Below are 57,671 nucleotides of genomic sequence, written 5' to 3'. Positions count from 1 at the left end.
TTCGACATCGTCCTGCTCGACGAGCCGACGAACGACCTGGACCTGGACGGGCTCGCCCGGCTCGAGGAGTTCGTGCGCGGCCTGCGCGGCGGGGTCGTCCTGGTCAGCCACGACCGCGAGTTCCTGGCGCGCTCGGTCACGGCGGTGCTCGAACTCGACCTGGCGCAGTCCTCGAACCGGTTGTTCGGCGGCGGGTACGACGCGTACCTCGAGGAGCGCGAGATCGCCCGCCAGCACAAGCGCGACGCCTACGACGAGTTCGCGGCGACGAAGGCCGACCTCGTCTCGCGTGCCCGGACGCAGCGCGAGTGGTCGAGCCAGGGCGTCCGCAACGCCATGAAGAAGGCGCCCGACAACGACAAGATCCGCCGCAAGGCCGCCAGCGAGTCGAGCGAGAAACAGGCGCAGAAGGTCCGTCAGATGGAGTCACGGATCGCCCGGCTGGACGAGGTCGAGGAGCCGCGCAAGGAGTGGCAGCTCGAGTTCACCATCGGGCAGGCGCCCCGGTCCTCGGCCGTCGTCGCGACCCTGTCGGACGCGACCTACGAGCAGGGTGACTTCACGCTCGGTCCGGTGTCGCTGCAGGTGAACGGTGGCGACCGCATCGGGATCACCGGTCCGAACGGTGCCGGCAAGTCGACGCTGCTCCGGGCACTGCTCGGGCGGCAGGCGCCGACGAGCGGCACGGCCTCGACCGGGTCGAGCGTCGCGGTGGGCGAGGTCGACCAGGCCCGCTCGCTGTTCACCGGTGCGGAGCCCCTGGCCGCGGTGTTCGAGGGCCTGGTGCCCGAGATGACCACGGCCGATGTCCGGACCCTGCTCGCGAAGTTCGGGCTGAAGGCCGAGCACGTCGGCCGCGCCGCGGGTGAGCTCTCCCCCGGTGAACGCACCCGCGCGGGGCTGGCGCTCCTGCAGGCCCGCGGGGTGAACGTGCTGGTCCTCGACGAGCCGACGAACCACCTGGACCTCGCGGCGATCGAGCAGCTCGAGCAGGCGCTCGAGACGTACGCGGGCACGCTCCTGCTCGTCACCCACGACCGGCGCATGCTCGACACCGTGCAGCTCGACCGGCAGTGGCGCGTCGAGGCGGGGCGGGTCACCGAGCGGTGAGGACCGACGAGCGCGGACGGAGCCGCGCCGTCAGTGCGCGCTGCGGTGGAACGGGCACCCGCCGCCCGATCGGGAGGCCCGCACCCGACCTCCTGAGGCGGGCTTCGTGGGCAGCCGGCGCCGGTTCACCTCGAGCCCCTCGTCGAGGACCGTCAACCGCGGGTCGCTGAGGGTCGCGACCGCCGAGGCGAGTGCGACGATCGCGAGCTTCTCACCCGGGCAACGGTGGCCGGTGGCGACGTCGCCGCCGCCGTGCGGCACGAAGGTCTCGATCGCCTCGTAGTCCTCGACACCGAGGAACCGCTCCGGATCGAACCGGTCCGCCGCTTCCCACGACCGGTCGTCGGTGTCGGTGCCGAGCAGGTCGAGCACCACCCGGCCGCCCTTGCGGAGGTGCTCACCGTCGAGTTCGACGTCCTCGGTCGCCCACCCCGGCAGCATCGGGACGAACGGAGCCGTCCGGCGGAGCTCCTGGGCGAACGCGGTCGCGACCGGCCTGCCGACCAACGAGCCCCCGGTCACCGACTCCTCCGCGATCCGGGCACGCCACTCGGGCCGGTCGTGCAGCTCCTTCGCGGCGAAGGCGACGAACCGGGCCACGGCGATGAGCGGTCGGAAGCTGTTCTGCAGTTCGATGCCGGCCGTCCGCGCCGGCAGGAGCACGCCGGAGCGGTCACGGTGCCACGCCCACTCGTACAGCGCCGTCCCCGCGGCCGGGTCGAGGTCACCGTCCCGGACGGCACGGACCAGCCGCTCGGCGTGCCGGTCCGACCACCGGCGGTTGACGGCCGCGAGCAGGTACTCCGGCGAGTACGGCACGCCGAAGCCATCGACGATCTGCGCGAGCCGCGCAGCCCAGCGGGTCTTGGCCGCGGCCGTCCCGGGCAGGCCAGCCCACTGCATCCCGGCGCGTCCGAACACGCCGACGGCGGCGTCGTAGGCGGTCCGCCCGCCCCCACCGAGCCACTCGTCGAGTTCACGGTGCCACTCCTGGGCGATGAGCGGGGTGAGCCGCGCGACCTGCTCGTCCTCGTAGGCCACGTCGACGAAGGTCGCCTTGCGGTGCCGGTGCTCCTCGCCGTCAAGGCTGTGCACCGAGCCGTTGCCGAACAGCGTCTGCTGCACGATCGCCGGCATCGCACCGTGCCGGGTGATCCTGTCGCCGTCGTAGAAGAGCCCGACGCCCTCGGCACCGCGGACGAGCAGCGCATCGCGGAACAGGAAGCGCATCGGCACCGCCCGAGCGCCGTCCGACGCGCGCCGCCAGATGTGTGCGCCGAAGCCGTAGCCGCGGGTGAGCAGGGACGGGGAGTCGTCGACAGCCATGTCCCCATGGTGCCGACGGCTCCCCGGCCGTCCTCTCGGGAGCGCCCGTCAGGCGGGACGGAGGCCGAGCAGCGTGAGGACCTCGGCGCACTCCTCGGCCGGGGTGCGGTCGGCGGCGACGGTGACGTGCGCCTCGTCCGCCTGCGGCGGCTCGAGCGTCGCCAGCTGCGAGGCGAGCAACGACGTCGGCATGAAGTGCCCGGACCGCGAGGACATCCGCTGCTCGAGGAGCGACCGGTCCCCCGCGACGTGCACGAACACCACCCCGGAGGCCCGCAGCACGTCCCGGTAGGACCGCTTCAGCGCCGAGCAGGTCACCACGCCGTTCGTCCCGGCGTCGAGGTGCCCGCGGATCCAGTCGGCGACGACGTCGAGCCACGGCCAGCGGTCCTCGTCGGTCAGGGGTGTCCCCGCCTGCATCTTCGCGACGTTCGCCTCGGGGTGCATGTCGTCCCCCTCGGCGAACGCCCACCCGAGCTCGTCGGCGACCATCGCGGCGACGGTCGACTTGCCCGAGCCGGACACGCCCATGACCACGAGCACCCGCGCGTCGAGCGGCACCGGCTGCTGGTCGGTCGCGCGTCCGCTCATCGGATGAAGACCCCCGCGACGAGCACGCCGACCAGCCCCGTGACCGAGATGAGGCACTCGAGCACCGACCACGTCTTGAACGTCTGCCCGACGGTCGTGTTGAGGTACCCCTTGACGAGCCAGAACCCGGCGTCGTTCACGTGCGACAGGAAGACCGACCCGGCACCGATGGCGAGCACGAGCAGCGAGGTCATCGGGGACGAGAGGTCCTGCGCGATCGGGGCCATGATGCCCGCGGCGGTGACGGTCGCGACTGTCGCGGACCCGGTGGCGACGCGGACGAGCGCCGACACCACCCATGCGACGAGCAGCACCGACACGCCGGACTCCTGCACGGCGTCGGCGATCACGCCCCCGATGCCCGTGTCGATGAGCACCTGCTTGAAGCCGCCGCCCGCGCCGACGATGAGCAGGACGCCGGCCACGGGCGGCAGGGCGCTCTCGAGGGACTTCGCGACGGCTGAGCGGTCCATGCCGCCGCCGATCGCGAAGAACACCATCGCGTAGACGGTGGCGATGCCGATCGCGATCATCGGGGTACCGAGGAAGTCGAGCACGCCGACCCACGCGCCGCCGGCGTCCGGCATCGTGGCTTCCCGGATCGCCTGCGCGAGCATGAGCACGACGGGCAGCAGGATCCCGACGAGGGCGACCGCGAAGGAGGGGCTGCGCGGTTCGGTGATGACCCGGGTGAAGTCGCTCTTCCCGTTCGGCAGGGACGCCGTGTCCTGCGTGGCGGGGCCGCGCCGCGCCTCCCGACCGGGGTGCGCGGGATCCGCGTCCCGCGAGCCGAACATGTCCGGTGCCGGGACGTCGACCCAGCGGGCCGCGAAGCGGGCGAACACCGGACCGGCCACGACGATGACGGGGATCGCGAGCACGATGCCGAAGGCGAGGGTGGTGCCGAGGTTCGCGCCGACCGTCGAGACGGCCACGAGCGGACCGGGGTGCGGCGGGACGAACGCGTGCATGGTCGACAGACCGGCGAGCGCCGGGATCGCGATCTTCATGATCGGGACGCCGCTGCGCTTCGCGACGAGCACGATGATCGGGATGAGGAGGACGAGGCCGACCTCGAAGAACATCGGGAGGCCGATCAGCGCGCCGATGAGGGCCATCGTCCAGGGCAGGGCGGCGGCGGATGAGCGACGGACGAGCGTGTCGACGACCCGGTCGGCGGCGCCGGAGTCGACGAGCAGCTTGCCGAACATCGACCCGAGGCCGACCAGGATGCCGACGCTCGTCATGGTCGCGCCGAAACCGTTGCCGAAGCTCGTGACGGTCTGTTCCGGGGCGAGTCCCGCGCCGAGGCCGACGCCGAGCGCCCCGATCGTCAGTGCGACGAACGGGTGCACCTTGAGCCAGGTGATGAGCGCGATGATCACCACGATGCCGAGGAGCGCCGCGATGACGAGCTGTGGGATCGTGCCCGACGGTTCGACGGGTTCGGGGCCCGCCGCGAGCAGGGTGCCCGCCGTCGACGTCTGGAGGTGAGGCATCTGCGCCCCTTCCTGGAGCAGCTCCTGCGCTGCTGCCGTCCTGCTGCTGGTGTCGGACCGGCCGGACGCTGATCACGCCCGTGGTCGCCGATCCAATAATCTGATTAATCAGACTACATCGTCGTCGCCCGCGCGCCACCCGGCGGTGCGGGCAGTGTGCCGCTGCAATGGACTCCGCGTCACACGTCCGCGTACCGCGGTCCGATCAGGAGGAACGATGCCGACACCGCGCGGGCTGCACGCCCACGTGCTCGACACGCTCGGGCGGCGCATCGTCGACGGCGCGGTCGCCCCGGGGACGGTGCTCCGACCGGAGGAGATCGCCGCCGAGTTCGGCGTGTCACGATCCGTCGTCCGCGAGGCACTCCGTGTGCTCCAGTCGCTCAGCATGGTCCGGCCGCGCCAACGCGTCGGCACCCAGGTGCTGCCCTCGTCGGACTGGGAACTCCTCGCCCCGTCGGTGATCCGGTGGCGCGGTGCCTCCGGCGCCTACTTCACCCAGCAGCGCGAACTGCTCGAACTCCGGCTCGGGATCGAACCGGTCGCCGCCGCCCTCACCGCGGACCGTGGCGGACCGGCCGCCGACGCCGTGCTCGTCGCCGCCCGCGAGATGGTCGACGCCGCCGGACGCGGGGACGGGCGCGCCTACCTCGAGGCGGACGTGCGCTTCCACCGCGCCCTGCTCACCGGGTCGGGCAACACGGTCTTCGCCCACTTCGCGCACACGGTCGAGGCGCTGCTGCGCACCCGGACGAGCGAGTCCCGCGACACGATCACCGCCTGGACCGCCGAAACCGCCGCCCGCCACGAGGCCGTCGGTCACGCGGTCGTCGACCGGGAGGCCCGGCTCGCCTCCGACGCCGCCGCCGCCCTGGTGCGCACCACGCGGGACGAGTTCGTCGCCGAGGCGCGCTGACCGGTCGTCCTTCAGCGCCCGCCGAACGGCCGTTTCCGCAGGCCGCGGAGCCGCAGGCGCATCGTCACCGTGCCGAGCCACCGGTCGTACTTGAAGCCGACCCGTCCCATCCGGCCGATCTCCTCGAACCCGAGCCGCTCGTGCAACCGGATCGACGCGTCCGCGGACCGGTCGGCGATCACGGCGATCACCTCGCGCACACCGGCCGCGCGGCACGCCTCGAGCAGTGCCTCCATGAGGGCACGGCCGAGGCCCTTCCCCCCGGAGGCAGCGCCGAGGTAGATCGAGTCCTCGACCACGTGGTTCGACCGGTCCCGCGGGTTCCAGGGCTCGACGAGCGCGTAGCCGAGCACCTGACCGGACGGCGCCTGGGCGACCAGGAACGGCAGTTTCCGCCGCTGGAGTTCGTCGTACCGGCGCTTCCACGCGGCGAAGGTGAAGGCCGCCGCGTCGAACGTCACCGAGGAGTTCCGGACGTAGTGCGTGTGGATCTCGCGCACCTCGGGCAGGTCCGCCGTCGTCGCCGGTCGGATCGCGTACGTGAAGACCGGTGCCGGCGGGGCCGGGGCACGCAGGTGTCGCGGCAGGCTCCGCCGCTGCTGGTATTCCTCCTCGAGCACGGCACGAGCCTACGGGAGGCCCGTCACGGCTCCGTCGGCAGGGTCCAGTCGACGGGGTCGGCACCCTGGGCGACGAGCAGGTCGTCGACGGCGGAGAACGGTCGGCTGCCGAAGAACCCACGGGAGGCGCTCAGCGGGCTCGGGTGCGCCGAGGCGACGACTGGGGTGTCGCCGAGGAACGGCCGGACCGATGCCGCCTGTGCGCCCCAGAGCACGGCGACGAGGGGACGGTCGCGGGCGACGAGGGCCCGGACGGCCTGCTCCGTGACCGTCTCCCACCCCTTGCCGCGGTGACTGGCGGGTGCGCCGACGCCGACGGTGAGCACCCGGTTGAGCAACAGCACACCCTGCCGGGACCACGCCCGCAGGTCGCCGTGCTGCGGGGGCGTCACGCCGAGGTCGTCGGCGAGCTCCCGGTAGACGTTCTGCAGGCTCCTCGGGACCGGGCGCACGTGCTGGTCGACGGCGAAGGACAGTCCGATCGGGTGTCCCGGCGTCGGGTACGGGTCCTGCCCGACGACGAGCACCTTGACGCGGTCGAACGGGTCCTCGAAGGCACGGAGGACGGCCGGTCCGGCGGGCAGGTACGGTCGGCCTGCCTCGGTCTCGGCACGGAGCCAGGCACCGATGCGGTGGACCTCGTCCTCGACCGGTGCGAGCGCCTCGGCCCAACCCGGGTCGACCAGCTCGGCGAGGGGCTTCGGCTGCACGCTAGGCGCCCATGGTGGCGACCGAGACGGACTCCTCGCCCGCCATCACCCGCCAGACGCTCCCGGTGCCGTGGACCTCGAGCGCGCCCTCGCCGACGACGAGCGCGGTGTCCTCGTCGATGGCCAGGCCCGCCGTGACGAACTCGGCCTCGGCGCTCGCGATGAGGCGGGCGAGGGTGCCGGCCTGCACGGCGTGGACGTCGATGGTCAGGTCGACGAGGCCCAGTCCTTCACGGAGCTCGACCTCGTCGAGGCCCTCGGACGCGCCCTCGGGGCAGATCTCGACGCCGCCGATGCGGAAGCCGCCGACCAGGGCCCGGTCCGCGGCGATCATCGCGCCGGCGGAGTACCCGAGGTACGGCAGGCCGTCGGAGACGAGCAGGCGGATCTGGTCGACGAGCGGCGTGACGGCGTGCAGGTAGTCGGGCGTGCGACCGCCGCTGACGACGAGGGCGTCGACGTCGCTGAGGACCGTCGTGTCGAAGGCCCCGCCGGCGGGGACCTCGGTGACCAGGACCTCGGCCGCGCGGGCGCCGCCGAGGACCTCGGCGATGTCGGCGGTCGAGCCGGGCGAGGTGCCGTCGGTGCCGGCCACGGACAGCAGTCCGATCCGGGGCACGGTGCGGCCCACGGCAGCGGAGCGCGCCGTGGCCTCGGCGGTGAAGGCGGCGGCGACGTCCGCGGCGGCGAACGGTCCGCCACCGACCAGGTGGATGCTCACGACTCGGCCGTCACCGGAGCGAGCGCGCTCCACGGGAAGGTGATCCACCCGTCGACCCGACGCCAGACGTGGTCCGGCTCGAGCACGGTGCCCGGCTTCGAGTAGAGGCAGGCGCTCCGGACGTCGGCTCCGGCGCTGCGGATGATGTCGACCACGAGCGCGAGGGTGCGGCCCGAGTCCGAGACGTCGTCGACGACCAGGACCCGCTTGCCGGCGAGGCTCGGGGCGTCGAGTGCCGGCGCGAGCACGACGGGCTCCTCGAGGCGCTGCTCGACGTCGGTGTAGAACTCGACGTTGATCGAGCCGCACTCCTTCGTGCCGAGTGCGTACGCCACGGCTCCGGCGATGATGAGGCCGCCACGCGCGACGGCGACGACCACCTCGGGCTCGAACCCGGCGGACAGGACGTCCTTGGCGAGCAGCCGTGCGGCGTCACCGAACTCGAGCCAGCCGAGCACCTCCGGTCCGCTCGTCACGGTCACGGTCGACGAGGCGGACGGCTCCGCGGGTTCGCTGCTGATCGGCATCCGCCCACGGTACCGGCAGGGGTCCCCCGCCCGCGACCCGTGGTCACCGCCCGGGCGCTGCGTCCTGCCCCTTCGGCGTGAGCCGCCCGCGCGCGAGCTTGTGCTGCGCCGACTGCGCCACCGGACGGACCGTCACGAGGTCGAGGTTGACGTGCGCGGGCAGCTCGACGGCGTGCACGATCGCCTCGGCGACGTCGTCGGCCACCAACGGCGCCTCGACGCCGTCGTAGACGGCCGCGGCCGCCGCGGTGTCGCCGCCGAACCGGACCACGGAGAACTCCTCGGTCTTCACCATCCCGGGGGCGATCTCCACGACGCGGATCGGCTCGCCGTTCAACTCCAGCCGGAGCACCCCGACGAGGGCGTGCTCGGCGTGCTTCGCCGCGACGTAGCCGCCGCCGTTCTCGTAGGTCACGAACCCGGCGGTGCTCGTCACCGTGACGACGTCGGCACCGCCCGTCGCGGCCGCACGACGGCGCAGGGCCGGCAGCAGTGCCGCGGTGACCCGCTTGGTGCCGAGGACGTTCACCTCGAACATCGCACGCCAGTCGTCGACGTCGGACTCCTCCACCGATGCCGAGCCGAAGGCCCCGCCGGCGTTGTTGACGAGGACGTCCGCACCGCCGAGGGCGTCCACGTGGGCAGCGAGCGCCGACACGTCCGCGTCCGAGGTGACGTCGACGACGAGGGTGTCCGCCCCGGTCTCCGCGGCGAGCGCCTCGAGACGGTCGGCTCGTCGGGCGACGGCGAGGACGTCCCACCCGTGCTGACGGAAGAGCCGGACGGTGGCGGCTCCGATGCCCGAGCTGGCTCCGGTGACGACGGCTCGACGGTTGGTCATGGTGCTCCTCGTGGTGGTCGGTGGTGCCGGGTGTCGTCAACGCTACCGACACGCCGGGGCCCCCGGACGGTAACGTGCGGTGGATGACGACGGACGCCGCCCCTCCCGCGCCCTCGGTCCCGGTGGGACGGCTCGACCCGGGTCGGGCGGGACGTCGGATCCCGATGTGGGACACCGCCCGGTTCCTCGCGGTAACACTCGTGGTGATCGGGCACGCGATCCAGCGGCAGACCGCGGGCAGCGAGCACGCGCTCGCGCTGTACACGTTCATCTACGCGTTCCACATGCCCGCGTTCGGCGTGATCAGCGGGTACTTCTCGTCCGCGGACACCCCGACGGCGAAGCGGATGCGGCGGACCTTCACGGACATCGTCGTGCCGTACATCGTGATGCAGACGATCTGGACCGTGGTGCAGGCGCTCGTCGAGGGCGGCAAGGAGTTCAACCCCACGAAGCCGACGTGGACGCTGTGGTTCCTGCTGGCGCTGGGGATCTTCCGGTTGATCCTGCCGTACCTGGCGCAGCTGCGATGGCCGTTGCTCTGGGCCGTGGTGTTGAGCATCGGGGTGGGGTACTTCGACAACGTCGACTCGACGCTGTCGCTGTCGCGGGCGATCAGTCTGCTGCCGTTCTTCCTGCTCGGCTGGCAGGTGCGGCAGTGGGGGGTGTTCGACCGCTGGTACGAGGCGCCCCGGCGGATCGTCATCCGGGTCCGGGTCGCTGCTGCGCTGCTGTTCGCCGTGTGGGCGGTGGCCTGCGTGCTGTTCATCCCGCAGTTCAAGCAGTTCGACCTGCACCACTGGTTCTTCTACGACGACTCGTACTCGGGTCTCGGCGAGGACACGTGGTGGGCCGGTGGGGTCCGGTTCGGGCTGATGCTGTTCGCGGCGCTGCTGACGGCGGCGTTCCTGCTGCTCGTGCCGCGGCGGACTATGTGGTTGACCAGGTTCGGCGCGGCGACGATGTACGTCTACCTGCTGCACACGTTCGTGCTCTACCCGATCCGCGAGTCCGGCGTCCTGGCCGGGGAGCACTCGGCGTGGCCGTACGTGCTCCTCATGGTGCTGTTGGCGTGTGGCGTAAGTCTGTTCCTGGCGCAGCCGTTCGTCCGGCGTGGGATGCGGTGGTTGCTCGAGCCGAAGGTCGACTGGCTGTTCCGTCGCGACCCGGTCTGACCCGCAGCCTCAGGAGCGCAGGGTGTCGCTCGGTCGTTCGCCGAACCGCACGGCGTAGTACCCGGCGAAGCGGCCGAGGTGTGCGAACCCGTACTCCCGGGCCACCGCCGCGACGCTGACCTCGCCGGGTCGGGCGTCGGCGAGCGCGGTCCGGACCCGTCGGAGTCGGGCTTCGCGGAGGGTCTCGAGCGGCGTGGGGAGGTCGTTGCGCCCGAACGCCTGTTGGAGCCCCCGTTGGCTGAGACCGGCCGCCTGGGCGATGTCGGCGGCGGTGACGGGTTCCCCGAGGTGTTCCTCGATGTAGTCGAGCGCCCGGGCGACGTTGCGGGGGTGTCCGACGTGACGGGGTGCCGCGGGGACGGGGGCGAAGGCGTCGAGCATCCGGCGGCTGACGGCGTCGACGTGTCGAGCGCGCTCGAGTCGGTCGGCGGCGGGGTCGAGGAGGACGGGGGTGGACGCGGCGAGCACGGCGCGGAGGGCGGCGAGGCTGGCGGCGTCGGGGCGGCGGGCGAAGACGAGCGGCCCTGGGCTGGTGCCGGTGCGGGCCGCGTGCAGGTCCTCGAGGGCGCGGGCGTCGACGTCGATGGTGTGCAGCGTGACGCCGGCGGGTGCCTCGATGGTGAAGGGTCGGCCGGTCGGGTAGACGGCTGGGACGCCCGCCTCGGCGACGAGTTCGTCGTCGGTGCCGGCGTCGAAGGCGACCTGTCCGTCGTGCGCCCAGGTGACGAGGTAGCGCCCCTCCGGTTCGATCCGGCCCCAGCGGCGGGCGCTCAGGGCGGAGCTGCGGAGGCGGAGTCGGTCGTCGCCGACGGCGCGGAAGCGGAACCCGAAGGGGCGGGACCCGTCCTGGGTGAGTCGGACCTGCTGGGCGTTGTGCACGCGCTCGTAGAACCCCATGGCCTCGTCGAGGTCCCGGCCGGCGACGTCGTCCCGGCGGACGGGCGGGCGCTCGGGGCCGCGGTGCGGGTCGCGGTTCGGGGGCGGCGTCGGAGAGGTCATGACGGCGACACTGTAGGACATCCGTCGGGCGCGGACGCCGCCGGTGTCCCCACACGACGTTTCCCGGCCCGACCCGGATGAACCGTCGCATGCCGCACTCGGGCTGTGCTGTCAAGCCCCTGACGGGGTGACGGTGCCCGTCGTAGCGTCGTGTCACCGCCGACACGCTCCGGTTCGACACGCCGACCTCCGTCGGCTGCCCGTGCGGCCGGCGGCCGAGGAACCCCATGAGCACGTACCGGTCCGAGCCCGACGTCCCACCGGCTCGCATCGACTCCCTCGTCCGACACCGCATGTCCGTCCGACAGGCGATGCCGATCCCGTTGCCGCCGCTGTCCCCGATGCGGTACTCGGACTTCTTCGTCGACCAGGGTCGGTCGGTCACCAGCGCACGCTGACGGCGTCCCGGTCCGACGGGAGGCCCGTCCGCCGTCCCCGCTGCGCGTTACGTCCGACGACGGGCGCGCTGGTGCCCGCCCGGCCACCTGCGTAGCGTGACGGGCGACGGACAGACGCGGCGGTCCTCCCGACACCGCGCCCGTGTCGATGCACCCGTGTCGACCCGACGACCACGGTGACGGAAGAGGAGCTCCCGATGACCACGAACGACGCAGCCGCCTGGCGGTTCGAGACCACGCAGGTGCACGCGGGTGCCGCTCCGGACCCGACGACGGGTGCCCGGGCGACCCCGATCTACAAGACGACCTCGTACGTGTTCGAGAACTCGGACCACGCGCGGGACCTGTTCGCGCTGGCGCAGCCGGGCAACATCTACTCGCGGATCATGAACCCGACGAACGACGTCGTCGAGCAGCGCATCGCCGCACTCGAGGGCGGCACCGGGGCGCTGCTGGTGTCGAGCGGCCAGGCGGCGGAGACCTACGCCGTGCTCAACATCGCCGGGGCCGGTGACCACATCGTGTCGTCGTCGTCGATCTACGGCGGGACGTACAACCTGTTCAAGTACACGCTCGCCAAGCTCGGCATCGAGACCACGTTCGTCGAGGACCAGGACGACCCCGAGGAGTGGCGTCGCGCGGTCCGTCCGAACACGAAGCTGTTCTTCGCCGAGACGATCGGCAACCCGCGCATCAACGTGCTCGACATCGAGACCGTCGCCGGCGTCGCACACGAGTCCGGCGTCCCGCTCATCGTCGACAACACGATCGCCACGCCGTACCTGATCCGTCCGTTCGAGCACGGGGCGGACATCGTCGTGCACTCGGCGACGAAGTTCCTGGGCGGGCACGGCACCGTCATCGGTGGGGTCATCGTCGACGGCGGCACCTTCGCCTGGTCGGAGCACGCCGAGCGGTTCCCGGAGTTCAGCACGCCGGACCCGTCGTACCACGGGGCGGTCTTCTCGCAGGCCGTCGGCGACGCCCTGGCCTACATCGTCAAGGCGCGGGTGCAGCTGCTCCGCGACCTCGGGGCGTCGAACTCCCCCGACACGGCGTTCGCGCTGCTGCAGGGCATCGAGACGTTGAGCCTGCGCATCGAGCGACACGTGTCGAACGCGCAGGAGATCGCGGAGTGGCTCGACCGACACCCGGACGTCGCCACGGTGGCCTACGCGGGCCTGCCGACGAGCCCGTGGTACCCGGCGGCGACGAAGTACGCCCCGCGCGGTGTCGGTGCGGTGCTGTCGTTCGAACTCAAGGGCGGTGTCGACGCGGGACGTGCGCTGGTGGACGAGCTGCAGCTGTTCTCGCACCTGGCGAACATCGGCGACGTCCGCTCGCTCGTGATCCACCCGGCGTCCACGACCCACTCGCAGCTGACCCCCGAGCAGCAGCTCACCACCGGGGTCACCCCGGGCCTGGTGCGCCTGTCGGTCGGCATCGAGAACGTCGAGGACCTCAAGGCCGACCTCGAGGCCGGGCTCGCCGCAGCGCGAGCCGTCGCCCAGGCGGGCCTGCGCGCCTGACCCCGGCACGACGCGACGTGGGCGGGTCCCCGCAGCGGTACCCCGTCGCGCGGACCCGTCCACGGCGCGTTCTGCGGGCCGTCGCGACGTAACACGGCGGCGGTGCGGCGGGCCTCCCGGCAGACTGGACGCACGATGGACTGGCAGACGACCCCCGAGGACTCCGTGCCGTCCACCCTGGTGCCGGGTGCCGAGCTCCGCACGCTCGGCAAACCACCCGTGACGGGTGCGTGGCGACCGGGTGACCCGCCCGGGGCTCGACGCTTCGAGGACCTCGGCGAGCAGTCCGTCCGCGGCGGGCTCATCCCCGCCGTCCGCGTGGCCTACGAGACCTGGGGGACGCTCTCCCCCGCCCGGGACAACGCCGTCCTGGTGTTCCACGCGCTCACCGGTGACTCCCACGTCACCGGTCCGGCCGGCCCCGGGCACCGCACCGCCGGTTGGTGGGGCGACGTCGTCGGCCCCGGTCGCGCGATCGACACCGACCGGTGGTTCGTCGTCGCGCCGAACATGCTCGGTGGCTGCCAGGGCACCACCGGACCGTCATCGCTGGCTCCGGACGGCGTGGAGTGGGGCTCCCGCTTCCCGTTCGTCACTGTCCGCGACCAGGTGGCGACCCAGGTCCGGTTGGCGGACCGACTCGGGATCGACCGGTTCGCTGCCGTCGTCGGCGGCTCGATGGGCGGCATGCACGCTCTCGAACTCGCCGTCACCGCGCCGGAGCGGGTCGCACGGGTGGCGGTGCTCGCGACCACGGCGCAGACCACGGCGGACCAGATCGCAGCGAACTCCCTGCAGCGTGCCGCGATCCAGATGGACCCCGGGTTCGCCGGCGGTGACCACCACGACGCCGAACCCGGCGAGGGGCCGCACCGTGGGCTCGCCCTCGCGCGGCGGATGGCGATGATGACCTACCGGGCCTCCGACGAGCTGAACGGTCGGTTCGCCCGGTCGTGGCAGAGCGACGTCTCCCCGCTCGGCGACGACGGTCGTTTCTCGGTGGAGAGCTACCTGGACTTCCACGGCAACAAGTTCACCCGCCGCTTCGACGCGGCCTCGTACGTCGCCCTCACCCATGCGATGGACTCACACGACGTCGGAGCCGGCCGCGGCGGGGTGGCTCAGGCGCTCGCCCGCGTGACCGCCAGGACCCTCGTCGTCGGCGTCTCGAGCGACCGGCTGTTCCCGGTCGAGGACCAGCACCGCATCGCCGCCGGAGTGCCCGACACGCTGGATGGCGACCGGGCCGCGGTGATCACGAGCGAGTTCGGTCACGACGGGTTCCTGATCGAACACGAGGCCGTCGGGGCACACCTGCGGCGCCTGCTCGACTGATCGGGGGGCAACCGTGTCCCCGGAAGACGGGACACCCGCAGACCGATCCGTCGACCCCCGCGCGCCGAAGGCCCCACAACGGGTGTCGCCCGTGGAATGATGCAGAGTGCACGGTCTCGACCAGTGCTCGGTTTCCCAAGACCAACCAGCTCTCCCGAACCAGGAACAGCCAGGACCAACGATGGAACTCCTCGCGCAGGAACGCGACCGCCTCCTCCGGTCGACGACGCGTGTCGTGGGCATCGTCTGCGCGCTCGTGAGCGTCGTGGGCGTGGCCACGTCGCTCGCCGTACCCGTCCTGCCGCTCGTCGTCGGGTTCACGTGCATCGCCGTCATGGTCGGTGCACTCGTCGCCTTCGGGTGGAACGGGTCGACCTGGTGGACCGCCCTCACGGTGCTGAGCGGCCTCGGCGCCGTCGCGGTCCTCGCCACCGCCGTCGCCCCGGAGGACCGGGCACTCATCGCGAGTGCGCTCGTGCCGCTCGCCGGCGGCGGCCTGGCCTCCCTCCTCATGGCGCAACGCGGGCACCCCGTGGGCCTCGGCATCGCGGCGTCCGCCGGCGTCGTCTCCGTCGCCCTGATGTCCTGGGCGAGCGGCACCGTCCTCTCCCTGCCCGTCAGCGGTGTGCTGCTCGGCTGGGTCCTCGTCGCGGTCATCGCCGTGTGGATCAGCCGGAGCATCCCGCGCGTGGCCCGACGCATCTACACGATCGGGACGGCACACCGCGCCGAACGGCAGGCCAGCGAGACCGAGGCGCAGCGTCGGCAAGGAGCACGACTCCTGCACGACACCGTCCTGGCGACCCTGACCCTCCTCGCCCACTCCGGTGTGGGCGTGTCCGAGCAGGCCATGCGCGAGCAAGCCGCCGAGGACGCCCGGCTCCTCCGTCACCTCCGCCTCGGCGCGACGCCGCAGCCGCAGCAGTCCGGCGACTACTCGCTCACCCGCACCGAGGAGTCCCCCCTCGGTCAGACCCTCGAGTCGGTGAAGCAGCGGTTCGGTCGGATGGGACTCGAGGTCGCCTGGCACGGCACCGGGCAGGTCCTCCTGCCGACGCACGTCCTCGACGCGTTCCTGCTCGCGCTCGGCGAGTGCCTCGAGAACGTCCGTCGGCACGCCGGGGTCCCCGAGGCGCACGTCACGATCGTGCACGACGAGGCGATGGTCCGCGCGATGGTCACCGACTCCGGCGTCGGCTTCGAGCTCGACTCCGTCAGCTCCGAACGACTCGGCTTCAAGGAGAGCGTCGTGAACCGCCTGCGCGAGGTCGGCGGCGACGCCCGGCTCTTCTCCGCGCCGGGCTCCGGCACCACGGTCGTGCTGGAGGCACCACGGTGAGCCGCATCCCCGAGGACACGATGAGCCGCGGCCTCCCCGGCGAACCGAGCGCGCCCCGCACCCGCCGGGAGGCCCGTGAGCGGTACCGGGGCACCGAGCGTCGGCAGGCCCGCGGTCTCCCCTCAACGTCGACCGGCGCCCGCTCCCTCCGCCAGGCGGCCCAGCCCGGCGCGTCCCTCGGAGCCGGACACCTCGGGCTCGGTGCGGCCGTCCTGACCGGCCTCGAGGCGCTCGGCGGCATCGTGTTCTTCCTCGCGCACTGGGACGACTACGGCAACCCCTGGTTCACCGCCAGCGCGTGGCTCCTCTTCGTCGCCGCGGCCACCTGCGTCATCGGCATCGTCCTCACCTACGGCGAGCGGCTGACCGGCCTGGCGTTCGGTCTCATCTGCGTCGTGCTCGCCGGCGTCGTCGCGCTCGACTTCATCGGGATCTGGTCCCAGCACGACGTCGGGCACACCTCGACCGCCTCGATGGCGGCCGGTTTCGCCCTCCTGCCGATCACGACCCTCCGACCCGCGCGCGAGGTCATCGCGGCGATCGTCGCCCTCGGTCTGGCCTTCGTCGTCTACGCGGTGGTCTCCACCCCGATCAGCCCCGAGACGCTCCCCGGCCTCGTGACCCTCCTGTCCGTGACGGTCGTGCCGCCGTCGATCGCGCTCTTCGTCGTGCACCGGTTCCGCCAGCTCGTGCAGCGCGAACTCGACCGGGTGCTCGTGCAGAGCAACGTCGGCGCCCCGCAGTTCGCCGTCGGGATGCTCGCGTCGGACGAACTCGCCCGACTCGACCTCGCCGCCGAGAAGCTCCTCGACGCGGTCGCGAACGGCTCCGACCCGCTGCCGCTGTCCGACGCGTCCGCTTCCGTCGCCGCCTCCCTCGCGACCGAACTCCGCCTGCACCTCATCGAGGGGCGTCGCGAGACGTGGCTGTACCACGCCATCACCGAGTCGGACCGGCTCGGACGGGCCGTCGCCGTCGCCGACCCGGGCGCCCTCGCCGGACACCTGTCCCCGGCGCAGCGCGACGGTCTGCTCCAGGCCCTCTGGCAGATGGTCGGCGACGGCCGGAGCCAGCAGCCCGGCTCCCCCGTCGTCTCGGTCACCCTCGGGCCGGTCGGGACCGACGGTCACCCGGTCAGCGACGACCGGATGGACGTCCCCGTCGTGATCGAGTCCCGCGGGGTCCCCCGTCGGCGCCTCGGGCCCGCAGCGTGGGCCGCCCTCCAACGCATCGGCCCGTACACCGACAGCGTGCGGGACGGCGTGCTCCACGTCACCGCGCACTGCGTCGTCGACCGGCACCCGCAGATGTGACGCACCCCGCGCCTCCCGGCACCGACGACGTGCGTCAAGCGGACAACCAGGCCAGCCTCCCCAGACCGGACCACCGACCCTCCTAGGATCGGCAGGCCCCGGACGGACACCACGAGAAAGGACGCCGAGCATGGCGACTCCAGCGGAACCGATCAGACTCGCACTCGTCGACGACCACCGGATGCTCCTCAGCGCCCTGACCGAGTGGATCCGCAACGCCGCGGACGACATCCAGATGGTCACCGCGGTCACCACGTGGCCCGAGCTGCTCACCAGCCCGGGGTTCCCGGTCGACGTCGTGCTGCTCGACCTCGACCTCAAGGACTCCATCCCGGTGTCGCTGAAGATCTCGACGCTGAAGACCGCCGGCGTGAAGACCGTCGTGATGAGCACGTACTCGGAGCCCAACGTCGTCCGCGAGGCACTCGGTGCCGGTGCCCTCGGCTACCTCGTCAAGAGCGAGGACGCGGCCATGATCGTCGAGGCGATCCGGTCGGCACAGCGGGGCGAGCAGTACGTCTCCGCCGAACTCGACCTCGCCATCAACTCCGGTGACGTCGGTGGCGTCCCGAAGCTCAGCGCGCAGGAGCGTCGTGTGATGGCGCTCTACGGCGGTGGGGAGCCCGTGAAGAGCGTGGCGTACCAACTCGGCATCTCCGAGGAGACCGCGAAGAGCTACCTCAAGCGCATCCGCGAGAAGTACCGGGTCGCCGGCTTCGACGTGGGCACGAAGGTCGCGCTCCGGAAGCGGGCGATCACCGACGGCATCATCGTCCAGGACGGCACCCCGCACGGGCTGTAGGGGTCGCGCGCGGGCGGCGGCGGCTCGGCTCGCCCTGCCCCGCCCGGCCTCGCCCGCCCCGCCAGGTTCCCGAATTGCGGCATCTCGAGCGTCGAGATGCCGCAGTCGTGGAACCGGGACGGTGCGCGCGCGGCGCGTCGTGGAACCGCGACGAGCGCAGCCGGGCGCGTCGAAGCGCTCCGCACTCGGGAGGCGCGGCACGGGTGAGCGCGCCCGGTCACGTCCGGCGAACGCCGGGCCGGGGACGCGTCAGTGCGTGGACACGACCTCGCGGATCGGGCCGGTGCTCGCGCCCGCCGTCCGCAGCGCCGCTGCGCGACGCTTCGAGCGGCCCTCCACCGCGTAGCTGATCACCGCGACGACGACGCCGAGCAGCGCCAGACCGATGCCGAGCCACCCCGGCGCGAGGAACCCGAAGCCGGCCGCGATGACCGCCCCGCCGAGGGCCGCTCCGAGCGAGTTGCCGAGGTTGAACGCCGAGTGGTTGAGTGCTGCCGCGATGGTCCGGGCGTCGCCGGCGATGTCCATCAGGCGGGACTGCACCGCCGGCGGGATCGCGGACGAGGTCGCACCGAGCAGGAACGCGCCGACGAAGAGCCCGACGACCCACTGCGCGGTGAGCACCGTCACGAGCAGCGCGCCGATCAGCGCGAACAGCCCGACGAAGATGGTGGCCTTCACGCTGTGGTCGGCCAGGAACCCGCCGAGCAGCCCGCCGACGACCATCCCCAGCCCGACGACGACGAGCACCAGGGGAACGGTGGACTCCGACAGCCCGGTGACGTTCTGCACGAGCGGCGAGATGTACGAGTAGACGGCGAAGAACCCGCCGAACCCGACCGCGCCCAGGCTCATCACGATCCAGGCCTGCGGCAGGCGGAAGACCCGGAGCTCGCGGCCGATGGTCGCGTGGAGGTCCCGCGCGCTGCGGGGGACGAACGCGGAGACCGCGAGGAAGGTCAGGGCGAACAGGGCGGCGACGACGCCGTAGGCGACCCGCCAGCTCGCGACCTGCCCGATCCACGTGACCGCGGGGACGCCGACGACGTTCGCGACGGAGAGGCCGAGGAGCACGAGCGCGATGCCCTTGCCGCGCTTCCCCGGCCCCATGATGTCGCCGGCGACGATCGAGGCGATGCCGAAGTACGCGCCGTGCGGGAGTCCGGCGACCAAGCGTGCGACGACGACGAGCCCGAAGGACGGCAACACCGCACTGGCGACCGTCGCGACCGCGAACCCGATCAGCAGCACCATGAGCAAGCCCTTGCGGGGGAACCTGGCCGACATCGCGGCGATCGTCGGCGCTCCGACGACCACGCCGAGCGCGTACGCGCTGACGAGCCATCCCGCGTGCGCGACGCCGCTCTCCGGGTCGGCCGCGTACTGCCCGGGCAGGAGCGCCTCGGCGATGTTCGGCAGCAGACCCATCGCGACGAACTCCGTCGTGCCGATGGCGAAGCCACCGAGCGCGAGGGCGAGGATGGCGAGCGTGCGGCGGGCTGGCGTGAGCTGCGACATGGGACCTGTTCTCGTGCCGGAGCACGGTGGGGACGAGCATGGCGGGGGCGAGCACGATCGAGACGGGCGCGGTGGGGCCGAGCACGCCGTGTTCGGGTGCCGGGCCAGTGTAGACCGCTCCAACCGGCGACGAAAGAAGTAGCACGAATCGATTCGACGAGCACGTCCTACGCGCCGCTTCCAGGACGACGAACGCAATCGTGCGCACCGGAATTCCCCGTCGGCGCGACCGCGTTCATCGTGTCGCCCCCTACGGGCGTCGCAGCGCTCAGGCCGCGCGCTGCTCCGCCGTCTGCTCGGCACGACGCGCAGTCGAGCTCCGCGCCTCCGGCAGTTCGTCGCGGTGTATCCACCCACTGCCGCACTCGGAGCAGCTCGCCCAGGCGTGCTGGCCGTCGTCGGAGGAGTCGATGACGACCGAGGGGAGGTCGCAGTCCGGGCACCAACCGCCATGCATCATGAGCGGGCTCCTTCCGTCGTGGGTGTCGGTGCTCGTGCACCGGCTGATGGAACCAGCACACACCCCACCGCCGACATCGCAGGAACGTCGGCGGCGTGTCGGGCGGGTGCGCACCGGCCGCACACCGGGCTGGTCATCCCCTGTGCGATCGGTTCTCGCGAGACGGTGTCGTCACGGCTGCGTTAAGTTCAGGGGACACGCCGCTTTCCATGGGGGGAACACAACGGTGACTGCCCCAACAGACCTGTCGGCATTCGCATTGCCCGACCTCACGTACGACTTCGCCGATGCCGACTCGGTCGCACGGGCCTGTGACGCCGCGCAGTCCGCGGTCGCCTTCGACTCGTCGTCACGAGCTGCCCTGGTCCTGCTCGGTGGCACGGACTTCGCGGGCGATTTCGCGGAGACGTTCCGGGCGAACGCCGCCATCGCGCAGGAGGACTCGCGCGAACTCACCACCAAGCTCGGAGAGATCGCACAGGGAATCCGGCGACTGAGCGAGGCCGCGCGCGAAGAGAACGCTCATCGCCGCGACGCACGTGCTTGGCGTGATCGCGTGCTGGCGCGCAGAGCGGAAGGCCGAGCGGTTCACTTGGAAAGAGGAAGTGCAATGGTGAACTGGCGTCGAGCGGCGCGGGTGGTGCTGTTCCCATCACTCATCGTGTCCCTGACCGGGTGCACGGTAGAATCGCAGCCCGCGCCGGAGGACTACGTGGGCTCCTGGCAGCTACAGGCCGAGAACGGGGAATCACCAGCGCGCGTCACCCTCGGGGAGGACCACACGTACACCGCAGAGGATCTGCCGCGAGCGCTCGCCTGTCGGCTCCAGATCGCCGCCGGAAGCCCTCCCGGGTGCCGAGGTGGTAGCCCTTCGGTGAGTTTCTCCGGGACATGGCGACTGGCGGACGGGAACCCACGCGAACTCTGGCTGGAGTACAACGACTTCCTCGTGCGCAGGGCTGTCCGCGATGGCGACCACCTCGGCTTCTTCGTGCGATCAGTCGAGGCACCACGACCTGACTACGTGTTCTACAGGACGTCTTCGACTTGACTGCGAACTGGACCGCCGAATGTCATCACAGGTGACGTTCAACGGCAGCCGCGCTGCGAGTCGCCGCGATGGTGATCCTGTCCATGGTCGCGGCCACGCCCTGCACCGGGGCAGCCGGCGGCCACGGTCCGTTCTCGCGGGTCCCCGAATGGTTCAGATGGAAAGAAGAAGCGCGGTGGTGACAGGACGTCGTGCGGGGATCACCGGACTGCTGGCGGCGATGACCGTGGCGTTGACCGGCTGCACCCTGCCAGCGAAGCCCGGGCCCCAGGACTACGTCGGGACGTGGCGGCTGCAGACGGCGAGCGGGGCCGCGGCTGCGCGGTTCGAGGTCGCAGACGACCACACCTACACCGCACACGACATCCCGGCGTCGATCGCGTGCGGAACGAAGGTCTACTCGGGCAGCCTGGGCTTCTACACCTACACGCTCGATGCACCCCGCCCGGACTACGTCTTCACACGCGATTCGTCGATGAGTCGCTGACCGGTCGCCGCTCAGTCCCCGAGCGCCGCCTCGAGCCGCTCGAGCTTCCCGTCGATCTCCCCCGTGTGCCCCGGCCGGATGTCCGCCTTGAGCACGAGTGAGATGCGAGTGCCGAACGGCGCGACGGCCTCGGTCGCCCGCTTGACGACGTCGAACACCTCGTCCCACTCCCCCTCGATCTCGGTGAACATCGACGAGGTGCGGTTCGGCAGTCCGGACTCGCGGACCACCCGGACGGCCGCGGCGACGGCGTCGTGCACGGAGCCGTCCTCGGTCGCAGCGGGTCCGCCGGACGGGGCGATGGAGAATGCGACGATCATGCGCCCATCCTGCCCCGCTCGCGGTCCGCGTGCGCGGCTCCGGCTGCCGGACGGGAGGCCCGTGGCTCGATCCCGTCCCGCCACATCCGGACCAGGACGACGATCGTCCAGACGAGCACCGCGACCTCCAGCAGGTTCCGCAGCGACAGCACGACGAGGATCCACGGCTGCACGCCGAGCACCTGGTCGTAGTACGCCGGGTAGACGAGCTGCGTGAGGAACGCCATCGGCAGCATCGCCCCGGCGACCGGCAGGAAGCGCCAGGCACTGGCGCGCCCGGCGACGAGGCCCCAGACTACCGGCACGGCGAACCAGCCGATGTACTGCGGCGACCCGACCTTGTTCGTCGCGATGAGCGCCGCGACGAACAACAGCGCGAGGACCGGTGCGACCCGTACCCGCTGCGCTCCGGTGCGGACGGCGAGCAGGGCGAGGACGACGCCCACCACGACGACGACCGCCATGAGCGGGGTCGAGAGCGCTGCGACGACCTCCGTCCCGGCGCCGGACACCTCGAAGGTCAGGATCTCCTGGTCGTAGAACACCGCGGCGCCCGGCACCCGGGCCGCTGCCGCCCACAGGTACGGCGTCGCGAGCGGTGACTCGATCTGCAGGCCGCGCCCGGTCTGTTCGCCGATGAACGAGAACAGGTGCGCGGCGCCGCCGAACAGCACGTCCACGAGCACCACGAGCGCGGTGACCGTGAGTGCTCCGGCGACCACCTCGACACGACGCCCGCGACGGAGGACGACGAGCACGCCGACGAGCGCCGCCGGCCAGACCTTGACCCACGCGGCGACGGTGAACACCGCGGCGGCGATCCCCGGACGGGCCGCGACGAACGCGACGCCGACCAGTGCCACCGTGGTGGCGACGGTGTCGACGCGTCCGAGGGCGATCGGCCCGAGCGCGAGCAGGAACGCCAGCCACCACCAGACGACCCGGACGCCGAACGCCCGGTAGCGCCAGAGCACCGCGCAGACGACCGCGTGCAGCAGCACCATGAGCAGCAGCCAACCGGTGCCGATCGCCGCGGTCCCGCCGAGCGACGCGGCCGCCATCGGCACGATCGCCAGGATCGGGTACACCCAGGCAGCGTCGATCCCCACCCAGAAGTGCGAGGCGTGCCCGGACTCGATCCAGCGACGGTACGTGATCGTCACGTCGCCGATCGGCTGGTTCGGGACGACGAGGGTCAGGGTCCAGAGCAGCGCGTGCACCGCGGCGAACGCGACCACGAACGCGACGATCTCCGGCCACGGGTTCCTGCGCACCGGACGAGCGTACCGAGTCGAGCGCGGCCGACCTCCGCCGTCCACAACGCTGGCGCCCCGCCGCCGCTGCCACCCCGGAACACCACGGGCGACCCGGATCCACAGCCGATCCCGAGAGTGACGTGTCACCGTCCTCCTGTGACCTCAGTACCGGACCGTCCCACGCCCCGCCGCCGCCTCCTGACGTGGCTCGTCATCGCCGTCGTCGTCCTGGTCGTCGCGGTCGTCGCGGTCGTCGTCGGCACCCGCGCGTACACGTCGACCGAGAACGCGAAGGCCTCCGCCACGCCCACCGTCGCCGCCACCCGTGCCCCCTCCACCCTCGAGCCGCAGCACCTGTCCGGCGAGTGGACGATCGGCGAGGGGTCCGAGGCGGGCTACCGCGTGCACGAGGTCCTGAACGGCTCCGACGTCACCGTCACGGGCCGTACGTCGAGCGTCACCGGCACGGCGACCGTCGACGGGACGACGATCAGCGCGGCCACGATCACGGTGCAGGTCGGCGACGTCGCCACCGACTCGGAGCAGCGCGACTCGTACTTCCGCGACTCGGCGCTCGACACCCAGGCGTTCCCGACCGCCACCTTCACGCTCACGGAGCCGATCGAGGACGCGGTCCCGTCGGGCGACGCGACCACCGAGGTACAGGCCACCGGCACGCTCGATCTGCACGGCGTCACGAAGCCGGTCACCGCGACGCTGCAGGTCGGGCTCAGCGGCGACGGCGTGGACGTCTCCGGCACGATCCCGATCACGTTCTCGGACTACTCGGTGCAGGCACCGAACCTCGGGTTCGTCAAGGTCGACGACGCGGGTGCGGTCGAGTTCCTCGTGCACGCCACACCGGCGTCCTGACCGTCACCCCCGGCGATCGCGACACGACCACCTGACGGTCAGGAGGCGCGGCACCGGCCGGCACCGCGTCTCCCGTCGGTCCGTCAGTCCGCCTCGGCGTCCCCGTGCACCGCGAGGTCCCGCACCACGCCCGGCAGCTGCTCCACGAGTCCCGTCATCGGGAACGGCCCGCCCCGGGAGGCACGTCGGGCCGCGACCCCGTGCACGACCGCTGCCGCCGCCGCGAGGTGCGCCAGCTCCTCCGGGCCGACCTCGGATGATCCGGCCCGCGCCGCCACCAGGGCACCGAGCACCCCGCCGAGGACGTCCCCGGCACCCGCGGCGGCGAGCCACGGCGTCGCCGAGGACGCGACCAACCGGACGCCGCCGTCGGGTGTGACGACGTGGGTGTCCGCGCCCTTGAGGAGCACGACGCTCCCCGTCTGCTCGGCGGCACGGAGGGCGGCACGCTGCGGATCGACCTCGACCTCGTCGCGGGACACGCCGAGCAGTGACGCGGCCTCCCCGGCGTGCGGGGTGAGGACCGCGAGCAGCCCGAGGTCGACGAGCGGGATCGCGCCGGCGTCGACGACGACCGGGACCCCGTCGTCGGAGGCGTGCCGGAACCCGTCGCGGGTCGTCGCGTCCAACTCGTCCAGGGAGGTCGCCGAGATGCCCGACCCGACGAGCCACGCCTGCACGCGGCCGACCCCGGCGACGATCTCCGGACGGCGGGCGAGCACGAAGTCGGCGGCGCGGTCGGGTCCGACGTACCGGACCATGCCGAGCCCGGTGTGCACCGCGGCGTCGACGCCCATCACCGCAGCACCCGGGTACGCGGCGGAACCGGTGGCGACCCCGAGGACCCCGCGCCGGTACTTCGAGGTGTCACCCGTCGGGACGGTGATCCAGGCAGCGGCGTCGGCGGGACGGACGGTCACGAAGTCGTTCATCGTCCCCACGGTACGGTGACGAGCATGAGCCTGTTCCTGCCCGGCCGTGTCGTCGTCTTCGACTACGGCGAGGTGATCAGCCGCACCCCGCACGCCGCCCGCGCAGCTCTGCTCGAGGCGACGGGACTCGACGCCGACGAGCTGTTCCCCGTCTACCAGGAGCTCCGGCATGACCTGGACCGCGGCGACCTCTCCGTGCTCGCCTACTGGCGGACGATCGGTGAGCGCACCGGCCGGTCGTGGTCGGTGACCGAGATCCACCGGTTCTGGGCGCTCGACTACACCGGGTGGTTCGAGGTCGACCCCGAGGTCCTGGCCCTCGTCGAGGAGCTGCACGACGCCGGCACCCGCCTGGCGCTCCTCTCGAACGCGGGCTTCGACTTCGGCGACCCGTACCGGTACTCGCCGATGGGCTCGATGTTCGAGACCGTCGTGGTGAGCGCCGAGGAGCACGTCCTCAAGCCGGACGCGTCGATCTACCGCACCACCTGCGACCGCCTCGGCATCGAGCCGGCCGCGATGGTGTTCGTCGACAACCGGGTCGAGAACGCCGCCGGAGCCGAGGCGGTCGGTGCGGTGGGCGTGCACTTCACCTCGGCGGCGGCCCTGCGGTCGGCGCTCGAGGAGCTCGCCGCCCCGACGGCGTGACGGGGCCGACGGAGTGACGGCGGGCCGGGATCGGCCGGGAGGCCCGGCGCACCGACGCGACGCCTCCTCGGCTCCTCCGAGCGAGTGCCCGGTACGATTCCCTCATTGTGGACGACCCTCCTAGTTGCACTGACCATCACATGCCCGCCGCTCACACAGTGAGCTGCCCGACTCCGGGGTGCGCCTCGTGAGTCCCGTCGACATCGTCATGCTGATCGGCGGCATCCTGCTGACGCTCGGCACCGGCGTCTTCGTCGCCTCCGAGTTCGCGCTCGTCAACCTCGACCGCGCCGATGTCGAAGCCCGCCGGGACCGCGGTGAGTCCGGCCTGAGCCCCGTCATCGGCGCGCTCAAGGTCACCTCGACCCACCTGTCCAGCGCCCAGCTCGGCATCACCCTGACGACACTGCTGACCGGGTACCTGCTCGAGCCGTCGATCGCGACGCTGCTCGAGGCCCCGTTCCTCGCGATGAACCTGCCCGAGAGCATCGTCGAGACGGTCGGGTCGATCGTCGCCCTCGTCATCGCGACCCTGCTGTCGATGATCCTCGGTGAGCTCGTGCCGAAGAACTTCGCGCTCGCGCTGCCCCTGCAGACCGCGAAGCTCGTCGTGCCGCTGCAGGTCGGGTTCACGACCGTGTTCAAGCCGGCGGTCGCCCTCCTCAACGGCACCGCCAACGCCGTGCTGCGGTCGATGGGCATCGAGCCGCAGGAGGAACTGTCCGGGGCACGGAGCGCCGAGGAACTCACCTCGCTGCTCCGCCGCTCGGCGTCCGAGGGCTCGCTCGAACAGGACACCGCGACGCTCCTCGAACGGACGCTGGCGTTCTCCGAACTCAACGCGAGCGACGTGATGACCCCGCGCCCGCGCCTGTCGACGATCCGCGTGTCCGACAGCGCCGACGCCGTCATCGCCCTCGCCCGCCGCACCGGCTTCAGCCGCTTCCCGGTGATCGAGGAGGACGCGGACGACGTCGTCGGACTCGTGCACGTCAAGCAGGCCGTCTCGGTCCCGCGCGAGAAGCGCGCCGAGGTGCCGGTCGGCGCGCTCATGACCGACGCCGAGCGGGTCCCCGAGACCATGCCCGGCGACACGCTGCTGACCGAGGTCCGCGGCCGCGGGTACCAGATGGTCATCGTCGTGGACGAGTACGGCGGCACCGCCGGGGTCGTCACGCTCGAGGACCTCATCGAGGAGATCGTCGGCGAGGTGTCCGACGAGCACGACCGCGCCCGCATCGACGTCGTCCGGAGCCGCGGGTGGCTGACCTTCCCCGGACTGCTCCGTCCCGACGAGCTCGAGGACCGTGCGAGCGTCACCGTGCCCGAGGACGGCCCGTACGAGACCGTCGGCGGGTTCCTCATGCAGGAGCTCGGACGCCTCCCCGTGGTGGGTGACGAGGTCGCGATCGACTCCGGCGTGTTCCGCGTCGAGCGTCTGGACGGCCGCCGGATCGACCGCATCCGGTACACGCCGAACCCGGTCGACTCCCCCACCGGCAGCACCGCCACCACGGCGTCGACCAGCACGAGGACGACGGACCCGAAGACGATCACCACAGCGGAGGCCGACCGATGAGTTCCGACTGGTGGGGCATCTTCTGGCTGTTCGTCCTGCTCGGGGGCAACGCGTTCTTCGTCGCCGCCGAGTTCGCCGTGATCTCGGCACGTCGCTCGCAGATCGAGCCCCGTGCCGAGCAGGGCTCCCGCGCCGCACAGATGACCCTGTGGGCGATGGAACACGCGACCCGCATGCTCGCGACCACGCAGCTCGGCATCACGGTGTGCTCGCTGCTCATCCTCAACGTCTCCGAGCCGGCCATCCACCACCTGCTCGAGGTCCCGCTGCACCTGACCGGGTGGAGCGCCGAGGTCATCGGCGTCGTGGCGTTCGTGTTCACGCTGCTGCTCGTGTCGTTCCTGCACGTCGTGTTCGGCGAGATGGTCCCGAAGAACATCTCCTTCTCGATGCCGGACCGTGCCGCACTGCTCCTCGTGCCGACGCTCTGGTACATCGGCCACGGCCTGCACTGGGTCGTCGTCGGCCTCAACGCGGTCGCGAACGGCGTCCTGCGGCTGTTCAAGGTCGAGCCCAAGGACGAGGCCGTCAGCGCCTACACCGTCGAGGAGGTCCAGACGATCGTCGAGCAGTCGCGACGTGAGGGCACCCTCGCCGACGACTCCGGCACGCTCCGGATGGCGTTCGAGTTCACGGAGAAGAAGGTCAAGGACGTCGCCGTGCCGATGTCCGGGCTCGTGACGCTGCACGAGGACGCCACCCCGGCGGACGTCGAGCGGATGGTGTCGCAGCGCGGGTTCTCGCGCTACGTCCTCGTCGACGACGCGGGTGACCCGACCGGGTACGTGCACGTCAAGGACGTCATCGACCTGCGGCCGGACGAGTTCGACGACCCGGTGCCGCCGAAGCGCATCCGGCAACTCATCTCGCTCTACACGGAGATGGACCTCGAGGACGCGCTCGCGACCATGCGAGGCGCCGGTCGTCACGTCGCGCGGGCGTTCGACGCCGAGGGCCGGACGACGGGCGTGCTGTTCCTCGAGGACATCCTCGAGGAACTCATCGGCACCGTCGAGGACGCCACCCGGCGCCGCTGACGCGACCCCGGGACGGACGGGAGGCCCGGTACCAGCTGGTACCGGGCCTCCCGTCCGTCCGTGGTGCGGTGCGCGCTACCAGCTGACGGGGAGGGGCTTGCCCTCCTCGTACCCGGCGGCCGACTGGATGCCGACCAGCGCGCGGTCGGCGAACTCGGTGAGGCTCGTCGCACCGGCGTACGTGGCGGAGCTGCGGAGACCGGTCGTGATCATGTCGAGCAGGTCCTCGACGCTCGGGCGCTCCGGGTCGAGGTAGATGGTCGACGACGAGATGCCCTCGGCGAAGAGCGCCTTGCGGGCGCGCTCGTACGGGTCGAGGCGCTCGAACCGCTCCCGGACCGCCTTGGCCGACGCCATGCCCCAGCTCTCCTTGTACGCCCGACCGGCGTCGTCGCGGCGGAGGACGCCGGGTGCCTCGAGCGTGCCGGCGAACCACGAGCCGATCATCACGGCGGACGCACCGGCCGCCAGGGCGAGGGCGACGTCGCGCGGGTACCGGACGCCGCCGTCCGCCCACACGTGTGCGCCGAGGGAGCGCGCCGCCGCCGCGGTCTCGAGCACGGCGGAGAACTGCGGGCGGCCCACGGCCGTCATCATGCGGGTGGTGCACATCGCGCCGGGGCCGACACCGACCTTGATGATCGACGCCCCCGCGGCGACCAGGTGCGCGACGGCGTCGGCGGTGACGACGTTGCCGGCGACGAGGGGGATGCCGAGTTGCAGGGCCGAGACGGCGCGGAGCGCACGGAGCATGCCCTCCTGGTGGCCGTGCGCGGTGTCGAGCACGAGCACGTCGACCCCGGCGTCGGCGAGGGCCGCGGCCTTCGCGGCGACGTCGCCGTTGATGCCCACGGCAGCCGCGACGCGGAGGCGCCCTGAGCCGTCGACCGCCGGCCGGTAGATGTCGGAGCGGATGGCGCTGGTCGGGCTCGTGGTGCCGACGACCTTGCCGTGCCGCATCACCGGGGCGAAGTCGACGCCCGCCGCGGTGAGCACGTCGTACACGTGCCGCGGGGTGCCGGCGTCCTCCGCGTCGATCGCGACCGTCGCGCCGTGCAGCAGGTCGCCGAGGACGGCGTCCGCGCCGGCGGTGGCGAGGCGGGTCGCGGGCACGCAGCCGAGGTACTCCCCCGCCGCGTCGCGCACGACGATGCCGCGACCCTCGACGGGCAGGAGCTGCTCGAGCGCCTCGGCGACGGTCGCGTCGGCACCGAGGTCGATCGCGGAGTCGTACTCGACCGGCTGCGCCTTCACCCAGCGGATCGCCTCGGCGAGGTCCTGCAGGTGCATGTCCTGCGGCAGCACGCCCAGTCCACCGCGACGGGCGAGGGCCGCCGCGAGCCGCGGGCCCGTGACCGAGTTCATGTTCGCGCTGACGACCGGGATGGTCGCGCCGGTGCCGTCGTTCGTCGCGAGGTCCACGTCGAAGCGGCTCGTCACGCTCGACCGACTCGGGACGAGGAAGACGTCGGAGTAGGTCAGGTCGTGGGTCGGCCGCGTCTCGTAGAACCTCATGGGACAACTGTACGGCGGGTCGTGTGCGGGGCGGCCGGGCGGCCCCGTGGACCCGGCCGACAGGCCCGACTCGCCTGCCGTCTCCCACCTCACGGCCACGGAGGAGCGGCTAGGGTTGACGGCGTGCGGGACAGGGTTGCCCTGCACGACACACACGAGCATCAATCGACGGAGAGTGGGCGATCGGCTGTGTCGAGCCATCTGACCGGAACGGACGAGACCGCGGGCGAATTCGGGGCGAACGAGTGGCTGGTGGACGAGCTGTACGAGCAGTTCGTCGTGGACAAGAGCAGCGTGGACGAGGCCTGGTGGCCCGTCCTCGAGAGCTACCACCGGACGCAGGCGACCAGCACGGACGCCGACGCAGCTGCTTCCGACTCGAGCACCCCGGCCGGTACCGACTCGAGCACCCCGGCCGGTACCGACTCGAGCACCCCGGCCGGTACCGACTCGAGCACCCCGGCTCCGGCGCAGGCCGCCGCCGCGCAGGACGCCCCCGCCGGTCAGCCCGCCGCCGTCTCCGGTCCCTCCTCCACGCAGCAGCCCGCCACCGGAGAGGCCAAGACCCCGCTCCAGGCCCGGACCACCTCACGCCAGCCGTCGCCGCAGCCGATCCCCGCCGAGGCGAACGACGCAGCCGACGAGCACGAGGAGACGCACGAGGACGTCGCCACCCCGCTGCGAGGCATGGCGAAGACCCTCGCGTCGAACATGGACGCGTCGCTGACCGTCCCGACCGCGACGAGCGTCCGGACCATCCCGGCGAAGCTGATGATCGACAACCGCATCGTCATCAACAACCACCTGCGGCGCGCCCGCGGCGGCAAGATCTCCTTCACGCACCTCATCGGCTGGGCCATGGTGCAGACGCTCAAGGAGTTCCCGAGCCAGAACGTCTCCTACGAGGAGCGCGACGGCAAGCCGTTCCTGGTGACCCCGGCGCACGTCAACCTCGGCATCGCGATCGACGTCCCGAAGAAGGACGGCACCCGGTCCCTGCTCGTCCCGAGCATCAAGCGGGCCGAGACCCTGACGTTCGGGCAGTTCCTCTCCGTGTACGAGGACGTCGTCAAGCGCGCCCGGGACAACAAGCTGACCCCGTCGGACTTCCAGGGCACGACGATCTCCCTGACGAACCCGGGCGGCATCGGCACCGTCCACTCGGTCCCGCGCCTCACCAAGGGCCAGGGCTGCATCATCGGCGCCGGTGCGCTCGAGTACCCGGCGCAGTTCCAGGGCTCGGCACCGAAGACCCTCGTCGAGCTCGGTGTCGGCAAGACGATCACGCTGACGAGCACCTACGACCACCGCGTCATCCAGGGCGCCGGCTCGGGCGAGTTCCTCAAGAAGGTGCACGAGCGCCTCATCGGCCAGCACGGCTTCTACGACGACATCTTCGCCGCGCTCCGGATCCCGTACAAGCCGATCCAGTGGGCGAACGACATCAACGTCGACCTGGCGCACCGGGTGAACAAGACCGCGCGCGTGCAGGAGCTCATCAACAGCTACCGCGTCCGCGGGCACCTGATGGCGGACATCGACCCGCTCGAGTACCGGCAGCGCACGCACCCCGACCTCGAGATCGAGAGTCACGGGCTGACCTTCTGGGACCTCGACCGCGAGTTCGTCACCGGTGGCCTCGCGGGCACGACGACCGCGCCGCTGCGCGACGTGCTCGGCATCCTCCGCGACGCCTACTGCCGCACCGTCGGCATCGAGTACATGCACATCCAGGACCCCGAGCAGCGTCGCTGGGTGCAGGACCGCATCGAGATCCCGTACTCGAAGCCGTCGAAGGACGAGCAGCTCCGTGTCCTCGGCAAGCTCAACGAGGCCGAGGCGTTCGAGACCTTCCTGCAGACGAAGTACGTCGGTCAGAAGCGCTTCTCGCTCGAGGGCGGCGAGTCGACGATCGCGTTCCTCGACACGCTCATCCAGCACGCCGCCGGTGCCGGGCTGGACGAGGTCGCGATCGGCATGGCCCACCGCGGCCGCCTCAACGTGCTGACGAACATCGCCGGCAAGACGTACGGCCAGATCTTCCGCGAGTTCGAGGGCACCCAGCTGCCGGGTACCGTCTCCGGGCAGGGCTCGGGCGACGTCAAGTACCACGTCGGCACCGAGGGCGTGTTCCGCGCGTCCGACGGCTCCCGCATCCCGGTGACGATCGCCGCGAACCCCTCACACCTCGAGGCGGTGGACGGCGTGCTCGAGGGCATCGTCCGCGCCAAGCAGGACCGGAAGCCCGCCGGCACGTTCGGCACGCTCCCGGTGCTCGTGCACGGCGACGCCGCGATGGCGGGCCAGGGCGTCGTCGTCGAGACCCTGCAGATGTCGCAGCTGCGTGGCTACCGCACCGGCGGCACCGTGCACCTCGTCATCAACAACCAGGTCGGGTTCACCACGCCCCCGGAGTCCGCTCGCACGTCGGTGTACTCGACCGACGTGGCGAAGACGATCCAGGCGCCGGTCTTCCACGTGAACGGCGACGACCCGGAGGCCGTGGCCCGCGTCGCCGACCTGGCGTTCGCGTACCGCGAGGAGTTCCACCGCGACGTCGTCATCGACCTCGTCTGCTACCGCCGACGCGGCCACAACGAGGGCGACGACCCCTCGATGACGCAGCCGCTCATGTACAACCTCATCGAGGCGAAGCGCTCCGTCCGCACCCTGTACACCGAGGCCCTCGTCGGCCGTGGTGACATCACGCAGCAGGAGTACGACGACGCGCACCGCGACTTCCAGGACCGCCTGGAGCGCGCCTTCGCCGAGACGCACGAGGCGCAGACCGGCACGATGCCGGCGGTGGGTGACTCCGGAGCCGTGAACGGGCTCGAGCGGCCCACCGCGCAGCGCGACGACTCCGAGCTCGAGGTGCACGACACCGCCGTCTCGCAGGAACTCGTCGAACTCATCGGGGACGCGCACGGCAACCCGCCGTCGGGCTTCTCCATCCACCCGAAGCTGCAGCAGCTCCTCACCAAGCGCCGCGAGATGACCCGAGCGGGCGGGATCGACTGGGCGATGGCCGAGCTGATGGCCATCGGCTCGATCCTGACGGAGGGCAAGCCCGTCCGACTCGCCGGGCAGGACGCCCGCCGCGGCACCTTCGTGCAGCGCCAAGCGGTGTTCCACGACCGGACGAACGGCCAGGAGTGGCTGCCGCTCGCCAACCTGACCGAGGACCAGGCACGCTTCTTCATCTACGACTCGCTGCTCAGCGAGTACGCGGCGATGGCGTTCGAGTACGGCTACTCGGTCGAGCGACCTGAAGCACTCGTGCTCTGGGAGGCGCAGTTCGGCGACTTCGCCAACGGCGCCCAGACCGTGATCGACGAGTTCATCTCGTCCGCCGAGCAGAAGTGGGGCCAGCGCTCGGGCCTGGTGCTGCTGCTTCCCCACGGTTACGAGGGCCAGGGACCGGACCACTCCTCCGGTCGCATCGAGCGGTACCTGCAGCTCTGCGCGCAGGACAACATGGTGGTCGCCCGGCCGTCGACCCCGGCGTCGTACTTCCACCTGCTCCGTCGTCAGGCGTGGGCGAAGCCGCAGAAGCCCCTCATCGTCTTCTCGCCGAAGGCGATGCTCCGCCTGCGCCAGGCGACGAGCGCGGTCGCCGACTTCACCTCGGGGACGTTCGAGGAGGTCCTGGACGACGACCGTCTGCAGGCGAACGGCGTCGACCGCGGCTCGGTGCGCCGGGTCGTGCTGCACTCGGGCAAGATCCACCACGACCTGCGGGCCGAGGCGGAGAAGCGCGGCGTCACCGACGTGGCACTCGTCCGGCTCGAGCAGCTCGCGCCGCTCCCGCTCGACCGGATCCTCGAGGTCCTGTCGGGCTACCCGCAGGCCGAGGTCGTGTTCGCGCAGGAGGAGCCCGAGAACCAGGGAGCCTGGCCGTTCGTGTGCATGAACCTCTCGCCGCACCTGGACGGTCGCCCGCTGTCGGTCGCCGCGCGCACCGCGAGTGCGGCCCCGGCGACGGGATCGTCCAAGCGCAGCGCCCAGGAGGCCGCCGACGTCATCGACCGCGCGTTGAGCGCTTGAGCGCGTCGGCCTGAGCCGACCAGGAAGCGCCTCGTGCAGAAGTCCGATGGACTCCAGCACGAGGCGCTCCGACGTTCGCGAGGGATGCAACAGCGTTCGCTAGACCAACCTCGTGTAGCGGACTCCGGCCTCGTGGTAGCCGCGGCGCTGGTAGAAGCGGTGCGCGTTGTCGGTCGCCGCGGCACTGACGGCGGACAGTCGGCGTGCGCCCTGCTCGGCCGCCCACGTCTCGAAGGTGCCGAGGAGCGCGGAACCGGTGCCGTGCCTCCTGGCCGTGGGGTCGACGACCAGCAGCAGGAGCTGCGCGGTCGGCTCGTCACCGGCGTAGGTCCACGTGACCTGCGCTCCGGCGACCGCGATCGGTCGACCGTCGTCACCGCGGACGACCCAGGTGCGGTGCCCCGCCTCGGACGTGAGGCGCTCGAGCCGCGACCGCATGGCGTCGGGCTCGACCTGGTGCCCGAGCAGGCGCATCAGGTCGGTCACCGCGGCGACGTCGGGTTCGGTCCAGGTGCTGATCGGCTCGGCGTCGGTCATGCCCGCACCCTACCCGCTCGCGACGGCGCCACCGTGTGGTGTGACGCGGCCGGGGTCGGGTCAGTGGGTCGACTGCACCGCACGGAGTCGAGCGAGGACCTCGTCACGGAGCCGCTCCGGGGCGGTCTCCTGGCACGCTCGTTTGACGGTCTCCATGAGCACCACGCCGACACGGTGCTCCGTGAGGCAGTCCTCGCACCCGTCCATGTGCTCGCGGATGTCCGCGGCGTCCTCGTGACGGAGCTCGTCGTGGAGGAACTCCTCGAGCTCCGCCTTCGCCTTCGAGCAGTCGCACCCGCTCATCGTGCGTCCTTCCGGGTCGAGCGGGAACCGGCCGTCGTGGCCGCCCGCGTGCCTGCACCTCGGCCTCGTCCGCGCATCGTCGCCGTCGACGCTGCGTCCGGGACGACACCGGTCTCGCGTGCGTGGTCCGCCAGCAGTCCGCGCAGGAGCCGGCGCCCACGGTGGAGGCGGCTCATGACCGTCCCCACGGGGGTCTTCATGATGTCGGCGATCTCCTGGTAGGAGAACCCTTCGACATCGGCGAAGTAGACGGCCATGCGGAAGTCCTCCGGGATGGCCTGCAGCGCGTCCTTCACGGCGGAGGACGGCAGGTGGTCGATGGCGTCCGCCTCGGCGGACCGCGCCGAGATCGACTGCGTCACGCTCTCCGCGCCGCCCAGCTGCCAGTCCTCGAGCTCGTCGATCGTGCCCTGGTACGGGTTCCGCTGGTTCTTGCGGTACGTGTTGATGAACGTGTTGGTGAGGATCCGGTAGAGCCACGCCTTGAGGTTCGTGCCCTGGCGGAACTGTCGGAAGGCGGCGAACGCCTTGACGAAGGTCTCCTGCACGAGGTCGGACGCATCGGCGGGGTTGCGGGTCATCCGCATGGCGGCGCCGTAGAGCTGGTCCATGAACGGCAGCGCCTGGTCCTCGAACAACCGGCGCAGCTCGTGCTCCGACACCGTCTTCGCGTCGACGGGTTCGTCGTCGACGAGTTCCTCGTCCTCGACGGCGTCGAGCTGCGCCTCGGTCTCCTCGACCAGGTCGTCCGGTGCGTGCTGCGGTTCGTCGGTCGTCATCGCCCGCCAGTCTAGGCGGACGCGGATGTCCGGGCCCTGCGGCTCGGCCAGCGTCGTGACGGCCGACGGCAGCAGGTCCGCGGCGGCCGGTCGTGACGGTGCGAGTGCGATCACCGTGCTCCTCCCGATGGGTTCAGTAGTGTGGTGAACCGATGGCAGCCACGACGCATTCCCGCCCCTGGACCGCCCCCGTCGCGCCGGGCCCGCTCGCCGGGGACGTCGCCCTGCCCGGGTCGAAGTCGCTGACGAACCGTGAGCTCGTCCTGGCGGCCCTCGCGGACGGCCCCTCGACCATCCGGCTGCCCCTGCACTCACGGGACTCCGCACTCATGACGACGGCGCTCCGACAGCTCGGCGTCGGCATCGACGAGGTCGATCCGGCCGCGGGCGACCCGGTGAACCCGTACGGTCCGGACCTCCGGGTGACCCCCGCTGCCCTGCACGGCGGCGCGCGCGTGGACTGCGGCCTCGCGGGCACGGTCATGCGCTTCCTGCCGCCCCTCGCAGCCCTGGCCGAGGGGCCCGTCACGATCGACGGCGACCCCTACGCCCGCAAGCGCCCGATGGCGGCGATCATCCGAGCGCTCGTGGACCTCGGCGTCGACGTCACCGACGACGGTGCGGGCGCGATGCCCTTCACGTTCGTCGGCTCCGGCTCGGTCCGCGGCGGCACGCTCGACATCGACGCCTCGGCATCGTCCCAGTTCGTCTCCGGCCTGCTGCTGTCCGCACCGCGCTTCGACGAGGGCCTGCACCTCCGCCACGTCGGCGAGCGCCTGCCGAGCATGCCGCACATCGCGATGACGATCGACGTCCTGCGCGCCCGTGGTGTCCGGGTCGACGAGCCGACGGTCGGTGAGTGGGTCGTGCACCCCGGTCCGATCGCGGCGCGTGACGTGACGATCGAGCCCGACCTCTCGAACGCGGCTCCCTTCGCGGTCGCCGCGCTCGTGGCCGGGGGGACGGTCCGGATCCGGACGTGGCCGACCGAGACGACCCAGGTCGGCGCCGACCTCGAGACGCTCCTGCCGCTGTGGGGCGCGACCGTGACGCGCCACGGTGCGGACCTGGTGTTCGACGGCGGCGTCGGCGTCCGCGGTGGGGCCTCCCTGCCGGGTGTGGAGCTGGACCTGACCCGCGGCGGCGAACTCGCCCCGGCACTCGTCGCGCTGGCGGCCTTGGCCGACGGCCCGAGCGAGGTCTCCGGCATCGGGCACCTCCGCGGGCACGAGACGGACCGACTCGCGGCGCTCGCCGCGGACGTCAACGGCCTCGGAGGCGCGGTGACGGAACGCGAGGACGGCCTCCGGATCGAGCCGGCACCGCTGTCGGGCGGCGCCTGGGCCGCCTACGAGGACCACCGCATGGCCACCGCCGGCGCCGTCGTCGGGCTCGTGACCGACGGGGTGTCGGTCGATGACATCGGCTCCACCGCGAAGACGCTGCCGCAGTTCCCCGAGCTGTGGGCCGGACTGGTCGCGACCGCCGGGACGAGCGGCGTCACCACCACGGGACAGGGAGGACCGGCATGAGCTGGTGGGACGACACCGACGGCGGGGACGAGGACGAGCCGTACGGCCAGTACGACGAGTCGAGCGTCCGGGTGCGGCCGAACCCCAAGGGGAACCGGCCGCGGACGAAGACCCGCCCCACCTACGAGGACGCCCCGACCGGTTGGGTGACGAACGTCGACCGCGGGCGCTTCGGCGTGCTCGTGTCGGGTGACGACGGCGAGCACGTCATCACCGCGACGAAGGCCCGGGAGCTCGGCCGGAAGTCCGTCGTCACGGGCGACCACGTCTCGCTGACCGGTGACGTGTCCGGCGACGAGGGCACCCTCGCCCGCATCGTCCGCGTCGCCGACCGGACGACCCTGCTCCGTCGGAGTGCGGACGACTCGGACGAGGTCGAGCGCGTCATCGTGGCGAACGCCGACCAGATGCTCATCGTGGTGGCCGCGGCGGACCCCGAGCCCCGGCCCCGCCTGATCGACCGGTACCTGGTGGCCGCGTTCGACGCGGGCCTCGACCCGGTCCTCTGCATCACGAAGACCGACCTCGCGGACCCGGCACCGTTCCTCGCGCACTTCGCCTGCCTCGACCTGCGCATCGTGACGAGTCGAGCCGACGACGTGCCGCACGAGGCACTGCACGAACTCCTCGACGGCAAGGTGACCGTCACCGTCGGGCACTCCGGCGTGGGCAAGTCGACCCTCGTGAACGCACTGACCGGCTCCACGCGGGCGATCGGTGTCGTGAACTCCGTGACCGGGCGCGGTCGGCACACGTCGTCGTCGTCCGTCGCGCTCCGCGTCCGCGACGGCGGCTGGATCATCGACACCCCGGGGGTGCGGTCGTTCGGGCTCGGGCACGTCCAGCCGGAGAACGTGTTCCGGGCGTTCGCGTCGCACGCGGTGCCGGTGCAGGACGCCCCGGACGGCATCCCGCTCCACCAGGCGCACGACTGGGAGATCGTCGACCGGGTGGCGGGCGGCGAGCTCGGACCGACGGGCATCGAGCGGCTCGACTCGTTCCGCGCGCTCCTGACGGGCATGGGCGCCGAGGACCCCGGCACGGCGTAGCCCGACAGCACGGCCGTCCTCCTGACCGCCGGTACGCTGGCGCACGTGGACCTCAGCGCCGATCTGGACTTCGCCCGCTCCCTCGCCGACACCGCCGACGCGATCAGCCTCGACCGGTTCCGAGCCGCCGACCTGCGCGTCACGGAGAAGGCCGACCACACCGCGGTCACCGACGCCGACCAGGCCGTCGAGCGGGCGCTGCGCGAGCGGCTCGCCGTCGAACGCCCGGACGACGCGTTCCTCGGCGAGGAGACCACCGCGGACACCGGCGCCGACGCGCTGAGCGAGGGTCACCGGCAGTGGGTGGTCGACCCGATCGACGGCACCGCGAACTACCTGCGCGGCGTCCCCGTGTGGGCGACCCTCATCGCGCTGGTGGTCGACGGCCGTCCGGTCCTCGGCGTCGTCAGCGCCCCCGCCCTCGGCAAGCGCTGGTGGGCGGCCGAGGGCCTCGGGGCGCACTCGTTCGACGGGCCCCTGCACGTGTCCGGCGTCGCCGCCCTCGCAGACGCCAGCCTCAGCTACAACTCGCTGCAGCAGTGGGACGACGACGACCGGCTCGACGCGCTCGTGACGCTGTCCCGCCGCGTCTGGCGTACCCGCGCCTACGGCGACATGTGGTCGTACATGATGGTCGCCGAGGGCGTCCTCGACGTCGCCGGTGAGCCCGACCTCAAGCCGTGGGACATCGCCGCCCTCGTCCCGATCGTCGAGGAGGCGGGCGGGCGTCTCACCTCGCTCGACGGCGACCCGGGGCCGTGGCACGGCAGCGCGCTCGCCTCCAACGGTCTGGTCCACGACGCCGTCGTCGAGGTCATCCGCCGGGCCTGACCGGCACCGGGACGGGCCCGCCGCCGCACAGGCCGGGTCCCGAGCCCGTCGGCAGCGCCGACGGCCGGGAGGCCCGACCAGCCTCAGTCCGCTCGGCGCGCCTCGGCGACGTGGTCGCCCTCGGTCGTCCGGTCCGCCGTGTGGCGCCCCGACCCGTCTCCCCCGGTGGACCCGTGACCGCCGCCGGCGCCCTCGTCCCGCTTCGCTGCGCGCCGGCGCACGAGCAGGTCGAGCACCGCGAGCACGAGCGCCAACGCGATGAGCGACACCGTGAACGTGGTGCCGCTCCGGAAGGCGTCGTGGTACGCGTCCAGACGGTCGCCGGACCCGGACCCCGACGACTCGCTCCGCACGATGCCGTAGAAGATGCTCGTCGCGACCGCCGTGCCGATGGCCGTGCCGACACGCTGCCCGAGCTGCTGCATCGACCCGGCGACCCCGGACTGCTCCACCGGGATCTCGGCGAGGGTCAGGGTCTGGTTCGGCGAGACGACGAAGCCGCCGCCGAGGCCGCCGACGAGGAACGCGCCGGCCATCGCCCATGGCGTGACCTCCGGTGGGGTGAGGACCGCGGCGAGCATGAGGAGCACGAACCCGACGACGACCGCCGCGAGGCCGGCGACGACGAGCGCCCGACCGATCCGGTTCACCACGCGCCCACCGATGTAGGAACCGACCGCGCTCGTGATCGCGAACGGGATGCTCACCATGCCGGCGAAGACCGGGGCGAGGCCGAGGCCCTCCTGCAGGTACAGCGTCACCATGAGGAAGGACGCCGGCAGGGCGGCGAAGTACACCGCGACGATCACCAGGCCGTTCCGGTACGACGACAGCCGGAAGAGCTCGAAGTGCACGACGGGCGACTTCCCCCGCCGCTTGTACCCCTGCTCCCACAGGATGAACGCCACGAGGAACACCGCGAAGACCACGAGCCAGAGCCATCGCACAGCCGATCCGCCGCCTCCCGAGGTCGTCACGAACGGCAGCATGAGCGAGACGATCGCGACGCCCAGCAGCAGGATCCCGACGATGTCGAGTTCGCGGTCCGACGCCGCGCCCTGCGACCCGCGGGGCAGGAGCCGCCAGGCGAAGAACAGCGCCACTGCCCCGAGCGGCACGTTCATCCAGAACAGCAGTCGCCAGCCGTCCTGCTCGCCGCCGAGCGCGATGAGCCCGCCGCCGATGGTCGGGCCGAGGGCCGTCGCGACGCCGATCACGGCGCCGAAGAGCCCGAACGCCCGTCCGCGTTCGGCACCGCGGAACAGCTGCTGGACGAGACCGATCACCTGCGGCATCTGGGTCCCGGCGGCGAACCCCTGAAGGATCCGGGTGACCATGAGCACCTCGATGGTCGGGGCGACGGCGCAGAGCAGGCTCGAGACGGTGAACGCCACGAGTCCGATGACGAAGAGGAGCCGCCGGTTCTTGAGGTCGCCGAGCCGCCCCGCCGGGACGAGCGCGAGGCCGAACGCGAGCGCGTAGCCGGCGACGATGAGCTGCAACGACGAGCTCGTGGCGTCGAGGGACTGCTCGATCGACGGGAGTCCGACGTTCACCTTCGACAGGTCCAGGATCGTCAGAGCCGCCACCGCGACGCACACCCCGAACGCCCGCCACCGCTGCTGGTCCTCAGTCCGCTGTTCCACCGCACCTGTTGTACGCGGGTGGACCCCCACGCCTCACCGGGTCTGTACCCCGCTCGGTACCACGGCGACCTGGGGACGGGGCAGAAGACCCCCCGGACTGGGGGCAGGGCGATCCGGATGGTCGACTGACGATCGTCTCGGCGCGGTCGATGGTGGGTTACCGTTCTCCTGGCGGCAGGTCAGTACCCGTCGGGATCCCTGGTCCCGGAGTGCGCCGGCCCGCCGTCATCTCGTCCGAAGACCCTAACCCGAGGGGTGATCACGACGATGACATCATCGTTCCCGAGCGGAACCGAGCCCACCCAGGCTCGTCGTCCGCGATCTGTCCACACGTCGAACCAGTCAGCGAGCCGGGCCACCCACCCGTCGCTCGCCGGCACCACCCTCCGCGGGGCCACCCACCTCGCCGCGGGCTCCCCCGTCGCCGGCTCCCCCGGCGGTCCGTCCTGCTCCCCCGTCCCTGGCGCCGGAGGCCGGTGAGTCCTGATGGAACTCACCGGTCGACGCACTGAGGTCGGCCGGATCACGACCCTCGCAGCACTCCCCCGGGAGTCCGCGCTGGTCGTCGTCGGCGACCCCGGCTCCGGACGCACGAGCGTCCTCGACGCGGCCAGCAGCCGTGTCCCCGTCCCCGTCGTCCGCATCGGTGTCAACGGGACCGAGTCCCGTTGGCCGCTCAGCGGTGTGACGACCCTCTTCGGCGCGCTCGACGATCCTCGGGCCGCCGCACACGTCACGAGGATCCTCGGCAGCGTGCGCGACGCGGAACCGTCCCGAGCGGTCGTCGTGGCGCACGACCTCCTCGCCACGCTGCGCACCCTGCGGCTCCCGCCGACGCTCGTCCTCATCGACGACCTCGACCGGATGGACCCGGCGAGTCAGACGCTCATCGCGTTCCTCGCCGGTCGGCTGGCCGGCACGTCGCTGCGCATCGTGGCGACGGTGTCGAGCCTGCCGTCCAGCGGTCCGCTCGCCGCCCTGCCCTCGATGCGCCTGGAGGCCCTCCCCGCCGACGAGGCCCTGCTGCTCGCCCGGAGCATGGCCGCCGACGACGCGAACGACGGCGTGCTGGCGGTCGTCGCCGAGCAGACCGCCGGCAACCCCGGCGTGCTCCGCGAACAGCTCGGCATGCTCCGGCGGGAACAGCTGCTCGGCTCCGAGCCGCTGGTGCTGCCGTTGCGCCCGACCCCCACCATCGCCCGGATCGCGGCCTCCGCCGTCGCCGGGGTCGGCAGCCGTGACCTCGAGGTCCTGTCCCGCCTGGCACTGGTGCCCGTCACCCGTGCGGGCGGACCGGAGTGGGACCGGGACGTCGTGGAGGACCTCGCGGCCCTCGGCCTCGTCACGGTCCGCGGGCCGTCGATCGCGGTCCGCTCGCCACTCGTGCGCTCGTGGCTGCACTGGGGGATGCCGACGCGTGACCGACGCGCGGCCCATGCCGAGCTCGCCGCGTCGGCCGACCGGTCGGACCCGCATGCCGCTGCGTGGCACCGGAGCTTCACCGCGGACGAACCGGACGCGGTCGCGTTGCTGCACGCAGCACGGGCCTACGCCGCCGAGGGCGAACCAGGTGCCGCGGTCACGCTCACCGAACGGGCCCTGCACGTCGGGACGCATTCCGAGTCGGAACACCTGGCACTCCTGGCCGTCGCTGAGGTGCTGCTCGCACGCCGGCTCCTCGGCTACGCGGCCCGGTACCTCGCCGCGATCGAGCCGTTCGCGTCCCGCCTCGACGACGTGCGCCGCCTCCGGCTGCACCATTCGGTGCAGTACCTGAGCGGCGAAGCGGTCGAGGGGGACGAACTCCTCGTCCCCGAAGACGCCGCGGACGCTGCCGAGGCGACGGCCGTCGCGGGTCTCGTGGTCATGGTCGCCAGCTTCCGGGCGGAGGCATGGGAGCTGGACCAGGCCCGGGCACTCCTGCAGCGCGCCGAACCGTACGAGCGTGACCTCCCCGCGCCGACCGCGCAGGTCCTGCAGGCGGCACGGACCATGGTGGCCGCGGTCGCCGCTTCCCTCCCACCGGACCAGGACCTGCACGACGGCCTCGCCACGCCGGCCCTCCTCGCACTGTCCGAGCCGGCGCTGCTCATGCTCGCGCACGCACTCAGCCTGTCCGACCGACACCGCAGCGCCCAGCGCGTGTTCGCGCTGGTCCTCACCCGGTCCACGCAGACGGCGCCGGTGTGGATCGAGGCCGCGCGGTACCTCAGCGCGGAGAACGAGGTGCGATCGGGGGACTTCCGCCTCGCCCGCCGGGCGATCGACGTCTGGGAGTCCGGGTCGAGCGTGGTCGAGCGTCTCCGGGAGCCCTCGCGGGCGATCGCGATCGCGTGGCGGTCCTTCATCCAAGGGCGTCCGCAGGCGTCCCTCGACGTCCTCGACCGGTGTCTCGCGGTCCGGTCCACGAGTGGGCTGTGGGGTGCGACGGCGAAGCTGCACGCGTTCCGTGGTCGGGTCCTGCTGTCCGAGGACCGACCGGCCGAGGCGGTCACCGCGCTCGAGACGGCGGACGCGATCGGCCGCACCCTGCGGAACCCGACGATCCTCCGCCACCTCGGGGACCTCGTCGAGACGTACGTCCGTCTCGGCCGGATCGACGAAGCACGGTCCACCACCGCTCGGCTCGCTGCCGACCACCGGGCGCACCCGTCCCGCTGGGGTGCCCTCGTGCTGGCGCGGAGCCTCGCGCTCGTCGCCGACGAGGACACCAGGGAGGCCGCACGACACCGGGCGCTCGTGCTGTTCGAGCCGACCGACTCGCAGTACGAGCGCGGGAGGACGCTGGCCGCTCTCGCCGCGACGAGCACCGGTCCGGACCGGGCACGGCTCGGCGCGACGGCTGCGGCGGCCTTCGAGGCCGCGGGACTCCGGCGTCCGCTCGTCGCGCCGCACGACGAGGCGGCGATGCCACCGCTCGGCCCCGGTGTCCCGCACGGCGCGGACGGCGACGGGGTCCGCGCCGCTCAGTCCGGCGTGGCGCCGGTCGGCACGGCGCGGATCGTCGCCGCACCGTCGCTGACGACACCGGGGAGCGCTCCGGACGCCGTCCCGGTCCTCCCCCTGCTCACCGCCGAGGAGCAGGCCGTGGTGCAGAAGGTGACCGAGGGGTACCGCAACCGCGAGATCGCCTCGTCGCTCTACATGTCGCAGCGGACGGTCGAGCTGCGGCTCACGCAGATCTACCGGAAGGTGGGCGCTCGGTCGCGCTCGCACCTGGTGGCGCTGCTCGGGTAGCGCCCGCCCCGTCGGAGCTCCGCTGCCCGAGGACCGCCGTCGTCCGTCCCCGCCTGACCCGGGGACGGGCGGCGGCCCCGGCCTCGCTCTCGTCCGCTCCCGTGGCTCCGGCTCCGGTTCCGGCTCCGGCTCCCAGTGAACGCCAGCGCCTCGTCTGGGACGATGGCGGCTTGACCACGCTGCCCGCCTCCGCCGTGTTCGGCGCCCTCCTCATCGGCGCCGTGCTGCCCCTCGTGCCGTTCCTCGGACGCATCGCCCGCCTCGCCGCGACGATCGCGCACGAGGTCGGCCACTGCGTCGTCGTCGTGCCCTTCGGCGGCCGCATCCGGCGCATCGACCTGCACCCGGACGGGTCGGGCGAGGCGTGGGTGTCCCTCGGCCGGGTCCCCGGGGCCGTCCGGTGGCTCGTCCGGGTGCTGAACCTCTTCGCCGGGTACAGCGCGCCGCTCTGGGCCGGCGTGCTCCTCGTCACCGGTGCGGTCGTCGGCTCACCCTGGCTGCCGGTCGTCGTGCTCGGCGTGGTCGGTCTGGTCGCCCTGGCCTTCGTCCGGAACTGGTTCGGCCTGCTCGTCGTCGTCGGGTTCGACGCCCTCGCGCTGTGGGTTGCCCTCCGGCCCTCCGAGCTCACCCTGCTCGTCGTCGCGGCCCTCGGCGCCGCGTTCCTGGTCGACGGGCTCCGCTCCCTGCTCCAGGTACTCCGCTGGCTGCTGACGGGGGCACGGGTGCAGACGGACTTCCACATCGCCGCGGCCGAGATGCGGCTGCCCGCCGTCGTCTGGTTCGTGCTGTTCCTCGCGGTCAACGGGCTCGCGGTGTGGGCTGCCCGCGAACCGCTGCTGGCCGTCCGGGACACCGTGGTGGTCGGCATCGGGGCACTCGTCGGCGCTTAGGCCGCGGCTCCGAGGTCGTCGGCGTGCGTCCTGCCCAGCTCTCCCCGTCGCCGGTGGCGGGCCGACGACGCAGGCCCGTCGACCCGCGCCGTAACGCGACGCCGCATTCGCTCACACTCCCCGCCGGGCCTGCGAGAGTACCGGCCACGACGGCAGTACGGAGGTGGATCGATGGCCCACGAACGACACGGGTTCGCGACCGAACAGGTGCACGGCGGGTTCCTGCCCGACGCCGGACACGGCGCACGCGTCCCCGCGATCCACATGTCGTCGGGGTTCCTCTTCGACGACGCCGCGCAGGCCCGAGACCGCTTCGCGGGAGCCGACGACGGCTACACGTACACCCGGCTCGGCAACCCGACGAACGGTGACGTCGAGCGTCGCGTCGCCCTGCTGGAGCACGGTGTCGAGGCGATCCTGGTCGGCAGCGGCCAGGCGGCGGCGACGGTCGCGTTCCTCGGGCTGGTCGCCGCGGGTGACCACGTGGTCAGCGCCGCGAGCATCTACGAGGGGACGCGGGGGTTGCTCCTGCAGAACCTCGGGCGGCTCGGCATCGAGGTCGACTTCGTCGCCGATGCGCGCGACCTCGACGCGTGGGCCGCCGCGGTCCGTCCCGAGACGAAGCTGTTCTTCGCCGAGACGATCCCGAACCCGAAGAACGACGTCCTCGACATCTCCGGCGTCGCCGAGGTCGCCCACCGCGCCGGGGTCCCGCTCGTCGTGGACAACACCCTGGCCACCCCGTACCTCGTGCAGCCGGTCGACCACGGCGCCGACATCGTCATCCACTCCGCGTCGAAGTTCCTGTCGGGCCACGGCGCCGGTCTCGGCGGGGTCGTCGTCGACGGCGGCCGGTTCGACTGGAGCGCCACACCCGAGCGTTGGCCGCACCTCACCCGGCCGGACCGGTTGCTCGGCGGCGCGAGCCACGTCGAGCGCTCCGGCCACCGCGCGTTCATCGCGTACGCGCGGGAAGTCGTCGCGGCCCGCATCGGCCCGGCCCCGTCGCCCTTCAACGCGTTCCTCCTCCGACAGGGCATCGAGACGCTGTCGCTCCGGGTCGAGCGCCACGTCGCGAACGCGCTCGCCGTGGCCACGTGGTTGGAGGCGCAGCCGGAGGTGACGAGCGTCGACCACGCGGGGCTCGCCTCCAGTCCGCACCACGACCTCGCCCAGCGGTACCTGCCCCGCGGTGCCGGGTCCGTGTTCGCCTTCACGCTCGCCGGCGGCGAGCCGGCCGCGCACGCTCTCATCGACGCCGTGACGCTGTTCAGCCGGATGACCCACCTCGGCGACGTCCGGTCGCTCGTGCTGCACCCCGCGTCGACCACGCACGCCGGCAGGACTCCCGCGGAACGCGCCGCGCAGGGCATCGGCGACGGGCTCGTCCGCCTGTCGGTCGGCATCGAGGACGTCGCGGACCTCATCGGCGACCTGGAACGCGGCTTCGCCGCCGTGCGCCGAGCCGCCGTCGTCGGCCGGGAGGCCCGCCCCGCCTCCGCCGCGACCGTCGCCGGAGCGCGCTGATGGCCGGCCTGCAGCACATCGGCTACTTCTTCTCGCGCGGGTTCGGTCCGCAGGCGTGGGGCCGGGCGGACTGGCACTGGGGGTACGACTGGACGAGGCCGGACCTGTACCAGCAGTCGGTGCGGGCGCTCGAGGACGCAGGGTTCGACCTCGTCATCGCCGAGGACGCCGTCTCGCTCGGGGACCCGTCGACGCTCGACCTCCGGATCCGGCAGGCGTACGGGGGTCCGAAGCACGACCCGCTCCTGCTCGCCCCGTGGCTGTTCGCCGCCACCCGGCACATCGGCGTGGCACCGACGGTGAACGCCGGGGTCACGCCGCCGTACCTCGCCGCTCGGCAGCTCGCCACGCTCGCGCACCTGTCGTCCGGCCGACTCGGCGTCAACGTCGTCACGGACGTGGGCAGCGCCCGGCACGCCGGCCTCGACCCGTTGCCGCACGACGCCGCCTACGACCGCGCCGAGGAGTGGATCGGGCTGCTCCGACGCCTCTGGCACTCGTGGGGTCCCGGGTACGTCGGCTCCGAGTCGGACTGGCACTTCGCCGACGGGGCCGCACTCGACGCGTTCACCCACGAGGGCCGGCACTTCCGCACCGCCGGGCCGCTCAACGCCCTCCCCCTCGACGACGACCCCGTCGTGGTCTCCCCCGGCGGCTCGGGCCGCGGCCTCGGCTTCGCGGGGGCGTACTCCGACGTGCAGCTCGCCCTCGCGCCCCTGTCCGCGGCAGCCGTCTCGGCCTACCGGCGGAAGGTCCACGACGCCGCAGCGCTCGCCGGCCGCAGCCTGACCGACCTGCGCGTCCTGTTCGTCCTCAAGCCCGTCCTGGTCTCCTCGGCCGCCGAGGCCGACCGCATCGTCGAGGCATCACGGCACCCGTCGGACGACGACCTGCGCGCCGTGGCCCTGGCGTTCTCGAGCGACTCCGAGACCGACCTGCTCGCGCTCGACCTCGACGCCCCGATCCCGGACGGCACCTTCGCCGACCACGTCTCGGCCGGCACCGTCCGTGGTCTCGTCGGCGACACACCGGACGCTCCGCTGCGCGAGCTGCTCACCCGCAAGGCCCGACTCGGCCGCGTCGCCGACCGGTCGGGGTTCGTCGGGACGGCGGACGAGTTCGCGGACTTCATCGAGGAGCTGGCCACCGACGCGGACAACGACGGCGTGATCCTGTCCGGCGACCTGCACCCTGCGCAGGTCTACCGGATGCTCGGCGACCTGGTGCCGGTGCTCCGGCAGCGCGGGCTCCTGCGTCGCGAGTACGGCGACGGGGGCATCCGCGCCAACCTGTTCGACTTCTGACCCCTCGCTACTTCTTCTTGTCCGACTTCTTCTTGTCCGACTTCTTCTTGTCCGACTTCTTCTGGTCCGACTTCTTGCCGCCGTCCTGCTTCTCGTCCGACTTCTTGCCGGCGTCCTTCTTCTTGTCGGACGTCTTCTTGTCGGACTGCTTGCTGCCGTCCTTCTTCTTGTCCGACTTCTTCTTGTCCGACTTCTTCTTGTCCGACTTCTTGCCGCCGTCCTGCTGGTCCACGTCAGCGGCCCCGCCCGTTGCGTCGTCGTCGTCCGGGGCCGCGACCCCGTCGACCGGCTCGACGACCACCGTTCTGCCGGTGTCCGCGAGGACGTCGACCGCCTGCTCCTCGACCACCGGAGCGAGCGCGTCCTCGACCCGCTCGACCACGATCTCGGCACCGGACTCGGCCAGTCGCAGCAGCGCCTGGGCGGCCCGGAGCCTCGTCGTCGACCGACGGGCCAACGCGTCCGCACGCGCGGACTCGAGGAAAGTCCGCAGCGCGCGCTCCGGCTGGCTCCGGCCGCGCGGAGCCGAACGGTCGAGCCGGTCGAGCTCACCCGCGACACCGGCGACGTCGTCCTCGACGTGCTCGTGGCGTACGGACTCGACCAGCGCGGCGACCGCTGCGGCTGCCTCCTCGACCGCGGGATCCCGCTGGTCCAGCACCACGAGCATCTCGAAGACCGCGCCGTAGGACATCGTCTCGAGCCGGACCGGCTCGGCACCCCGCCCACGGAGCACCAGGCGCGCGTCGGGTTTCGGCAGCCAGGCGACGACGGCTGCGACCGAGGCGACCGACCCGACGATGCGCTCGTACTCGGCCAGGCCCAGACGGTCCTGCTCTCGCAGTCGGACTCGGATCGCGATCTCCTGCACGGGGTACCTCTCGCTCGGGACGGCGTCGGCGGGGTGCGGCACCGTGCCCCGGAGCGTAGTCCTCACGCCCGGCAGCTCCACGAACGGGCAGGCCGCCGTCAGCACCCGGACGAGCAGAACGCCCGGGCATGCAGAACGCCCCGCACGGTCCGGGGACGGTGCGGGGCGTTCGGTGACGACTCACGTGACAGTGGTCCGACGATCGGCAGGTGGTGGAGATGGGGGGAATCGAACCCCCGTCCATCGCTGCAATTCGACGTCTTCTACGGGCGTATCCGGATGTGCGTTCTGCTCGGCCCCGTCCGTTGCTACCGGCTTCTCGGACGACAGGCCCAGTCTCAGTGCAAGTCCCGCACGGCCCTGAGGCACAACCGCGCAGCAAGTCCCCTGGATGACGCCGGACTCAGGTTAGGGAACGATCACCTGGCCGACGGACTTCATGTGCTGGGCTGCTTACGCAGCGAGAGCGAAGTCAGTGCGCTTGGAATTGGCACTTGTTGTTTTCCACGGATCGTTGACGAGATGACCGTGGGTCCTCGGCCCGCTTCCCGTCGGCACACAGGCGATGTCGAAACCGATCATCCCCATGCAGGCCGTCGTGCGGACCACTGTCACGCTGTTGAGTTGTCACGCCTGCGGCCCCGGAGGGTACTGGTGCAGGCAGCTGTTCAGTCTACCGGCTGAACGGTGTCGACGCTAGTCGGCCCGGCTGATCACTCGCCGAGACGGTTCCGTGAGCGCATGGCCCGCTCGGCCTCACGCTTGTCGGTCTTCTCGCGCAGCGCCTGGCGCTTGTCGAACTCGCGCTTGCCCTTCGCGACCGCGATCTCGACCTTGGCTCGACCGTCCGAGAAGTAGATCTTCATCGGGACGAGGGTGTAGCCACCCTGCGACGTCTTGTGCGAGATCTTCACGATCTCCTGCTTGTGGAGGAGCAACTTCCGCTTGCGTCGCGGCGCGTGGTTGTTCCACGTCCCCTCGGTGTACTCGGGGATGTGCACAGCGTCGAGCCAGGCCTCTCCCGCGTCCACGAAGGCGTACCCGTCGACGAGCGATGCCCGTCCTTCGCGCAGGGACTTCACCTCGGTGCCGCTGAGGACCATGCCGGCCTCGTACGTGTCCTCGATGAGGTAGTCGTGGCGCGCACGACGGTTCGTCGCGACGACCTTCTCCCCGCGTTCCTTCGCCATGCCCGGCTCCTTCTCGATGGTGTGCGCTCGCCCCTGCGAGCCGCCCAGCATATCGAACACCGACGGGCCCGCGCACCTTCCCGGTCCACGGGCCCGTCGTGGGCGGTCGGAGCCGCCGGGTCAGACCTTGAGGTAGCGACGGATGGCGATCGACGCCGACACCGCCGCCAGGATCACGCCGATCACGATCACCGCCGGGACGACGATGGCCGCGTCGTCCATCCCGATGAACGCCGTGCCCGAGAAGCGCTTCGTCAGGTAGTTCCGGACGAAGAACCACACCACCGCCAGGATCGCGCCGCCAGCCAGGACAGCGCCCACCGCGGCGGCGATCACCCCCTCGAGCACGAACGGCGTCTGGATGAAGCGGTTCGACGCGCCCACCAGCCGCATGATGCCGAGTTCGCGGCGTCTCGAGAACGCCGACAGTCGGATCGTCGTCGCGATGAGCAGCACCGCCGCGATGAGCATGAGGGACGCGATGCCGATCGCCGTGTACGACGAGGCGTTCAGCAGGTTGAAGATCGGCTGCAGGTACCCGCGCTGGTCGACGACGCTCTGCACGCCCGCGACCTTCGACAGGCTCTCGACGAGCACGTCCGCCTGCGACGGGTTCTTCAGGTTCACCCAGAAGGTCTCGTTGAGGTACTCGGGCTTGACGAACTCCGTGGCCGGCGAGTCCTTGAACTGCTGCTTGAACCGCGTGTAGGCGTCCTGCTGGTCCTCGAAGTACGACTTCTCGATGTACGGCTGCAGCGTCGACGACTCGAGCTGCTGCTTGATCTGCGCGCGCTGGTCGTCGGTGGCCTTCGCGCCGGTGCAGTTGCCCGTGGTGTCGGTGTCGGTGCACAGGTACACGGCGACCTGGGCACGGTCGTACCAGTACCCCTTCATCTGGTTGATCTGCATCTGGAGCAGGATCGCGGTGCCGACGAAGGTCAGCGAGATGAAGGTCACGAGGACGACCGACACCACCATCGAGGCGTTCCGGCGGAGGCCGGAGCCGACCTCGGCCATGACGAGACCGAGCCTCATCGGATGAGCCCCGGGATCGTCTGGATGCCGGTGGTGTTCGACACGGTGCCACGCTGGATCGGCAGCGCCTGGGTCTGGTAGCCGCCGGCCTGCTCGTCACGGAGGACCGTGCCGCCGGAGAGCTCGATGACCCGTCGCTGCATCTGGTTGACGATGCTGGCGTCGTGCGTGGCCATGAGGATCGTCGTGCCTCCCTGGTTGATGCGTTCGAGGAGCGCCATGATGCCCGCCGAGGTCGTCGGGTCGAGGTTGCCCGTCGGCTCGTCGGCGAGCAGGACAGCCGGCTTGTTGACGACCGCGCGGGCGATCGCGACGCGCTGCTGCTCGCCACCGGAGAGTTCGTGCGGCATCCGGGTCGCCTTGCCGGAGAGCCCGACGAGCTTGAGGACGTCGGTGACGGACTCGCTGATGAAGCCCTTGCTCTTGCCGATCACCTGCAGCGAGAACGCGACGTTGTCGAAGACGTTCTTGTTCGGCAGCAGCCGGAAGTCCTGGAACACGACGCCGAGGTTGCGACGGAAGTACGGGACCTTGCGGGACGACAGTGCGCCGAGCCGCTGGCCGAGGACGTGGATCTGCCCGCGGGAGGGCTTCTCCTCCTTCAGGACGAGCCGGAGGAAGCTCGACTTCCCGGAGCCGGACGCACCGACGAGGAAGACGAACTCACCCTTGAGGATCTCGAGGGTGACGTTGTCGAGAGCGGGACTCGGGTTGCCCGAGTACACCTTGGTGACCTGGTCGAATTTGATCATGACCGGATCAGGGTAGGTCGCGAACCGGTGATCCCGCTCCAGGCGCGCGGCTGGAGGGACCAGCGAGCTCGGTCAGATCGGCCCTGGCTCGCCGCTCAGTCCTCGTCGGGACGCTTCCGCCAGCGGATGCCGGCGTTGATGAAGCCGTCGAGGTCGCCGTCGAACACCGCTGACGGGTTGTTGACCTCGTACTCCGTCCGCAGGTCCTTGACCATCTGGTACGGCGCGAGCACGTAGTTGCGGATCTGGTCGCCCCAGCTGGCCGTGATCGTGCCGGCGAGTTCCTTCTTCTTCGCGTTCTCCTCTTCCTTCTTGAGGAGCAGGAGGCGCGACTGCAGCACGCGCATGGCCGCGGCCCGGTTCTGGATCTGCGACTTCTCGTTCTGCATGGACACGACGGTGCCGGTCGGCAGGTGGGTCAGGCGCACGGCGGAGTCGGTCGTGTTGACGGACTGCCCACCGGGCCCGGACGAACGGAACACGTCGACGCGGATGTCGTTCTCCGGGATGTCGATGACGGCGGTCTCCGGCATGAGCGGGATGACCTCGACCGCGGCGAAGGACGTCTGACGCTTGCCCGCGGCACCGAACGGCGACATGCGGACCAGACGGTGCGTGCCGGCCTCGACCGACAGCGTGCCGAACGCGTGCGGACCGTCGACCTCGAACGTGGCGGACTTGATGCCCGCTTCCTCCGCGTAGGAGGTGTCCATCACGGTGACCTTCTGGTCGTGCTGCTCGGCGTACCGCAGGTACATGCGCATGAGCATCTCGGCGAAGTCGGCCGCGTCGACACCACCGGCACCGGCGCGGATGGTGATGACGGCGGGCCGGTCGTCGTACTCGCCGTCGAGGAGGGTCTGCACCTCGAGCTCGCCCATGGTCTTGGTGATCGCGGCCAGTTCGGCGATCGCCTCGTCAGCGGACTCCTGGTCCTCCGCCTCGTTCGCCATCTCGACCAGGACCTCGAGGTCGTCGAGGCGCTGCTCGGTGGCCGTGAGCTTCTTCAGCTCGGCCTGCCGGTGGGCGAGCGCGCTCGTCACCTGCTGCGCGTGGTCGGTGTCCTCCCACAGGTCGGGCGCGCCGGCCTGCTCGCTCAGCTCCGCGATCTCACGCTCGAGGCGGTCCACGTCGACCACCGAGCGGATGTTCCCGAAGGTCACGCGGAGTGCGTTGAGCTGTTCGGCGATGTCCAGTTCGACCATGGTCCCCGATCCTACCGGCGCTTCCCGGCCGGGAGGACCGGGCCGGCTCCGTCCCGCCGCTCGCGGGACCGGGTCGGCCGGTCAGCGTCCGAGCGACGGTTCCCGGGACGCCATGCCGGCGGCACCCGCGCGCGCCACCGCAGCGGGCAGCGCCGCCAGGAACGCGTCGACGTCGTCGTCCGTCGAGGTGTGCCCCAGTGTGATGCGGAGCGCACCGCGCGCGTCGTCCTCGCTGAGCCCCATCGCGAGCAGCACGTGCGAGGCCTCCGGCACGCCGGCCTGACACGCCGATCCGGTGGACACCGCGACCCCGGCGGCGTCGAGGAGGAACAGCAGCGAGTCCCCCTCGCAGCCCGGGAACGTGAAGTGCGCGTTGCCGGGGAGTCGGTCGTCCGGGTCCCCCATCAGCACCGCGGTCGGCACCGCGGCCCGGACCCCGGCGACGAGCCGGTCACGCAGGTGTCGGACGTCGGCGTGCGGTGCTGCGGCGGCGACCCCGAACGCGGCGGCGGCTGGCGCGTCCTGTGTGCCGCTCCGGACCTGGCGCTGCTGACCACCGCCGTGGATGAGGGGCTCGACGACGGCCCGGCGGCCGAGCACGAGTGCACCGACGCCGACCGGACCGCCGATCTTGTGCGCCGAGACGCTCAGCGCGTCGAGACCCGATGCGGCGAAGTCGACCGGGACCTGGCCGTAGGCGGCGACCGCGTCGCTGTGCACCGGGACGCCGGCCGCGTGTGCGAGGGCGACGATCCGATCGACGGGCTGCACGGTGCCGACCTCGTTGTTCGCCCACAGGAACGTGACGAGGGCGACGTCGTCGGCGGAGGCGAGTCGGGCCTCCAGTCCGGCCAGGTCGACGCGGCCCTGGGCGTCGAGCGGGACGACGTCGACGACGGCGCCCTCATGGCGCTCCAGCCAGTCGACGGTGTCGACCGTCGCGTGGTGCTCGCCGGCGGGCACGACGATGCGCGGACGCCGACGGTCGCGTTGCCGCGCCCAGAACAGGCCCTTCACCGCCAGGTTGATGCTCTCGGTGCCGCCCGAGGTGAAGACGACCTCCACCGGGTCGGCGCCGAGCGACGCGGCGACCCGGGCGCGACCGTCCTCGAGCAGCATCCGGGCCCGCTGGCCGGCGCTGTGGATCGACGACGGGTTGCCGACGGTGGCCAGTGCGTCGGTGAACGCGGCGAGCGCCGCGGGCAGGATCGGCGTGGTCGCGGCGTGGTCGAGGTAGACGGGCACGGGGTACCCCTTTCTGGAGCGTTTTCAGGATACCCGGCTGGCCTCGTACCCTGGTGGCGTGTACGAGACGGCGATCGAGACCATTCCGGGCTTCCGGCTCGACGGCGGCGACCGGCGGTTCGCGCTGCGGTCGGCGACGGCGACCGCGGCGGCGGTGGTCGTCGACGGCCGCGGTCGCTTCGAACTGGCCCGTCAGGGCGAGACGGACCTGTGGGCCGCGGTGACCCCCGGCGTGCAGGTCGGTGACACCTACCACCTGCTCGTGGACGGGCCGACCGGCCCACGGCACGAGTTCGACCCGACGCGGCCGCTCCTGGATCCGTACGCGCGCGGCATCGTCGCGACGAGCGCGGACGGCGCGACCGACGACGAGGCCGGTGCTCCCCGCTGGACGAGCGTCGTGGTGGACGACGGCTTCGACTGGGGCGGGGTCGGCAAGCCCGAGGTGCCCCGCGACCGCGCAGTCGTGTACGAGGCGAACGTCCGGACCCTGACGAGCGCGAACCCCGCCGTCCCCGCTGACCTCCGCGGCACGTACGCCGGCATCGCGCACGAGAGCACCATCGCGCACCTGCAGCGCATCGGGGTGACGACGCTCGAGCTCCTCCCCGTGCAGGCCTTCGACACCGAACGCTGGCTCCGCGAGGCCGGCCGTGAGAACGCGTGGGGCTACAACACGCTCGGCTTCTTCGCCCCGCACGCCGGTCACGCCTCCGCCGCCGCGCGGGCAGCCGGTGCCGACGGTGTCCTCCGCGAGTTCAAGGGCATGGTGCGGCTGCTCCACGAGGCCGGCATCCAGGTCGTCCTCGACGTCGTGTACAACCACACGGCAGAGGAGGGGCTCGGCGGCCCGACCACGTCGCTCCGTGGCATCGACGGGGCGAACCGCTACCGCTGGAACGACACTGACGGCTACTACGACACCACGGGCTGCGGCAACACGCTCGACACCTCGGTGGCGGCGACCGCCGACCTCGTCGTCGACAGCCTCCGCTACTGGGCGCGCGAGGTCCAGGTCGACGGGTTCCGCTTCGACCTGATGGCCGCGCTCGCCCGGGACGCCGACCACGTCTTCGACCCGGAGCACCCGCTGCTCGACCGCATCCGCTCGCACCCGGACCTGCAGGACACGCTCGTCATCGCCGAGCCGTGGGACGTCGGACCGGACGGGTGGCGGACCGGGTCGTTCGGCGCGCGCACCCTCGAGTGGAACGACGGCTTCCGGGACACCGTGCGGAAGTTCTGGCTCGAGGACGTCGCCGACGAACGTCGGCGCGGCGCACCCGACACCGGGATCGGTGGGCTCGCCGGCGCCCTCACGGGGTCGCGCCACCTGTTCGGGGCCGAGCGCGGGCCGTTGTCCGGCGTCAACTTCGTCACCGCCCACGACGGCTTCACCCTCCACGACCTCGTGTCGTACGACCACAAGCACAACCGGGCGAACGGTGAGGACGACCGCGACGGCTCGAACGACAACCGGTCCTTCAACCACGGCATCGAGGGGCAGACGGCCGACCGTGGCGTCCGTGCTGCCCGCGGGCGGTCGATGCGGAACCTCATGGCGACCGTGCTGCTGTCCGCCGGGGTCCCGATGATCACCGCCGGTGACGAGCGCAGCCGGACCCAGAACGGCAACAACAACGCCTACGTCGTCTCGGACGACCTCACTCCGGTGGACTGGTCCGACGACGAGGACGCCGAGTCCATGACCGAGACGGTCGCCGCCCTCACCCGGCTCCGCGCCGCGCACCCGGCACTCCGCCCGTCGCGCTTCGGCGTCCCCGGGCAGACCACGCCGTCGGCGTCCCGGATGACCTGGTACGGCCCGGACGGCCTGCCGATGACCGCCGAGGGATGGGACCAGCCCATCCACCGTGCGCTGCAGTACTTCGTCGAGTCCACGCCGGAGCACGAGCCGTACGACCGGGTGCTCGTCGTCGTGCACGGCAGCGGACGGACCCGCGACCTCACGCTGCCGTCCCGCGAGGACGTCTTCGCGTACCGGTTGGCGTGGTCGAACGAGAAGCACCGGGACCACGACCGACACCGCCCCGCCGGGACCGTCTTCACCGCCTACGGACCCGGCATCCACGTCTTCGAGGTCGTCTGACGGCCCGTCGCGCCACCCCCGGTCCGCGGGCCCCGGAACACCAAACGGGGAACACGGACGGCCCAGCCGGGTAGCGTCTGCTCCGTGGCCTCCGTAGACCGACCCCGGCGTCCGAAGATCGGGCGCATCCCGATCACCGAACTCGCCCCGACGACGCCGAACGGCTTCCCGGGCAAGGGCTTCGACGGGGAGGTGATCACGTTCGGCGCGACCGTCTTCCGGGAGGGGCACGGTGTCATCGGCGCCGACCTCGTCCTCGTCCGGCCCGACGGCGCGACCCGCACCGTCCCGCTGACCCTCGTCGCACCCGGCACCGACCGCTACGAAGCGACCGTCCAGGTCGACGGCGTCGGCGTCTGGGAGTGGCACGTCGAGTCGTTCTCCGACGACTGGGCCAGCTGGGTGCACGGCGCCCGGCTGAAGATCGCCGCCGGTGTCGACACCGAGGCGACCCTGCTCGACGGTGCCGCGCTGCTCGACCGGCTCGCCGCCGAGACCGACTCGCCCGCCGCCGCCCGTGCAGCGGCCCGTGTCCGTGACGAGGACCTCGACCCGGCCGAACGCCTCGCCGCCGTCGACGACCCCCGCATCGTCGCCGAACTGGCCGAGTCGCCGCTCACCTCGCTGCGCACGGTCTCCGCGACCCAGTTGCTCGACGTCGAGCGCACCCGCGCCGGTGTCGGTGCCTGGTACGAGTTCTTCCCCCGCAGCGAGGGCGCCAAGCGCAACCCGGACGGCTCGTGGAAGAGCGGTGACTTCCGCACCGCGGCCCGTCGTCTCCCCGCCGTCGCCCGGATGGGCTTCGACGTCGTCTACCTGCCGCCGATCCACCCGATCGGCACCACCGCCCGCAAGGGACCCAACAACACCCTGACCGCGGGCCCGGACGACCCCGGCAGCCCCTGGGCCATCGGTGGCCCCGAGGGTGGGCACGACGCCATCCACCCCGACCTCGGCACCGAGGACGACTTCCGCGCCTTCGTCGAGACGGCGAAGAACACCGGCATGGAGGTCGCGCTCGACTTCGCCCTGCAGTGCTCCCCCGATCACCCCTGGGTCACCGAGCACCCGGAGTGGTTCACGGTCCGCGCCGACGGCTCCATCGCCACGGCCGAGAACCCGCCGAAGCGCTACCAGGACATCTACCCGATCCAGTTCGACACCGACCCCGAGGGCCTGGTCGCCGAGGTGTTGCGCGTGCTGCGGCACTGGATCGCGTTCGGCATCCGGATCTTCCGCGTCGACAACCCGCACACCAAGCCGCTCTGGTTCTGGGAGCGCGTCATCCGCGAGGTCCGCGACGAGCACCCCGACACCGTGTTCCTCGCCGAGGCGTTCACCCGCCCGGCGATGATGCGGGCGCTCGCCGAGACCGGGTTCCAGCAGTCGTACTCGTACTTCACGTGGCGGAACACGAAGGAGGAGATCGAGACGTACTTCGACGAGCTCTCCCACGAGACGAGCGCGTACCTGCGCCCGAACCTGTTCGTGAACACGCCCGACATCCTCACCGAGTTCCTGCAGTACGGCGGCCGTGCCGGGTACAAGGTGCGCGCCGCACTGGCCGCGACCGGGGCCCCGACCTGGGGCATGTACTCCGGCTACGAGCTCTTCGAAGACGTCGCCCGGCCGGGTTCCGAGGAGAACATCGACAACGAGAAGTACGAGTACAAGCCGCGTGACTTCGCGCTCGCCGAGGCCGAGGGCGCGAGCCTGGCCCCGTACGTGACGATGCTCAACCGCCTCCGGTCGGCGCACCCCGCGCTCCGGCAGCTGCGGAACACCACGGTGCACTCCGCCGAGGACGACGCCATCGTCGTGTACTCGAAGCACCTGCCCGGGCAGTACAACCGGTCGGGCCGGGACGACACCGTGATCGTCGTGGCGAACGTCGACCCGCACTCCGCGCGGGAGACGACCGTGCACCTCGACCTCACCGCCCTCGGGCTCGAGCCCGGCACCGAGTTCGACGTCCGTGACGTCGTGACCGGCGCCCGCTGGACCTGGGGCACCTCCAACTACGTGCGCCTGGATGCCTTCCAGGAGCCCGTGCACCTGCTCGTCGTGGAAGGACCGCACCGATGACCGACCCGAACACACCGGAGCAGAAGACCGCCCAGAACGGCCCCGGCCTGCCTCCGGTCCCGCCCCCGC

General features: G+C 71.8%; 49 protein-coding genes and 1 other RNA gene (1 of these 50 running past the window's edge). 25 read left to right on the top strand and 25 right to left on the bottom strand.

Annotated elements, in window-relative coordinates; genetic code table 11:
- On the top strand, positions 1-1,110 hold the 3' portion of the coding sequence (locus DEI83_RS09010) for an ABC-F family ATP-binding cassette domain-containing protein (RefSeq protein ID WP_111081628.1). 555 nt of this gene lie to the left of the window's left edge; 1,110 of the gene's 1,665 nt are visible here — the last part of the coding sequence; the start codon falls outside the window, past its left edge; its stop codon occupies positions 1,108-1,110.
- A gap of 30 nt (positions 1,111-1,140) precedes the next feature.
- On the opposite strand, the gene DEI83_RS09005 is transcribed toward DEI83_RS09010, so the two are convergent.
- Genes DEI83_RS09005 through DEI83_RS08995 form a run of 3 tightly spaced genes read right to left on the bottom strand, consistent with a single transcriptional unit; the run spans position 1,141 to position 4,526 of the window.
- On the bottom strand, positions 1,141-2,436 hold the full coding sequence (locus DEI83_RS09005; protein ID WP_111081627.1) for a cytochrome P450: 1,296 nt from the start codon (positions 2,434-2,436) through the stop codon (positions 1,141-1,143).
- Between the two features lie 48 nt (positions 2,437-2,484).
- The gene (locus DEI83_RS09000) at positions 2,485-3,027 is read right to left on the bottom strand and encodes a gluconokinase (RefSeq protein WP_111081626.1); all 543 of its coding nucleotides are present in this window, start codon (positions 3,025-3,027) and stop codon (positions 2,485-2,487) included.
- Complete coding sequence (locus DEI83_RS08995; protein ID WP_111081625.1) at positions 3,024-4,526, bottom strand: GntP family permease; 1,503 nt, start codon at positions 4,524-4,526, stop codon at positions 3,024-3,026. Before DEI83_RS08995 ends, DEI83_RS09000 begins: the two co-directional genes overlap by 4 nt.
- 217 nt (positions 4,527-4,743) lie before the next feature.
- Here DEI83_RS08995 and DEI83_RS08990 point away from each other — a divergent pair, with 217 nt between their 5' ends.
- Entirely contained in the window at positions 4,744-5,442 is a 699-nt protein-coding gene (locus DEI83_RS08990; RefSeq protein ID WP_111081624.1) for a FadR/GntR family transcriptional regulator, read from the top strand.
- A gap of 11 nt (positions 5,443-5,453) precedes the next feature.
- Here DEI83_RS08990 and DEI83_RS08985 read toward each other — a convergent pair whose 3' ends face one another.
- Genes DEI83_RS08985 through DEI83_RS08965 form a run of 5 tightly spaced genes read right to left on the bottom strand, consistent with a single transcriptional unit; the run spans position 5,454 to position 8,861 of the window.
- On the bottom strand, positions 5,454-6,062 hold the full coding sequence (locus tag DEI83_RS08985; RefSeq protein ID WP_111081623.1) for a GNAT family N-acetyltransferase: 609 nt from the start codon (positions 6,060-6,062) through the stop codon (positions 5,454-5,456).
- Positions 6,063-6,085: 23 nt separating this feature from the next.
- Entirely contained in the window at positions 6,086-6,772 is a 687-nt protein-coding gene (locus DEI83_RS08980; protein ID WP_111081622.1) for a uracil-DNA glycosylase, read from the bottom strand.
- Position 6,773: 1 nt separating this feature from the next.
- Positions 6,774-7,493, bottom strand: coding sequence for a Type 1 glutamine amidotransferase-like domain-containing protein (locus DEI83_RS08975; RefSeq protein ID WP_181431142.1), 720 nt, complete (start codon positions 7,491-7,493; stop codon positions 6,774-6,776).
- A complete protein-coding gene (locus tag DEI83_RS08970) occupies positions 7,490-8,020 on the bottom strand; it encodes a phosphoribosyltransferase (RefSeq protein ID WP_181431141.1) in 531 nt (176 codons plus the stop codon). The genes DEI83_RS08975 and DEI83_RS08970 overlap by 4 nt, the downstream gene beginning before the upstream one ends.
- A gap of 43 nt (positions 8,021-8,063) precedes the next feature.
- Positions 8,064-8,861, bottom strand: a complete 798-nt coding sequence (locus tag DEI83_RS08965; protein ID WP_111081621.1) for an SDR family oxidoreductase — start codon at positions 8,859-8,861, stop codon at positions 8,064-8,066.
- 83 nt (positions 8,862-8,944) lie between these two features.
- On the opposite strand from DEI83_RS08965, the gene DEI83_RS08960 reads away from it, so the two are divergent.
- A complete protein-coding gene (locus tag DEI83_RS08960; protein WP_111081620.1) occupies positions 8,945-10,036 on the top strand; it encodes an acyltransferase family protein in 1,092 nt (363 codons plus the stop codon).
- Positions 10,037-10,045: 9 nt separating this feature from the next.
- On the opposite strand, the gene DEI83_RS08955 is transcribed toward DEI83_RS08960, so the two are convergent.
- Positions 10,046-11,035, bottom strand: coding sequence for a helix-turn-helix transcriptional regulator (locus DEI83_RS08955; protein WP_146243278.1), 990 nt, complete (start codon positions 11,033-11,035; stop codon positions 10,046-10,048).
- Positions 11,036-11,262: 227 nt separating this feature from the next.
- Between DEI83_RS08955 and DEI83_RS15910 the strand changes: the two genes are divergently transcribed.
- The 6 genes from DEI83_RS15910 (at position 11,263) to DEI83_RS08930 (ending at position 17,751) form a co-directional block, all read left to right on the top strand.
- Entirely contained in the window at positions 11,263-11,433 is a 171-nt protein-coding gene (locus DEI83_RS15910) for a hypothetical protein (RefSeq protein WP_181431140.1), read from the top strand.
- A gap of 197 nt (positions 11,434-11,630) precedes the next feature.
- Positions 11,631-12,962: a bifunctional o-acetylhomoserine/o-acetylserine sulfhydrylase gene (locus tag DEI83_RS08950; protein ID WP_111081694.1), complete on the top strand. Its 1,332-nt coding sequence runs from the start codon at positions 11,631-11,633 to the stop codon at positions 12,960-12,962.
- Between the two features lie 135 nt (positions 12,963-13,097).
- Positions 13,098-14,297, top strand: coding sequence for a homoserine O-acetyltransferase (locus DEI83_RS08945; RefSeq protein ID WP_111081618.1), 1,200 nt, complete (start codon positions 13,098-13,100; stop codon positions 14,295-14,297).
- Between the two features lie 181 nt (positions 14,298-14,478).
- On the top strand, positions 14,479-15,636 hold the full coding sequence (locus DEI83_RS08940) for a sensor histidine kinase (RefSeq protein ID WP_111081617.1): 1,158 nt from the start codon (positions 14,479-14,481) through the stop codon (positions 15,634-15,636).
- Positions 15,633-16,949 (top strand): hypothetical protein, encoded by a 1,317-nt coding sequence (locus DEI83_RS08935; RefSeq protein WP_111081616.1) that lies wholly within the window; start codon positions 15,633-15,635, stop codon positions 16,947-16,949. Before DEI83_RS08940 ends, DEI83_RS08935 begins: the two co-directional genes overlap by 4 nt.
- Before the next feature lie 130 nt (positions 16,950-17,079).
- Complete coding sequence (locus tag DEI83_RS08930) at positions 17,080-17,751, top strand: response regulator transcription factor (RefSeq protein ID WP_111052750.1); 672 nt, start codon at positions 17,080-17,082, stop codon at positions 17,749-17,751.
- 249 nt (positions 17,752-18,000) lie between these two features.
- Here DEI83_RS08930 and DEI83_RS08925 read toward each other — a convergent pair whose 3' ends face one another.
- Positions 18,001-19,269, bottom strand: a complete 1,269-nt coding sequence (locus DEI83_RS08925) for an MFS transporter (RefSeq protein WP_111081615.1) — start codon at positions 19,267-19,269, stop codon at positions 18,001-18,003.
- 686 nt (positions 19,270-19,955) lie between these two features.
- Between DEI83_RS08925 and DEI83_RS15700 the strand changes: the two genes are divergently transcribed.
- Together DEI83_RS15700 and DEI83_RS08910 are read left to right on the top strand one after the other, a co-directional pair.
- Complete coding sequence (locus tag DEI83_RS15700; RefSeq protein WP_146243277.1) at positions 19,956-20,780, top strand: hypothetical protein; 825 nt, start codon at positions 19,956-19,958, stop codon at positions 20,778-20,780.
- 178 nt (positions 20,781-20,958) lie between these two features.
- Positions 20,959-21,267, top strand: coding sequence for a hypothetical protein (locus tag DEI83_RS08910; RefSeq protein ID WP_146241587.1), 309 nt, complete (start codon positions 20,959-20,961; stop codon positions 21,265-21,267).
- Positions 21,268-21,278: 11 nt separating this feature from the next.
- Here the strand turns inward: DEI83_RS08910 and DEI83_RS08905 are convergent, their stop codons facing one another.
- Both DEI83_RS08905 and DEI83_RS08900 read right to left on the bottom strand, forming a co-directional pair.
- Complete coding sequence (locus tag DEI83_RS08905; protein WP_111081611.1) at positions 21,279-21,587, bottom strand: thiamine-binding protein; 309 nt, start codon at positions 21,585-21,587, stop codon at positions 21,279-21,281.
- Complete coding sequence (locus DEI83_RS08900; protein ID WP_111081610.1) at positions 21,584-22,861, bottom strand: glycosyltransferase family 87 protein; 1,278 nt, start codon at positions 22,859-22,861, stop codon at positions 21,584-21,586. Before DEI83_RS08900 ends, DEI83_RS08905 begins: the two co-directional genes overlap by 4 nt.
- 138 nt (positions 22,862-22,999) lie before the next feature.
- On the opposite strand from DEI83_RS08900, the gene DEI83_RS08895 reads away from it, so the two are divergent.
- Positions 23,000-23,716: a YceI family protein gene (locus tag DEI83_RS08895; protein WP_258371135.1), complete on the top strand. Its 717-nt coding sequence runs from the start codon at positions 23,000-23,002 to the stop codon at positions 23,714-23,716.
- A gap of 83 nt (positions 23,717-23,799) precedes the next feature.
- Here DEI83_RS08895 and DEI83_RS08890 read toward each other — a convergent pair whose 3' ends face one another.
- Positions 23,800-24,648 (bottom strand): ADP/ATP-dependent (S)-NAD(P)H-hydrate dehydratase, encoded by an 849-nt coding sequence (locus tag DEI83_RS08890; protein ID WP_111081609.1) that lies wholly within the window; start codon positions 24,646-24,648, stop codon positions 23,800-23,802.
- 24 nt (positions 24,649-24,672) lie between these two features.
- Between DEI83_RS08890 and DEI83_RS08885 the strand changes: the two genes are divergently transcribed.
- The 3 genes from DEI83_RS08885 to DEI83_RS08875 all read left to right on the top strand — a co-directional run bounded on the left by DEI83_RS08885 (position 24,673) and on the right by DEI83_RS08875 (position 27,912).
- Positions 24,673-25,296, top strand: coding sequence for an HAD-IA family hydrolase (locus DEI83_RS08885; protein ID WP_146243276.1), 624 nt, complete (start codon positions 24,673-24,675; stop codon positions 25,294-25,296).
- Positions 25,297-25,504: 208 nt separating this feature from the next.
- Positions 25,505-26,875 carry a hemolysin family protein gene (locus DEI83_RS08880; RefSeq protein ID WP_258371142.1) on the top strand — a complete coding sequence of 457 codons (1,371 nt, stop codon included), beginning with the start codon at positions 25,505-25,507 and terminating at the stop codon, positions 26,873-26,875.
- Complete coding sequence (locus tag DEI83_RS08875) at positions 26,872-27,912, top strand: hemolysin family protein (protein WP_111081607.1); 1,041 nt, start codon at positions 26,872-26,874, stop codon at positions 27,910-27,912. Before DEI83_RS08880 ends, DEI83_RS08875 begins: the two co-directional genes overlap by 4 nt.
- Before the next feature lie 75 nt (positions 27,913-27,987).
- On the opposite strand, the gene DEI83_RS08870 is transcribed toward DEI83_RS08875, so the two are convergent.
- Positions 27,988-29,427, bottom strand: a complete 1,440-nt coding sequence (locus DEI83_RS08870) for a GuaB1 family IMP dehydrogenase-related protein (RefSeq protein ID WP_111081606.1) — start codon at positions 29,425-29,427, stop codon at positions 27,988-27,990.
- Between the two features lie 189 nt (positions 29,428-29,616).
- Here DEI83_RS08870 and DEI83_RS08865 point away from each other — a divergent pair, with 189 nt between their 5' ends.
- On the top strand, positions 29,617-33,474 hold the full coding sequence (locus DEI83_RS08865; RefSeq protein WP_181431139.1) for a multifunctional oxoglutarate decarboxylase/oxoglutarate dehydrogenase thiamine pyrophosphate-binding subunit/dihydrolipoyllysine-residue succinyltransferase subunit: 3,858 nt from the start codon (positions 29,617-29,619) through the stop codon (positions 33,472-33,474).
- A gap of 99 nt (positions 33,475-33,573) precedes the next feature.
- Here DEI83_RS08865 and DEI83_RS08860 read toward each other — a convergent pair whose 3' ends face one another.
- Genes DEI83_RS08860 through DEI83_RS08850 form a run of 3 tightly spaced genes read right to left on the bottom strand, consistent with a single transcriptional unit; the run spans position 33,574 to position 35,093 of the window.
- Complete coding sequence (locus tag DEI83_RS08860) at positions 33,574-34,011, bottom strand: GNAT family N-acetyltransferase (RefSeq protein WP_111081605.1); 438 nt, start codon at positions 34,009-34,011, stop codon at positions 33,574-33,576.
- Between the two features lie 60 nt (positions 34,012-34,071).
- A complete protein-coding gene (locus tag DEI83_RS08855; RefSeq protein ID WP_111081604.1) occupies positions 34,072-34,314 on the bottom strand; it encodes a zf-HC2 domain-containing protein in 243 nt (80 codons plus the stop codon).
- Positions 34,311-35,093: a sigma-70 family RNA polymerase sigma factor gene (locus DEI83_RS08850; protein WP_111081691.1), complete on the bottom strand. Its 783-nt coding sequence runs from the start codon at positions 35,091-35,093 to the stop codon at positions 34,311-34,313. Before DEI83_RS08850 ends, DEI83_RS08855 begins: the two co-directional genes overlap by 4 nt.
- Positions 35,094-35,245: 152 nt before the next feature.
- Here DEI83_RS08850 and aroA point away from each other — a divergent pair, with 152 nt between their 5' ends.
- Genes aroA through DEI83_RS08835 form a run of 3 tightly spaced genes read left to right on the top strand, consistent with a single transcriptional unit; the run spans position 35,246 to position 38,505 of the window.
- Positions 35,246-36,625, top strand: a complete 1,380-nt coding sequence (gene aroA, locus DEI83_RS08845) for a 3-phosphoshikimate 1-carboxyvinyltransferase (protein WP_111081603.1) — start codon at positions 35,246-35,248, stop codon at positions 36,623-36,625.
- Entirely contained in the window at positions 36,622-37,674 is a 1,053-nt protein-coding gene (gene rsgA / locus DEI83_RS08840; RefSeq protein ID WP_111081602.1) for a ribosome small subunit-dependent GTPase A, read from the top strand. Before aroA ends, rsgA begins: the two co-directional genes overlap by 4 nt.
- A gap of 45 nt (positions 37,675-37,719) precedes the next feature.
- Entirely contained in the window at positions 37,720-38,505 is a 786-nt protein-coding gene (locus DEI83_RS08835; RefSeq protein WP_111081601.1) for an inositol monophosphatase family protein, read from the top strand.
- Positions 38,506-38,588: 83 nt separating this feature from the next.
- Here the strand turns inward: DEI83_RS08835 and DEI83_RS08830 are convergent, their stop codons facing one another.
- Positions 38,589-40,151, bottom strand: coding sequence for an MFS transporter (locus tag DEI83_RS08830; RefSeq protein ID WP_258371134.1), 1,563 nt, complete (start codon positions 40,149-40,151; stop codon positions 38,589-38,591).
- Positions 40,152-40,637: 486 nt separating this feature from the next.
- Here DEI83_RS08830 and DEI83_RS08825 point away from each other — a divergent pair, with 486 nt between their 5' ends.
- The 4 genes from DEI83_RS08825 (at position 40,638) to DEI83_RS08810 (ending at position 47,109) form a co-directional block, all read left to right on the top strand.
- Positions 40,638-43,388, top strand: coding sequence for a LuxR family transcriptional regulator (locus DEI83_RS08825; RefSeq protein ID WP_111081599.1), 2,751 nt, complete (start codon positions 40,638-40,640; stop codon positions 43,386-43,388).
- 170 nt (positions 43,389-43,558) lie between these two features.
- Positions 43,559-44,278, top strand: coding sequence for a M50 family metallopeptidase (locus tag DEI83_RS08820; RefSeq protein ID WP_181431138.1), 720 nt, complete (start codon positions 43,559-43,561; stop codon positions 44,276-44,278).
- Positions 44,279-44,449: 171 nt separating this feature from the next.
- On the top strand, positions 44,450-45,805 hold the full coding sequence (locus DEI83_RS08815) for an O-acetylhomoserine aminocarboxypropyltransferase/cysteine synthase family protein (RefSeq protein WP_111081598.1): 1,356 nt from the start codon (positions 44,450-44,452) through the stop codon (positions 45,803-45,805).
- A complete protein-coding gene (locus DEI83_RS08810; RefSeq protein ID WP_111081597.1) occupies positions 45,805-47,109 on the top strand; it encodes an LLM class flavin-dependent oxidoreductase in 1,305 nt (434 codons plus the stop codon). Before DEI83_RS08815 ends, DEI83_RS08810 begins: the two co-directional genes overlap by 1 nt.
- Before the next feature lie 7 nt (positions 47,110-47,116).
- Here DEI83_RS08810 and DEI83_RS08805 read toward each other — a convergent pair whose 3' ends face one another.
- From DEI83_RS08805 to DEI83_RS08775, 7 genes are all read right to left on the bottom strand, one after another.
- Positions 47,117-48,022 carry a hypothetical protein gene (locus tag DEI83_RS08805; protein ID WP_111081596.1) on the bottom strand — a complete coding sequence of 302 codons (906 nt, stop codon included), beginning with the start codon at positions 48,020-48,022 and terminating at the stop codon, positions 47,117-47,119.
- 168 nt (positions 48,023-48,190) lie between these two features.
- Positions 48,191-48,566: a transfer-messenger RNA gene (gene ssrA, locus DEI83_RS08800) on the bottom strand.
- Between the two features lie 127 nt (positions 48,567-48,693).
- The gene (gene smpB / locus DEI83_RS08795; RefSeq protein ID WP_111052779.1) at positions 48,694-49,170 is read right to left on the bottom strand and encodes an SsrA-binding protein SmpB; all 477 of its coding nucleotides are present in this window, start codon (positions 49,168-49,170) and stop codon (positions 48,694-48,696) included.
- Positions 49,171-49,290: 120 nt separating this feature from the next.
- Positions 49,291-50,205, bottom strand: a complete 915-nt coding sequence (gene ftsX, locus DEI83_RS08790) for a permease-like cell division protein FtsX (RefSeq protein WP_111081595.1) — start codon at positions 50,203-50,205, stop codon at positions 49,291-49,293.
- Complete coding sequence (gene ftsE, locus DEI83_RS08785) at positions 50,202-50,957, bottom strand: cell division ATP-binding protein FtsE (protein WP_111081594.1); 756 nt, start codon at positions 50,955-50,957, stop codon at positions 50,202-50,204. Before ftsE ends, ftsX begins: the two co-directional genes overlap by 4 nt.
- A gap of 95 nt (positions 50,958-51,052) precedes the next feature.
- The gene (prfB, locus tag DEI83_RS08780) at positions 51,053-52,162 is read right to left on the bottom strand and encodes a peptide chain release factor 2 (RefSeq protein WP_111081593.1); all 1,110 of its coding nucleotides are present in this window, start codon (positions 52,160-52,162) and stop codon (positions 51,053-51,055) included.
- An 81-nt stretch (positions 52,163-52,243) separates the two neighbouring features.
- Positions 52,244-53,407, bottom strand: coding sequence for a cysteine desulfurase family protein (locus DEI83_RS08775; RefSeq protein ID WP_111081592.1), 1,164 nt, complete (start codon positions 53,405-53,407; stop codon positions 52,244-52,246).
- A 58-nt stretch (positions 53,408-53,465) separates the two neighbouring features.
- On the opposite strand from DEI83_RS08775, the gene DEI83_RS08770 reads away from it, so the two are divergent.
- Complete coding sequence (locus DEI83_RS08770) at positions 53,466-55,517, top strand: glycogen-debranching protein (protein ID WP_111081591.1); 2,052 nt, start codon at positions 53,466-53,468, stop codon at positions 55,515-55,517.
- Positions 55,518-55,601: 84 nt separating this feature from the next.
- Entirely contained in the window at positions 55,602-57,602 is a 2,001-nt protein-coding gene (locus tag DEI83_RS08765) for a maltotransferase domain-containing protein (RefSeq protein WP_258371133.1), read from the top strand.
- The last annotated feature ends 69 nt before the right edge of the window (positions 57,603-57,671 follow it).

The sequence above is a fragment of the Curtobacterium sp. MCBD17_021 genome (assembly GCF_003234525.1).
Taxonomy (GTDB): domain Bacteria; phylum Actinomycetota; class Actinomycetes; order Actinomycetales; family Microbacteriaceae; genus Curtobacterium.
The sequence above is the reverse complement of the archived record's forward strand: the minus strand, read 5'-3'. Positions and strand labels throughout refer to the sequence as shown.

What these genes read in the sequence shown, in the direction of transcription:
- DEI83_RS08995 (WP_111081625.1), bottom strand. Translation starts at nt 4,526, where the DNA reads ATGCCTCACCTCCAGACGTCGACGGCGGGCACCCTGCTCGCGGCGGGC.
- smpB (WP_111052779.1), bottom strand. Translation starts at nt 49,170, where the DNA reads ATGGCGAAGGAACGCGGGGAGAAGGTCGTCGCGACGAACCGTCGTGCG.
- DEI83_RS09005 (WP_111081627.1), bottom strand. Translation starts at nt 2,436, where the DNA reads ATGGCTGTCGACGACTCCCCGTCCCTGCTCACCCGCGGCTACGGCTTC.
- DEI83_RS08930 (WP_111052750.1), top strand. Translation starts at nt 17,080, where the DNA reads ATGGCGACTCCAGCGGAACCGATCAGACTCGCACTCGTCGACGACCAC.
- DEI83_RS08885 (WP_146243276.1), top strand. Translation starts at nt 24,673, where the DNA reads ATGAGCCTGTTCCTGCCCGGCCGTGTCGTCGTCTTCGACTACGGCGAG.
- DEI83_RS15910 (WP_181431140.1), top strand. Translation starts at nt 11,263, where the DNA reads ATGAGCACGTACCGGTCCGAGCCCGACGTCCCACCGGCTCGCATCGAC.
- DEI83_RS08950 (WP_111081694.1), top strand. Translation starts at nt 11,631, where the DNA reads ATGACCACGAACGACGCAGCCGCCTGGCGGTTCGAGACCACGCAGGTG.
- DEI83_RS08945 (WP_111081618.1), top strand. Translation starts at nt 13,098, where the DNA reads ATGGACTGGCAGACGACCCCCGAGGACTCCGTGCCGTCCACCCTGGTG.
- aroA (WP_111081603.1), top strand. Translation starts at nt 35,246, where the DNA reads ATGGCAGCCACGACGCATTCCCGCCCCTGGACCGCCCCCGTCGCGCCG.
- DEI83_RS09000 (WP_111081626.1), bottom strand. Translation starts at nt 3,027, where the DNA reads ATGAGCGGACGCGCGACCGACCAGCAGCCGGTGCCGCTCGACGCGCGG.
- DEI83_RS08965 (WP_111081621.1), bottom strand. Translation starts at nt 8,861, where the DNA reads ATGACCAACCGTCGAGCCGTCGTCACCGGAGCCAGCTCGGGCATCGGA.
- DEI83_RS08905 (WP_111081611.1), bottom strand. Translation starts at nt 21,587, where the DNA reads ATGATCGTCGCATTCTCCATCGCCCCGTCCGGCGGACCCGCTGCGACC.
- DEI83_RS08875 (WP_111081607.1), top strand. Translation starts at nt 26,872, where the DNA reads ATGAGTTCCGACTGGTGGGGCATCTTCTGGCTGTTCGTCCTGCTCGGG.
- ftsX (WP_111081595.1), bottom strand. Translation starts at nt 50,205, where the DNA reads ATGAGGCTCGGTCTCGTCATGGCCGAGGTCGGCTCCGGCCTCCGCCGG.
- rsgA (WP_111081602.1), top strand. Translation starts at nt 36,622, where the DNA reads ATGAGCTGGTGGGACGACACCGACGGCGGGGACGAGGACGAGCCGTAC.
- DEI83_RS08940 (WP_111081617.1), top strand. Translation starts at nt 14,479, where the DNA reads ATGGAACTCCTCGCGCAGGAACGCGACCGCCTCCTCCGGTCGACGACG.
- DEI83_RS08880 (WP_258371142.1), top strand. Translation starts at nt 25,505, where the DNA reads ATGCTGATCGGCGGCATCCTGCTGACGCTCGGCACCGGCGTCTTCGTC.
- DEI83_RS08825 (WP_111081599.1), top strand. Translation starts at nt 40,638, where the DNA reads ATGGAACTCACCGGTCGACGCACTGAGGTCGGCCGGATCACGACCCTC.
- DEI83_RS08810 (WP_111081597.1), top strand. Translation starts at nt 45,805, where the DNA reads ATGGCCGGCCTGCAGCACATCGGCTACTTCTTCTCGCGCGGGTTCGGT.
- DEI83_RS08925 (WP_111081615.1), bottom strand. Translation starts at nt 19,269, where the DNA reads ATGTCGCAGCTCACGCCAGCCCGCCGCACGCTCGCCATCCTCGCCCTC.
- DEI83_RS08955 (WP_146243278.1), bottom strand. Translation starts at nt 11,035, where the DNA reads ATGACCTCTCCGACGCCGCCCCCGAACCGCGACCCGCACCGCGGCCCC.
- prfB (WP_111081593.1), bottom strand. Translation starts at nt 52,162, where the DNA reads ATGGTCGAACTGGACATCGCCGAACAGCTCAACGCACTCCGCGTGACC.
- DEI83_RS08890 (WP_111081609.1), bottom strand. Translation starts at nt 24,648, where the DNA reads ATGAACGACTTCGTGACCGTCCGTCCCGCCGACGCCGCTGCCTGGATC.
- DEI83_RS08990 (WP_111081624.1), top strand. Translation starts at nt 4,744, where the DNA reads ATGCCGACACCGCGCGGGCTGCACGCCCACGTGCTCGACACGCTCGGG.
- DEI83_RS08970 (WP_181431141.1), bottom strand. Translation starts at nt 8,020, where the DNA reads ATGCCGATCAGCAGCGAACCCGCGGAGCCGTCCGCCTCGTCGACCGTG.
- DEI83_RS08855 (WP_111081604.1), bottom strand. Translation starts at nt 34,314, where the DNA reads ATGAGCGGGTGCGACTGCTCGAAGGCGAAGGCGGAGCTCGAGGAGTTC.
- ftsE (WP_111081594.1), bottom strand. Translation starts at nt 50,957, where the DNA reads ATGATCAAATTCGACCAGGTCACCAAGGTGTACTCGGGCAACCCGAGT.
- DEI83_RS08815 (WP_111081598.1), top strand. Translation starts at nt 44,450, where the DNA reads ATGGCCCACGAACGACACGGGTTCGCGACCGAACAGGTGCACGGCGGG.
- DEI83_RS08870 (WP_111081606.1), bottom strand. Translation starts at nt 29,427, where the DNA reads ATGAGGTTCTACGAGACGCGGCCGACCCACGACCTGACCTACTCCGAC.
- DEI83_RS08860 (WP_111081605.1), bottom strand. Translation starts at nt 34,011, where the DNA reads ATGACCGACGCCGAGCCGATCAGCACCTGGACCGAACCCGACGTCGCC.
- DEI83_RS08960 (WP_111081620.1), top strand. Translation starts at nt 8,945, where the DNA reads ATGACGACGGACGCCGCCCCTCCCGCGCCCTCGGTCCCGGTGGGACGG.
- DEI83_RS08850 (WP_111081691.1), bottom strand. Translation starts at nt 35,093, where the DNA reads ATGACGACCGACGAACCGCAGCACGCACCGGACGACCTGGTCGAGGAG.